Below are 57,671 nucleotides of genomic sequence, written 5' to 3'. Positions count from 1 at the left end.
TAGCTTCTTCGAAAAATAAGCCGAAATTTCTTGAAGCTGATCACTTCTGTCGCAACCTCTACTGACTAAGGCTTGATATAAGCATAACCTTGGGATTGCAGTTCAACTAAATCAAGGACACCTGCTGGTACAACGATTACTTGTTCAGGTAAAGAACTTTCTGAAATATGATTAGCACGCATAGCATTGGCGCAAGCGTGAAAAACGACTCCTTGCAAATCTAAGAATTCTGCATTGGCAGAGTCTAGATAACCGGTAATCGCGATGCCATTTACAGATACGACAATCGTCGTTTCTGGAGAAGCTTTTATCAGGTTTTTTACGTTTTTCCCTGTTTCTGACCATTTTTCTAATTCATCAATATGGAAAACGACTTTCATTGAAATCATTCCTTTACTTTTTAATAATCATCTTGATCGCTTGTTCTAGTTTAGCCGCTTGTTCTTCTGGATTACTATCAGGTTTCTCAAAGCAATTTTTCAGATTATCTGCAACGATCATGCCCATTACGCGATCAATACTAGAACGAACAGCGCTTAATTGAGTGATGACATCCATACATTCTTTTTCGTCTTCGATCATTTTTTGGATACCACGAATTTGTCCCTCTGTACGTTTCAAACGGTTCAGGATATTTTTATTATCAATCTCCATAACACATTCTCCTCTGTTTTTATAATTAGATAATACCCCTTATCGGTATTTTATGCAAATATAAAAAGTAGTGAAAAAAATGAAGAGTCATTCTGGTTGACATATTAATAAAGCTCCTGTTTAATATACCCCACGAGGTATTTATAAAAATGTAAATGAGGTGCAGAAAATGAATTTGCTATTTCAATCAATAAAATCGATAACAGTCCCAGAATTAAAGGAAAAGCTTTTGGAAAATCCAGCGTTACTTGATGTTAGAACACCTGCAGAATACCGGGGTGGGCATATAAAAGGAGCTAAAAATGTTCCGTTACAAAGTATAAACAGATATGATGGAGACAAAGAAAAGACCGTCTATGTGATTTGTCAATCAGGGATGAGGAGTAAACAAGCAGCTAAAGAATTAAAGAAATCTGGTTATGATGTAGTGAATGTACGTGGTGGCATGAATCAATGGTTTGATCGAACAGTAGGAGGGAAATAAGATGAAAATCGTTATTGTCGGAGGTGTAGCAGGTGGAATGTCTGCTGCTACACGGCTTCGCCGATTAATGGAAGATGCAGAAATCGTTGTTTTTGAAAAAGGACCGTATGTTTCTTTTGCAAATTGCGGCTTGCCTTATTATCTTTCGGGAGAAATCAGTGAACGGGAAAATCTTCTTGTCCAATCGCCAGAATCATTATCCGCTCGTTTTTGTTTAGATGTGCGTCCAAATCATGAAGTGACAGCCATCTTTCCCGAAAACAAAACGGTAGAAGTCGTACATGAGGGTCAAAAACACATTGAACAGTACGATGCATTGGTTTTATCTCCTGGTGCAAAACCAGTTGTTCCATCGATTCCAGGGATAACAGAAGCCGACAATGTTTTTTCTATTAGAAATGTACCAGATATCGATAAAGTGATGCATGCATTAGAAAAACAGCCAAAGCGTGCCGTGATCGTTGGTGCAGGATTCATCGGATTGGAAATGGCAGAAAACCTAAAAAGAAGAGGTTTAGAAGTCATGGTGATCGAACAAGCACCACATATTCTTCCGACACTGGATGAAGAAATGGCAGCTTTTATAGAAAAAGAATTGTCTCATCAAGGAGTAGAAGTGATTACTTCTCATGCTGTCGCTGGATTTGAAGACCACGGGAAACGATTGCGACTGGATGATGGGCGTACCATCCCTGCTGATTTAGTTATTTTATCCATTGGTGTTCGTCCTGATAACCAGCTAGCAGTGACTGCTGGAATCGAATTAGGTATACGCGGGGGTATCCTAGTAGACGAACGATATCAAACGAATATTCCTGATATTTATGCGGTGGGGGATGCTATCGTTGTAAAACAGCAAATCACTGGAAAAGATGCACTTATTTCTCTTGCTTCACCAGCCAATCGTCAAGGTAGACAAGTTGCGGACACGATTTCCGGAATTTCTCGAAGAAATCAAGGCGGTATTGGAACAGCAATTATACGAACGTTTGGAATGACTGCCGCATCCACCGGATTAAGTGAAAGAACAGCCAAAGAAAACGAGCTGTCTTTTGAAGTCGTTCATGTGTCAGGAAAAGATCATGCAAGCTATTATCCAGAAGCAACAGATATTTTACTGAAGTTGATCTTCCATCCAGAGACTGGCGAGATTTATGGTGCACAAGGTGTTGGGGCAAAAGGTGTGGATAAACGGATCGATATTTTAGCAACAGCAATCAAAGGGCATTTGACGATCTTCGATTTACCGGAATTAGAATTGACGTATGCACCGCCATTTGGCTCAGCCAAAGATCCAGTAAACATGCTAGGATATGCAGCAATGAATATTGCAGAAGGGCTTAGTGAAACCGTACAATGGCATGAATTGCCGACAGAATTAGCAAAAGGAAAAATTTTATTAGATGTGCGAACAGCAGAAGAATTGGAAAAAGGCAAATTCAAGGAAGCCAAACATATCCCTTTGAATGAACTTCGGGACCGATTAGATGAATTAGACAGCCAGCAAGAATATATCGTCATCTGTCATAGTGGACTACGTAGCTATCTAGCGGAAAGAATCTTGAAGCAGTCTGGCTACCACGTAAAAAACCTTGATGGTGCATTTTCTTTATATCAAACTGTCCGACCAGAAGAACTGATATATCCTAACAAATAATACTCGTTAAAAAGCTTGCATTCGACTCTTAAAAGAGGTAGACTGATCGGTTCCACCACTTTAAAAAAAGAGGAGAATGTGTATGGTCAACACACAAAAGCAGTTAGAAGAAGCATATCTGAAGAACGTGTATCAAAAGCTAATCGATAAAAGAAACGAACTGCGGGAATCGATGGATACGGCAAAAATAGAAGGAAACCAGTCGCTGAAAGAAATGGCTGGCGATCTTCGATTGAATTTTGACAGTTATTTAGATAATTTGGATACTTTTTCGATGATTGAAATGAAAAATAGAGAAATCGATCAGATGAATATCAAACAGAAAAACGCAGAAAATCAGCTGGCAAAGATCGAACGTTTGTTGAAAAGTCCCTACTTTGGAAAAGTCATTGTAGATTTTCTAGATAATGAGCCACAAGAATCCTTTTATATTGGTACAGCAAATTTCACAGATGATGCAGATGAGAATCTTGTTTATGATTGGCGATCGCCAATTGCCGAACTTTTTTACAATAACATGATTGGTCCATCTTCTTATACGGTTCGTCAAAATAAAATCGATACGGTTATTAAAGAAAGACGACAATTTCTTTTGGAAAGAGATCGTTTGGTCAAGTTTTTTGATACGTCTGTAGCTATTCAAGATGACGTATTATTAGAAGTCTTAGGCCAAGATGAGACCAATGAAATGAAGGCTATCACAGCTACGATCCAATCGGAACAAAACACAATCATTCGGGATGTGAAAAGTCAAAATATCTTGGTAAATGGCGTAGCAGGAAGTGGTAAAACCTCTGCTATCATGCAGCGTATTGCGTATCTGCTCTATTTATATCGAGATACGATGACATCTGATGACTTGCTGATTCTATCACCTAATCATCGGTTTATCGACTATATTTCGAATGTCCTACCATCATTAGGTGAAAGAAATCCACTGAATCTAACCATCATGCAGCTGGTTTCACAGCTTTCAGCAGAGGAAATAGAAGGTGAAGAGGCTTATTTCAAACATATCACGGGAGAAAATGTATCGGAGCAGACAGAACGTTTGCGTAGCAAAAAGTTTATCGATAATCTAAAACAATCAGATCCTTTGTTTTTAGATCATCCGAATTTTATCCGTGGACTTACTAAAAATGGAAAAACAGTTCTTTCTAAAAAAACGATCGAAAAAATATATGAGAAAGTTCCTGCTCATCCTAAATTGATCGATAGGCTTCAAGCAACGAAAAAGGCACTGATGAGCGAATGGAAGAATCATCTTTTGAAACAAGCAAAAAGTCCTGCTGTGCAGAATCAGGTACTCTCGTTGACAGAAGATAGGCAGTTGGAATTATTCGGTAAATTGATTTCTGATGATTCGGAACAAAGTATTGCAGCTTATGCAAGGAAACTTTTACAAAAAAAATATCGAAAAATAACCAGACAAATCGAAGAAATGGCATGGGTGGCTGAGCACCAGTTGTTTGAAAGAATTTATGAAAAGCGATATGGCTCAGCTTATGCTTGGCAACCCACACGTACTGTTGATGAAGCAGTCATTATATTAGCTATTCGTCATTTACTTGTTGAAAAGGTAAATGTACCAGCATTTCGCTATCTATTGATTGATGAAGTACAAGATTATACCCTGGCACAATTAGGTCTATTGATCGAATTATTTCCAAAAACTCACTTTACTTTAGTAGGTGACGAGAATCAGGCAATCTTTAATTCTTCCACTACTTTTGCTGATATTATGCGTTGTTTCGACGACTACCATCTGCCGATCCATCGGTATGATCTTAGAAATAGTTACCGTTCTAGCGGAGCAATCACAGAGCTTTTCAAAACCTATGCTGTGGATCAAGAGAAGTCGACATCGTATCGATCCGACCGCAAGGAAAAGAACCCGAATACCGCTCTTTTCGATCCTCTGAAGAATTGTTGAAAATACTAGCTGAGATTTTGGTTTCTCTAAAAGGAGAAAAAGCGGCAGTTATCACCCAAACAGAAGAGGAAACCCAAACGCTACAAGAATCGATTAAAAAAAATTCATATGGATTAGAAAACTGCCAAATCATTCCTTTGAGTCTAGCAAAAGGACTGGAATTTGATTATGTAATCTTATATCCATTTGAAAACGATGGAGATGAGCAAAGAAGACGCAGACAAATGTACACGGCGATATCTAGAGGAATGAAAAGCATTGTCGTATTGGAAAGAGCAACATAATTAAGAGATAAAAAATAAAAAGAACAACTGATAAAAAGAACAAAATATTTTTCATTTGCTGATGAGAAATGTTTTGTTCTTTTTCTTAGGAAAAATTTAGGAACACTTTATGTGAAAAGAAATGAAATGTATGGTAAACTCCTACGTCGTAACAAAAAAACGTGAGGTGAGGATATGAAAAAAGTAACAAGAGAAGAAGTTGCATCAATTTTGGTGAAAGATAAGTATTTTTCAAAAGGTAATTACTGGTTAAAGATTTGGCAAACGTTAGTGGCTCTTTTAGGATGGATGATCGTTGTTCTTCCTTTTATATGGGTGTTTTTCCCATTAACGAGACCAGAAAGAGCCAAGGATTTTTCCTTGTACGCTTTTTTATCAGAAAAGAAAATGCTGTATTTCTTAAACGGCTTTTTTGTATTGATTTTTTTCAGTTTCCTGATTACCTCATTTGTATTGACTAGGTGGAACAATCGAAATCTATACAAAAAAGTAAATAAATCTTTTGAATATGAAGATGAAGAATTGGAAAAAAGACAAGAATTACTTGAAGAAATGTATACGGAACGTTTTGGAACAAAAGAAGAGAGAGAAACGGTCCGTTTTTATTCTGTCTCCGCGGAGCAAAATCTAGATACGACATTCATTGCAGATTTGTATAAAGAAAATGGGGTGGAACTGAAATGATCTCAATCACCCATACAGGTAATTTATTCTTAGATACTTGTTTGTCTATTATGTATTTTTTTCTCGTTTCTTATCCGATTTTAGGCGGATTTGTATGGTTTATTGGTGTCTGGTGTTATGTGTTTTTATACAAACATAAGCAAAAAGAATGGGTAGATGTTCCCTTGAGTGTCGAACCGTTCATCACGATCATGGTGCCAGCCCATAATGAAGAAATTGTGATCGAAGATACAATCGAGTATTTGATGACGAAATTGAATTATCACAACTATGAGGTATTAGTGACAGACGATGGTTCAACGGACCAAACACCAGAAATATTAGCTAGACTGATGAAAAAATACGCTAATCTTCGTGTGGTTCGGATCGAAAAAAATAAAGGAAAAGCCCACGCGTTTAATATCGGACTTGCCTTTGCAAAAGGGAAATTGATTTTAAGCAATGATGCAGACACGGTACCGGAGCCAGATGCACTGATTAGGTATGTGAATTATTTCATTCGCCCTGGTGCAAGACATATTGCTGCGGTCACTGCAAATATGGATGTCCAAAATCGTACCAAATTGATTGCAAAATCTCAAACGGTTGAATTCTCAAGTATCGTGGGTATCATCAAACGAACACAGTCAGCTGTTTTCGGTGGTCTTTATGCTTACAGTGGAGCAAATACGATGTATCGAAAAGAAGCCTTGATCGATGTGGGCGGATTCAGACAAGATCGAGCGACAGAAGACATCAGTATTGCTTGGGATCATCAGTTAAATGATTGGGTATCTGTATTTGCTCCTGGGATCATCTTTTTCATGGAAGTACCTGTGACGTTGAAGATGCTATATCGACAAAGAAAACGTTGGGCAAAAGGTGGAACAGAAGTCTGGCTGACGAATTTCAAAAAAGTGATGCTCCATCCTTTTAAACATATTGGAAGAACGATCATCTTCATTGATCAAACATTGAGTATTGTCGGTCAATATTCTTTTGTATTTCCGTAGTTCTTTTTGCTGGATTAATCGGGCATTATGTATATCAAGGAAACTACGAACAGATTTATATTACTTTTACATTCAGTTTTGTGTTCATCTGCTTTGAAATGGTCGCAGGATTTTTCCAGTTGCTAGCTTCGCTGATTGTAGATGATCGACGAAGAAAATTGAAATACCTTCTTTTCGCACCACTATATATGCTTTTGTTCTGGATAGTGAACGCGATAACGATCGTGACGACTTTCATTCCAGCAGTCAAAACGATTTTAGGTTATGGAAGCGGGACATGGAAAAGCCCGGAACGTACAAAAAAATAAAAGATGCACCGTTTTTTAGACAAACAGCCTGTTGTGTTTATGGTTCTTCCAAACATTTTTGCTTATAATAAGAAATTAGTTAAAAAGTAGTAAGGATGGGAAAAGTGATGAAAAAAAGAATGAAGCCGTTAATCTGGCCAATTGCTGTTTCCAGTATTTTCTTATTGGGACAGACAGCTTTTGCGGAAACTTCTGAACCTGCTCAAACAGAACCTTCAACAACTATAAGCTCTTCTGATGCTGAAAAAGGTGCCTCGGAAACAGAAACGACTTCCAATGTACCGATAGATAATTCAGGAGAAACGATTTCATCTTCAGAAGATACATCAATAAATAGTTCTACCTCTTCTGACCAAATCGATCATTTGCAAGACTTGGAAAATAAAAGAAAAGAACTCGAAGAAGCATTAGAAGCTGCAAAAAACAAATTGAAAGAAGACCAAGCAGCAATCGATCAAGATTTAGCTGATCTTAAAAATAAAGTGGGAAATGACCGTGCACAACTTGAGAAAAAGCTTGCCGAAGCGAAAGCAAAAGCGGAAGCTGTCCAAACAGATCTTGACGGGAAGATCCAACAAGCAAAAGAATTCAATCAGCAATTAAATCAGGTTGCTCAAACAGCTTCTGGAAAGCTAAGTCAAACTCAAGCGGATATCATAGCGGCCAGTCAAGCAATCCACGGAAAGATCAGCGAAGCACAAACAGTTGCTAATGATTTTGAAGCAAAAAAAGCTGACATAGCAGCTAGTATCCAACGAATAAAAGATATTTTGCATTCGGCAGGAGAAAAATCAGTGACCTCTGGAAGCACGACAGAAACAGTTCAGCAAACGACAGAGCCATCCAAATCAACAAGTCAGACTTTGCCAAAAACAAATGAAAAAACAGCTTCTGTCAGTTATTCCTTAGCAGGGGCGGGTGTGTTAGTCGCAGCAGCTTACGGAATCATCCGCAAAAAGAAATAAAAAAGAGAGGATGGGAAGGTAGAGTACCTCGAAGTTAGACTGAAAAATCTAATTCTTGAGTGCCACTACATGTCCCATCTCTCTTTAGTTATTAAAACAGATGTCCCCTACTTATCTCGTGGAGACAGCTGTTCCACTACATGTGACCATCAGCATGCCATTGTCGCTGCCTAATACTTCATAGTCCATTTTTACGCCAATGATCGCATCAGCTCCTAATGCTTTTGCACGTTCGGCCATTTCCGCAAGGGCTTCTTCTCTTGCGCCCATTAGTTCATTTTCATAACTTTTTGAACGGCCGCCGAAGACGTTTCGCAAACCAGCCCCAAAATCTTTCAATACATTGATCCCAGTAATAACTTCACCAAAAACGATTCCTTTATAAGCTACTACGGTTTTTCCTTCCACACTATTCGTGGTTGTTGTAATCATTCGATCACTCCTCTCTTTAATAAAAGTATAACAAAGTTCAAGATGCGCAACACATATTTTCCCAAAATTAGGAATTTATTATATACTTGAATTGTTCATTAATGAAAGCGAAACCAATCGTTAGCAACTATGTAAAAGAAAGGAAGATTCTTGTGAAAAAGAGTATTTTGCTTATTTCTCATAGTCAAAAAGTAACAGATGGTATTAAAGAAATGATTGAGCAGATGCAAAAATCCGAAGAGGTGCAGATCTTTTCTCTCGGCGGAATAAATGGCGAGATCGGATCAGACCCGATGAAAATCGTAGAAGCTGTCAATGAATCAAGTGATGCAGCTAGTTATTTTGTTTTTGCGGATATCGGCAGCGCGGTATTGAATTCGGAACTGGCAAAAGACATGTTGGAAGAAGAACAGCAGCAACGTTATCATCTGGTGGATGCGCCTTTAGTGGAAGGAGCTTTTGCAGCAGCCATCACTGCCGGTATAACGGATGATACTCAGCAAATCTTAACAGAAGCACAAAATGCCGGAAAGAAAGGATGGGAATAAATTGAAAAAAATCATGAATGATCCAAGCAATATTGTCGAAGAAATGCTGGAAGGATTAGTAAAAAGCTATCCAGAACTTGTTCATCGTGTAGAATCTTCCCGTGTTGTAGCCAAGAATCAGAAAGCGGAACAAGTTGGTTTGGTTTCTGGTGGAGGAAGCGGACATGAACCATCCCATGCCGGGTTTGTAGGGGAAGGAATGTTAAGTGCAGCGGTGCTTGGTGATGTGTTTACTTCTCCAACTCCAGATCAGATTCAAACGGCTATCAAGGAAGCGGATAGTGGAAAAGGAGTTTTACTGATCGTTAAGAATTATACAGGGGATGCATTGAACTTCGATATGGCAAAGGAACTAGCTGCTATGGACGATATTGAAGTAGAAAGTGTGATCGTAGATGATGATATCGCCGTTGAAAATAGTACGTATACTGCTGGAAAACGCGGAGTTGCAGGTACTGTCCTTGTACACAAAATCGTGGGCGATGCAGCAAGAAACGGTGCTTCCCTAGCTGAGTTGAAAGAACTGGGAGAAAAGGTCGTACAGGCAACTAAGACGATCGGTCTAGCGCTTCGAGCAGCAACTGTACCAGAAGTAGGGAAACCAGGATTCGAACTAGGAGAAGATGAGATCGAGTATGGTGTTGGTATCCATGGTGAGCCAGGCTATCGTCGAGAAAAGATGCAGCCTTCTAAAGTACTGGCAAAGGAACTTGTTACTAAGATTTTAGATGATTACTCGAATTTACCAAAAGAAGCAGGTGTACTAGTCAACGGAATGGGCGGGACGCCTTTGATGGAACAGTTCGTGTTCATGAATGATGTTTTAGCTTTGTTGGAAGAAAGAGGAGTCAATGTAGTTTTCCGAAAAGTCGGTAATTTCATGACTTCACTAGACATGCAAGGTCTTTCTCTGACACTGATCGACTTGACAGGGACACAATGGAAAGATTCTTTAGAAAGCAATGTACAGACGATTTCATGGTAAAAAATCTCAAGATAAAAGGGTGATAATATGAAACTAAGCGTTCAAGAAATCCAAGAATGGCTCACGCAATTTGCAGAGGCAATCAATCAGAACAAACAATATCTCAGTGATCTAGATACCCCGATTGGCGATGGAGACCACGGAAATAACATGGGAAGAGGAGTTTCAGCTTATGAAGAAGCTTTTCAAGCCGATCATCCTGAAACAATCAGCGATACATTCAAAGTATTTTCTATGGCGATGATATCGAAAGTCGGTGGTGCTTCTGGTCCGTTATACGGATCTGCATTCATGAACATGATGAAAGCGACAAAAGAGGTCGATTCTATTGATTCTCAAGAAAAATTAGGAGAAGTGATCGAGCAGGGAACAGCGGGTATTCAAAGCCGAGGAAAGGCAGAAGCTGACGATAAAACGATGTTAGATGTTTGGCTGCCAGTCACAGAGGCATTGAAGGCAGGGAATTTAACAAAAGAAATCATTGACCAGGCAAAAGAACACACCAAAGACTTGGTAGCTAAAAAAGGACGAGCTTCCTATCTAGGAGAGCGTGCAATCGGACATATCGACCCAGGAGCTGCTTCTAGTGCCATTTTATTTTCAACGCTTTTAGATGTGATCAATCAACCTTAAGTTCAATAAAACTGCGGTGATGCTCATCGCAGTTTTTTGTTTGGCTGTTCTTATGACTTGATGCAGAACAGCTTTTTCACAACCTCTATTTGTCCATATCGCAAAATTCAGGTAGAATACAAAAGATAACGGAAAGAGGCGAAACAATGGAACTTGGAAAATCAGATTATCAGTTGTTTGATCGACCAATCTACGCATTCAAACAGCTCAAAGAGAGCCATCCAACAGATAAGATCGAACAAATCAAGAAAGAATATAAAGAACACTGGCAAAAATGGAAAGAGATTCAGCTCCAGACAGCTGCACTTTTGCCTGATATGTACGGCATGAGCAAACCTAAAATCGAAAGCTGGACGAATGGCTGGAATTTACGCAGTCATTTTTGGAGCGCGTACCGAAGCGAATCTCGTCAAGACGAGAATGCCTGTCTAGCAGTTTTGTTGAATCAAAAACAATACCAAATCTATTTGATGTACCAACATTATAAAAGCGAAGAACGATATGGTAGCATTGCAGCGTATAACCAGTTGCTTGCGATACTGAAAGAGTGGAGCAAAACGGTCGATATCAAGGATTATTACATATGGCCGCAACCAGAACATGAACTTGACGACCACTTAGCTTTGTCTGACTATTTGTCCGATACAAAGAAACAAGAAGAGTTGAAAAAAGCGATGAGAGACCGAACCTTTCAAATGGGTAAACTATTCTTCTATCCGCAAGAAATCGAACACGTTGAGCAAATAACCGCTGAAACCTTACAAGAACTAGCACCACTATATCAAAAGCTAGGTGCGGAAAAATTTCAATAGACAACACGAAATAAGCAATGCGAAAAACAAACCTTACTCTCGGCTTGCGAGTGAAGGTTTGTTTTTGATTATTCAAAAAGTAAATATTTAAAAAATTGATAGGAATCAATTACTTAAGGTCTCAAAAGAAGGAAAATAAAGCAAGTGACAAAAAGAAATCCACTCTATTTGCTGGTATCTGGTTCGCTTGACGTTTATGCTATGATAAAAGAAAATTATCAGTTGGAATAAGGCAAGCCATGTTCCTTTATTAGAAATAGCTGTTTAGAAGGAGGAGAGATTATGAGTCATGATCATTTATGTGTTTCATTTGTTCCTTTGTTCAATCACTTAGTACAGCAAGATCAAGAAAAAGTACACGCACTTGTCAAACATCACTATGTGGAAAAAGGAGAACAGATTCTTGCGCCGAATGGAGAACCTCAATTAGTGATCGTGGCCTCCGGCAGTATGAAAGTGTATCAATTATCTGCTAGCGGAAAGGAACAGCTTTTACGAGTAATAGAGCCGGGCGGATATGAGGGAGAGAGCCAGTTGCTAGGCGTTCCAAATGAGTCTTTATTTGGCGAAGCACTAGAAAAAACGGAAATTTGCATATTGAGACAAAAAGATTTCTCGGAACTCTTACTGCATTATCCCGCCCTTAGTCTGAAACTTTTAGCAATCAACGTTGAGAAATTAACAAAAGTACAGCAGCAGACAACTTTTTTGATGATGGAAAAAGTAGAAGAACGAGTCGCTGTCTATCTGCTTGACTTAGCTAAAGCGACAGGGAAGGATCACTTTTTCCTGCCAATGAAAATGAAAGAACTTGCTGCATTTATCGGTACGACCCCCGAAACTTTATCTAGAAAATTTAAATTATTAGAGGAGAATGGTTATGTAAAAAGAAAGAATCGAGAAGTCTGGATCATTGATAAAGAGCAGTTAGAAGACTTGTAAATAAAAAAATGACCTCCAAATGTTGGATTTTTGACCCAGATTTGGAGGCTAGCATGAAATTGTACATGCTTTTTTATTATCCTTCTAGTAAGTCTCTTCGCCTATAACTAATAGAACCAAGGACGAACAGTGCAAGGCTGATACATGATAACGTAAGGAACACGGAAAGATCAAAAGAATCGTTTGGCATCCGTGGAACCCAGCTAGGGACAGCTGTTTTGGAAAACCATTCTGGTAAATCCAAAATTCCGCCAAAGTAATTGAGTGCAAAGGAGTAAGCTAAGTAGATATAAGCAAGTTTACCCATTCGAGGAAGCCATCCGAATAGAAAGCCACTAATTCCGATAAACACTAAAACGGCAGGCAGGAAATTGAACCCGGCTTTAAGAAACATCAATAGATCCATGTCTTTCGCATCCTTCATCGAAGCCAAAGCAGAAAGCCCTAGTGCACCAGAACTAATCAGGATTGCCAATATAGCAAATAGAATAGCTAGTAACATATTGGTCCAATAAAGTTGGTTCCTAGAAATTTTTGTTGCGAACAGCTGATTCATACGTCCGTGGGTTTCTTCTGTAAATAAACGATTGATGCTAGCAATTGGTAAAATAGCAGCTAGACAAATCAAGACGACCATGATCATGCTTGTAAAGTTTTTTTCAATTGAGACGCCAGATTGGATAAACATCTGTTTCATTAAGTCGTTACTTTCTAAAAACTGTTGCATATTCCCGTAGATAGAGCCGTATGCCGCCCCCATCAAACCAAAAGTGATAAGCCAACTGATTGTCATCCCTTTATTTAGATAGAATAATAAACCACGCAAGGATAAAAGAGAACGTTTAGCATACGGTTTTCCTTCACGTTCGGGGATATAGCCGGTGTTCAAATCTCGATGTTCCTCTAAAACAAATGAACTGATTATCAAGATTAGACTGAACAAAAACAAATAAAGCAAAGGAATCCAGTTGTTAGTTGTAAATGGATAGGTCAAATAAGACCAGCCTAAAGGATTCCACATCGAAAGGGAGGAATCAGCTACATCTGTTATTGCTCGTAGAAGGTAAAGTCCACCTAAAAACGCTAAAGACAGACCATTCGAACTGGCTGAACTTGGCATCAGTTGTGCAGCAAACAGTGCAACGGCACTCCCCAAAATCCCCATACTACCTACAGATAGCCCAAAAAGCCAAGCACCTTCTGCAGTGATCGAATCTGCTTGGAAAAAAATCATCGTACAGCTGATCGATATTGCTAAAAGCAAATTGATCAGAATACTTTCAGCGATGACAGCTAAAGAGTTTGCTTGACGTCCGACTCGAAAGGAACGAATAAGTTCAATCAGACCAAGTTCTTCTTTTTTTCTCGTTTGGCTCACCACGTGTAAAACAGAGATCACAGCAGCAAACAAACTGCAAAAAAGCAACATTTCATTTGCATACATCGCTCCTAAAGTATACTCAGCAGCATTCGAAGCTGGAGTTGGTCCGACCATTGCAATCATTGCCGGGTTTTGCAAGGTTTCGTATAATCCAGCTAATCCTTGTCCGGAAGTCAATTCTTCAAACGCAGGGACAAAACCACCAGAAAAAGCAGTGACACCGACTAGCCATATCAGGATCTTTTTCCAGTCACGGCTAAGGTTTTGAGAAAAAAGGGTGGACCAGCGTGAAAATTTATCAGTCATTTCGCTTCCTCCTCATCCTTCATAATGTCTCATGAATAAATCCTCAAGAGTCGGTGGAATAGATTCAAATTTTTTCGCACCTAATTTGGACGCTTCAGCTAAAATCACATCGAAAGCTTCGTTATCAGCAGCAAATTGAGCGAGGTGACCTTTTTGCACAAAGTCATGGACACCGTTCAATTGTGCTAAGTGACTATTCTCTGCTTCTGTTTCTATAGTGATGGTCGAACGAGTCAAATGACGCAATTCATCGAGTGTTCCTTCTTCTACGACTGTTCCTTCGCGTATGATCACGACTTTATCCGCTAGTCGCTCGACTTCACTGAGAATATGAGAAGAAAGTAGGATGGATTTGCCCTGTTCTTTCAATTTTTCAACTTCTTCTTGGAAAATCGTTTCCATCAAAGGATCTAAACCAGAAGTAGGCTCATCAAATAAATAGAGATCCGAATCAACAGCCAAAGCAGCAATCAAGCCCACTTTTTGGCGATTTCCTTTTGAATAGTTTTTTGCTTTTTTCTTAGGATCAAGAGAGAAACGTTGAATCAGTTCATCTTTTTTTTGAGCACTCCCTTTTCCATGAAGCTTCATGAAGAGATCGATGATCGCTCCTCCAGTCAAATTTCCCCACAAAGAGATATCGCCTGGAACATAAGAAAGACGTTCATGGATAGATAAACTATCTTCCCATACATCTTGCCCAAAAATCGTTGCCGTTCCGCCGTCTTTTTTTATAATCCCTAAAAGTGTCCGAATCGTCGTGGATTTTCCAGAACCATTTGGTCCGATAAATCCAACGACTTCACCTGAATGTACGGTGAAAGAGACATCTTTTAAAGCTTCGAAACGTCCAAAGCTCTTTTTCAAATGTGTGACTTTGACGATTTCTGCCATAAAAACCCCACTCCTTTTTCTAAAAATATATACTAAACAAGATTAAATAGTTTAATAAAATGGTTTTATACCTTTTTATAAAACTTTTTTTATTATTTTAGTACATAATATTCTTTTTATAAATTTCTGTCAATGAATTCATAAACAAGGAATTGCTAGCTTGATACTTTCTCAATAGATAGTTATAATAAACCTCAGAATAAATTTGAACTATATATATTATAAAAGTTTAAAATTACGGGAGGCTCTACAAATGAACGGTTTTGAAAAGAGAGCACAAGAGAAAAAGAAAGAGATTTTACAAGCAGCTTTTGACTTGATGAACACAGACATAGGAACCGCTGGAGTGACAATGGATAAGGTAGCTGAGAACGCTCAGGTAAGTAAAGCGACGATTTTTAAATATTTTGGCAGCAAGGAAGGGCTGATTTATGAAGTATTTTTTGCATTTATGAATGATTTAGGGCAAGAAGCGAAAGCGTTGATTGCGGAAAATCTTCCATTTGAAGAAACACTGATTGCCATGAGTGAAAACAAAATCCGTTATCTCAATCGAGTGAACAAACAATTTTATATCGATTTGATGACATACTATACAAAAAAAGAAAAAAAAGAATTTTCTGACGCGATGGATGCGTATACGCAAGAAAGTTTCAGTATCATGCTTGATCTTTTCCATCGAGGGCGGAAAGAAGGAAAAGTGGATTTGAAATATTCGGATGAGTTCTTGATCCTCTATTTTCAAGCAATGGTAGAAGGAATTTCTAAGCCGGAGATATACGCAAAACTGCTTCCATATACAGCAGAATGGACAGAAGTCCTGATCAAGGGAATCGCACCGAAGAAGAAATAAAGCATAAAAAAGCCGAAACTGACGATAAAATGTCAGTTCGGCTTTTTTGGTTCATAAATGACGTAAAATCAAGCAGATTCGCGTGCTTCTTTGTCATAGACATCATGGACATTGATGAATGGATCAAGAATAGGATTTTTTCCGTCTAAATCAGATTGAAAACGAATGCCATCGATATTGATCCGAGCATTTCGATAGAAATCGGTACCTAATTGTCCCCAAGCTGGTGTAGAAGCATCGACATTACAGAAAATATCGAAACCTTGACTCTTCAAGTAAGCAAATTTTTGATTTTCTGCTGAATAAGGCTGCCAGTCGCTGATGTCTGCACCAAATGGATAAATCAGAATATTTGTTTTTCCTAGGATAGGTGCAACTTCTTGCTGCCACAATTCATTGTCTTTTTTTACATCTTCTAGTGAAGCTTGAGTCATATTCAAGTGACCCCATGTATGGGAAGCAAAGCTCCAGCCATCTTTCTTCAACTGTTCCGCCACTTTTTTAGCTTCTTTAATCTCTTTTTTTGTTTTTTCATTGTCTCCATATTGAGATTTTGATGTTCGATAACCTAAAACTCCGTTGTAACCTGTCAGGGCCAAGGTACCTTTTGCGCCTCGATAAGAAAAATCAGGATGTTTCTTGACAAAAACATCGATCAGAGGAACCATGTCAAAGTCACCGATTTCTTCTTTATCTTTCTCTTTATAGACATTTTTGATTTCATTGTTATTTGATACGACCAATCGGCTAGGAAAACCGGAATTATCCATATATTCATAATAGCTGACATCATCTTGTGAAAGAACCAATGGTTTTTTTCCTTCAGGTAGCGCAAGCCCGTTAAAGGAAAGATTTCCTTGTTCGTCTTTTTGGATCAAATCATTCAAATTAACTAAAACAAAATCATTTTGATAAAGTTGTTCGATCGAACGGTTGAATTCTTCAACAGTCACCATATAATCTTTGTATCCTTGTGCCTGTTGAGAGTGGAAGGCTTTTTGCGGGTCCACGATCAAGCTGTGGAAAAAAACATGAGAGATCTGAGTAGGATCAGACCAGTCGATCAATTGTTCTTTCTCCTTTTTTAGTGTTTGAAGAAGCTGTTGTGTTTCAGTAGATCCGTTCTTACTATCTTTTTCCAATAACGCAATCGCTTGGTCATAATCGTAGCTTTGAGCCAGATTTTTTGCTTGAGTAACTAGTTGTTGCTTATCATCTGTCGGTTCTTTTGCTTTTTCTGTTATTTTTTTTTCAGGAATGATTGGTTCTTTTTTTGTAGATGATCGGATGACAAAAAACAAACTTAGAATTAAAATAACGATAGTTAAAGCAGAAGTGGCTCCTAAAATAATTTTTTGCTTTTTTTCCATATACCTCGTCCCTTGCTTTTTCATTTTTTTACTTGTCCCATTCCTTATTGTAACGAAGAAAGAATAAGAGGCAAAGTAAAGTGACTTCTCGATAAATTGCAGAAAAAATACAGAAAAAGTTATTTCTTTTAACAATAATTGAAAATAAAATGTTCGGAATTAGAGCGGATTCAAAAAAGAAAAAATGAGGAATTTAAAAAAAATATCCTTTTTCTGTTGACAAAGAAAAAGTTGCGCTCTATGATAGACACATATTAATAATAACAAGACGAAGATCGAAACGAAGTAGTTGTTAAAGCCAATGTTTCAGAAAGCTGGTGGTCGCTGCAAACCAGTACATGCTTTAAAGCGAATTACATTTCAGGAGTCTTTGGCAGTGATTGCCACGCGACAGCGTTAAATGTTCGAGAGGTATGTTGGATATCTAGACATACAAATTGGGTGGTACCGCGAGATTTCGTCCCTTGGCTTATATGCCAAGGGACTTTTTTTATTTCCTATCCTATCCTGAAGAAATAATTAATTACACATGCTAGCAGGTTCCTGCTTTCATAAAAAAACTACACGGAGGTCAGTAAAATGAATATTATTGATGAATTAACTTGGCGCGACGCCATTAATCAGCAAACAAACGAAGAAAGACTTCGCGAGCTCGTTGAAGAAAAGAGCATTTCACTTTATTGCGGCGTTGATCCAACTGGTGATTCGATGCATATCGGACATTTGATTCCATTTATGATGATGAAAAGATTCCAATTGGCAGGCCATCATCCATATATTCTGATTGGCGGCGGAACAGGAACGATCGGCGACCCAAGCGGCCGCAAAACAGAACGTGTGTTGCAAACGATGGAACAAGTGCAACATAACGTGGACGCACTTTCCAATCAAATGAGAAAATTGTTTGGTAAAGATGCAAATATCACATTTGTGAACAACTACGACTGGTTGTCAAAAATCTCTTTACTTGAATTTTTGAGAGACTACGGTAAAAACTTCAACATCAACACGATGTTAGCAAAAGATATCGTTGCCAGCCGTTTGGAAGTAGGAATCTCATTTACAGAGTTTACTTACCAAATCCTGCAATCTATCGACTTTTTGCATCTGCATAAAACATACGATGTGCAATTGCAAATCGGTGGAGCAGACCAATGGGGAAATATCACAGCTGGATTAGACCTAATCCGAAAATTAGAAGGACCAGAAGCAGAAGCGTTCGGTTTAACGATCCCATTGATGCTGAAGGCTGATGGAACGAAATTCGGAAAAACTGCAGGCGGTGCCGTTTGGCTTGATCCGAAGAAAACTTCACCATTTGAGTTCTACCAATTCTGGTTGAATCAAGATGATCGCGATGTAGTGAAATACTTGAAATTCTTTACTTTCTTGTCTCAAGAAGAAATCGAAGACTTAGCGAAAAAAGTAGAGACAGAACCTGAGAAACGTGAAGCACAACGCCGTTTGGCAGAAGAAGTTACAAGATTTGTGCATAGTGAAGAAGACTTGAAAGAAGCGCAAAAAATAACGCAAGCATTGTTCTCTGGAAATATTAAAGAACTAAATGCGGAAGAAATCGCGCAAGGATTCGGTAAAATGCCGAACGTTGAAATTTCAAGCACACCTGAAAATATCGTGGAACTGCTTGTTTCCACAAAAATTGAACCATCTAAACGTCAAGCACGTGAAGATGTTTCAAACGGAGCTATAAGTATTAACGGTGACCGCGTTACCGATTTAAATTTTGTCATAAATCCATCCGATGAATTCGATGGTAAGTTTGTGGTTATTCGAAAAGGTAAGAAAAATTACTTTTTGGCCAAAGTAATTGATTAGAATTTAGTAAGTTTTTACCTTGAAAAAGGGAAATACTATTACAACATTCCAATTTTGAAACCCATCCTAAAATAGAACGCTGGTTGTCGTTAATACAATCTTTGCGAGGGAGTTTACATTTGTGAATTCCCTCGTTTTTTTTAATTATTTCAAAAGTGTGAACAATTCGGACAATTGATACATATTAAAATATGATTAAAAAGCAGGCCAAAACTTAGTTTACAGAATAGAAGAACAGGTGTAATGTAGGGCTCGACAAAATTTAAATATTTTTTTAGGAGGGTTTCACTATGAGTGAATCATTGTCGAAAGATCTAAACCTAAATGCCCTATTCATTGGGGACAAAGCTGAGAACGGCCAAATCTATAAAGCTTTGTTGAATGAATTGGTGGATGAACATTTAGGCTGGCGTCAAAACTACATGCCTCAAGACATGCCTATTATTACGCCAGAAGAAAAAAGCAGTGCTAGTTTTGAACACACTGTGAATAAAACAAAGGATGTTCTATCAGAAATTTCAGCGCGGATGCGTACCCATTCCGTTCCTTGGCATAATGCCGGACGTTACTGGGGTCATATGAACTCTGAAACATTGATGCCATCTTTACTAGCGTACAATTTTGCTATGCTATGGAATGGTAATAACGTTGCCTATGAATCTTCTCCTGCAACAAGCCAAATGGAAGAAGAAGTAGGAATGGAATTTGCAAAATTAATGAGCTATAAAGATGGCTGGGGCCACATCGTTGCTGATGGTTCTTTAGCAAACTTAGAAGGACTTTGGTATGCCCGCAACATCAAATCATTGCCGCTTGCAATGAAAGAAGTGACACCTGAACTAGTTACTGGAAAAAGCGATTGGGAATTAATGAACTTGTCAACAGAAGAAATCATGAATCTGTTAGACAGCGTCCCAGAAAAAATCGACGAAATCAAAGCTCACTCAGCACGTAGCGGAAAACATTTAGAAAAATTAGGAAAATGGTTGGTTCCACAAACTAAACACTATTCATGGCTAAAAGCTGCCGACATCATCGGTATCGGTTTAGACCAAGTGATTCCAGTGCCAGTTGACCACAACTATCGCATGGACATCAACGAACTTGAAAAAATCGTTCGTGGTCTAGCAGCTGAAAAAACACCAATCCTAGGTGTAGTCGGTGTTGTAGGATCAACAGAAGAAGGAGCAATCGACGGTATTGATAAAATCGTTGCATTGCGTCGCGTATTAGAAAAAGACGGTATTTACTTCTACTTACACGTAGATGCTGCTTATGGCGGATACGGCCGTGCGATTTTCTTAGACGAAGACAACAACTTCATTCCATTTGAAGATTTAAAAGATGTTCATTACAAATACAATGTCTTTACAGAAAACAAAGATTATATCTTAGAAGAAGTACACAGTGCATATAAAGCAATCGAAGAAGCAGAATCTGTAACGATCGACCCACATAAAATGGGTTATGTTCCATATTCTGCCGGTGGTATCGTCATCAAAGATATCCGCATGAGAGACGTTATCTCTTACTTTGCGACATATGTATTTGAAAAAGGCGCAGATATCCCAGCATTACTTGGGGCTTATATCTTGGAAGGTTCAAAAGCAGGGGCAACAGCAGCCAGCGTTTGGGCAGCACACCATGTCTTACCTTTGAATGTCACAGGATATGGTAAATTAATGGGTGCATCAATCGAAGGTGCACATCGTTTCTACAACTTCTTGAATGACTTGTCATTTAAAGTAGGAGACAAAGAAATCGAAGTTCATCCATTAACTTATCCAGATTTCAATATGGTAGACTATGTATTCAAAGAAAAAGGCAACGATGACTTAGTTGCAATGAATAAATTGAACCATGACGTATATGATTATTCTTCATACGTGAAAGGAAGCATTTACGGTAATGAGTTCTTAACTTCACATACTGACTTTGCTATCCCAGACTATGGCAACAGCCCATTACAATTTGTGAACCAACTAGGATTCTCAGATGAAGAATGGAACCGTGCCGGAAAAGTAACTGTATTGCGTGCCAGCGTAATGACACCATACATGAACAAAGAAGAACACTTTGAAGAATATGCTGAAAAAATCAAAGCAGCTCTTCAAGAAAAATTGGAAAAAATCTACGCAGACCAATTATTGGCAAGCGAAGCAAAATAAGCAAGGTAATCATGTTAGAAAACAGCTTGAATACTAACTGTTTCTGACGCATGTTTGGATCTGAAGAGCAAGGGGAGACCTAAGCTCTTCGATCCCTTTGTTTTGAGGTTGTCTTTGAAGAAACCCTTCAAGCAATAGACTCAAAGAATCCCCTCAAATATTCGCTGAATTGTTTCGTTTATTGCTGAAACTACTTCAAAGACACCGTTATTTTATCCAAAAAATCAAGGAGAGTGTCAACGGTGAGTAAATCTGAAGTAAGTAAAATGGGTCTTGGGACCTTTATCGGTCTGACAATGGCACTGTGTGCAACGGTTCGGAGTATTCCTACGTTAGCCGCAGTCGGTTGGACATTGATTTTTTATTCAATTTTTGCAGTTTTGTTTTTTGCCGGTCCGATATCAATGGTTTCCGGTGAGCTTTCAACGATGCTTCCTCAAGAAGGCGGTCCTCAGTTATGGGTAAAAACAGCACTGGGCAGCAAATGGGGATTTGTCGTTGCATGGCTATTATGGGTGCAAATGTTCCCAGGTATGGTAATGGTCGCTTCTACTTTAGGACCATTGTTAGGAAACACATTTGGTAATGTAGAACTTGGCAATAATCACTGGTTCGTTTTAGGTTGTATTTTAGTTATCTACTGGATCATCACGATCTTGAACTTGAAATTCGATATGGCAAAAGTCGGCGGGAACATCGGTGTATGGCTAGGGGTATATATCCCAGTAGTCATCATGTTCGTTTTAGGTGTTTTGGCAGCCTTCAAAGTCGGACTAGTCTCAAACGGCTATCTAGGTGACTTTTCATGGTCAAAAGCTTTCCCTGACTTGGAACATATTGATTCATTGAAATACTTAGCTGGTATCACATTTATTTTTGTTGGGATCGAAATGAGTTCTGTTTACATGCCTCGTTTGAAAGACGCAACAAAAAATTATACAAAAGGCGTATTTATCGCTTTGATCGGATTAGTTTTATTGAATGTCATCAATGCGATGCTTGTAGCAAATGTCGTACCAGATGGAAAAATGGAATTAGCAAATATCACGCAGCCTATCTTGATTGACTGTCAAATCCTAGGCTTACCAGAAGTGATCGGAAATATCTTCAGCTTCATGGTATTTATTGGTGTGCTTTTACAATTATCAGCTTGGGTTACTGGACCATCAAAAACAATCATCCAAGTAGCTCGTGAAGGATTCCTTCCACCAAAATTCGGATTCCATAAAGAAAACAAATACGGCGTATCTAGAAATGTCGTTCTAACACAATCAATCGTTATTTCATTATTTGCTTTGCTTTATGGTGTAATGGATGACGTAAGTGCTGTATTCTTGACACTTACAAATGCTACAACTGTTATTTATTGTATCGTGTACATTTTGATTGCTGTTTCATTGCTTAAAATGCGTAAGAAACATCCAGAATTCGAACGTCCTTACCGAATTGGTAAAAACGGAAACGGATTAGCTTGGGTAGTCAGCTGCATGCTGATCTTCTCTATCATCGTTGTCGTATTTGCTACATTAGGTACAGCGACATTGAGTGATGCATTATTAGTAGCAGCTATCACAGTGGTCATGTTCGTTATTCCATTGATCATCAATCACTTCAAGAAAGATTCTTGGGGGATTGAGGTAGAAAAAAGTTTAGAAGAAAAATAAAAAAATAAGTCTTTCAGCCGACGTTTTGTCGCTGATTTAGTAGGAGGTCCTGCCAAGTGAATAGTTTTTTCATGGCAGGGCCTTTTCATTTGAAATAGGAGATCGACGATGAATAAAAATATTTCTTTAAAAGAAAGTATCGCTGTATTGATCGTGTTGTTGGCACTCCTAGGAGTACTGATCATCGGATTCCAGCTCTCGCCACATATCCCGATCCTTGCAGCTTTCATGTGTTTGTTGTTTTATGGCAGATTTAAAAAGTTCACATGGGATGAGATCCATGACGGGATCATCAAAGGAATCACTCCAGGGATCATTCCAATCCTGATTTTTCTTTTGATTGGTGTCTTAGTTGCTTCATGGATTTTATCTGGAACCATCCCTACGATTATGGTTTATGGATTTAAACTTGTTTCTGTGCGTTTCTTTTTACCGACAGCATTTCTTGTTTGTGCAATTGTCGGAGTGACTGTCGGCAGTTCATTTACAACGATTTCGACGATTGGAATTGCTTTTTTGGGGATCGGTCATTTACTTGGATTCAATGATGCAATGACTACAGGCGCAGTCGTTTCCGGTGCCTTTTTAGGGAATAACTGCTCGCCTTTATCAGATACGACCAACTTGGCAGCGGGTATTGGAGGAGTTAATCTATTCGAACATATCGCTGGTATGCGTTATACAGATTTCCCAGCATTCGTCCTTTCGTTGATTTTTTATACGATATTAGGACATAACAGTCATTCAGCCGATCTAGCTAGTATCAATGAAATGATCCAAAACATGAAAGCGAGCTTTTGGATCTCTCCTTGGACATTGATTCCACTAGTTATTTTATTTGGGGGGGCAATCAAAAAAATTCCGGCTATCCCTACATTACTAGCGGGATCAACAGCTGCTCTCGTTCTTTCTTTTATCCATGAGAAAAGTTTGACGGTCGGAAAAGCAGCAGACATCTTGATGAATGGTTATGTCGCAAATACACCTGATCCAAAGCTAGATGAACTGCTTTCTCGAGGCGGGATCATGAGTATGTTAGGTTCTGCTAGTTTGATTTTACTTGCATTGGCATTAGGTGGGTTACTGATCAAATATCTGATCGTTGATACCATCGTTCAAGAATTAAAAGAAAAGATGGACCGACCTTCTCGTTTAGTCGGGTTTACTGCCTTGAGCTGTATCGGAATCAATCTGATCGTTGGAGAACAGTATCTGTCCATCATTCTTCCAGGAGAAACATTCAAGCGTTCTTTTGATGACGTTGGCTTATCAAAAACCTATTTGACACGAACACTAGCGGATTCAGGTGCGACCGTCAATTCTCTCGTACCGTGGGGAGTCAGCGGCACATTCATTATGGGAACGATGAAAGTTAGCGCGTTGCATTACTTGCCATTCGCCTTTTTCTCGATTCTTGCACCTGTCTTTACAATATTAGGCGGTTTTTTATTGAATCGTCGACGTGTAAAAAATTGAAGGAAGGAAAAAAGAGGCTGGGACAGAAGCGTTTAACTCCAAGAAATAAGAAGAAATTCAAGAAAATTGCTTTTTAAATTTTTGTGAATTTCAGCTTATTTCCGAAGGAGTTGCTTCTGCTTCCGCCGTTTATACGTGTTTAGAGCGTGAGACAAAAGTGTTCTTTACTTTTGTCCCACGCTCTTTTTTACAGATAAACAATGTGTTAGAAGTAGTATCTTCTTTTACATAAAAAGCTGACCATAGAATAAATGGTCAGCGTATTTAGTGAGTCAGCTATTTAGTATGGGTTTTCTAAAGGAACGACTGTCTCTCTTTTGATCAAGCGATGAGGGATGACCAAGCGTACGCCGCTACTTAATTCTTCATGGATCAGTTCACGCAGTTTTTGCATAGCGACACGTCCTAATTCGGAGATATCGATATCGATGCTTGTAAGGTAAGGATGTGTCAATGTTGAGAAGATCGAGTTGTTGAAGCTAATGACGGAAAGTGTCTCTGGAATGACATAACCATACATTTGTGCCAACTGCATCGTGCGAAGGGCGAAGATATCGTCAATGACTACCAATGCTGTGGCTTCGTTTTCTTTCAACGTTTTCTCAAAGGTCAGATAATCTTCTGTATGTTCCAGTACTACACTGGAAAACGCAGGAAGATCAGCCATCATCATCGCTTTTTGATAACCGAAATATCGTTCGAAATACAAACTCTCATGAGTCGTATTCGTCACGAATAGGATATTCTTATGTCCATTCTGGATCAAAAATTCTGTTGCTTGTTTGCCTAGAAGCTGGTTGTCATTATCTACATAAACGATTTCGTTTTCGTGATGATAAGGCTGTCCGATCAAAGTGAAAGGGATGTGGTTTTGGTATAAATAATCAATGACAGGGTCTTGACTATCTGAATACACTAGAATAAAACCATCTACTTGTTTTTGTAGATGCATACGCTGGACGTTCTCTAACAGTAAATCAAAATTTTTAGCAGTAGCAATCGCTGTCGTCATATCATAATTCCGAGCTTCTTCGTTGATTGCTTCCATGATCTCAAGATAAAAGGGATTCCCAATCCGCTCTTTTGAATCAAGAGGGGGTAAGATCACGCCGATGGCACTAGAAATGCGTTTTCCTAGATTGCGGGCAGTCATGTTAGGAACATAACCTAGTTCATCCATGATTTTTCGGACTTTCTTCTTTGTTGCTTCGGAAATACTAGGATGATCATTGATAACACGAGAGACGGTCGAGGTAGCAACACCGGCTTTTTTCGCCACATCTTTTACGGTAATAGCCATGATAAAAACACCTTTCTCTTGTTATTGTGCAGAGAACCGATAAATCGTCTGACTGATCCGTTCTTGACCAGGATGGAGGTTGATCGATCCAAAGTTGGGGAAATGAACGATATCAGGGATTTCTTGCGGTTCGATTGCTAATCCGTAGTTTGAATGCATCTGTTTTCCGTTGACAGAGAAATCAGCTTCAAATCCAGTCGTAGAAAATAATACCATACTTTTATTGGAAGTTGCTATAGTCATTTGACGACCAGAATGCTTCTCGAATAATTGTAAGGAAGTTCTGGAAAGCCTAGGATGATGCAAAAGAAATACATCATCTAGTCCAGCTGGATAACAAGCAAGGATTTCTTGCAGTGTTGGAGATTTTCTAAAGTCGATGGGCAGGTCTTCTTTTTTCGTCCAATTTCCAGTAGGTAGTTTTTCTTGATCTAATTCAATTATACCATCTAAGAAGACCGTTAACTGATGGTCATAGATGTCTCTTTTTCCATTTCCTGAAAGGTTGAAGTAGGCATGATTGGTCGGATTGCAGATGGTTTCGACCAGGCTACTGGCAGAGGTCGTCATCTCTAACTCGTTTTTTGTCAAACGGTAAGTGATCGTAGCAGTGATTGGTCCTGGATAGGTAGAAAATTCATCTTTTAAGTAAAAGACCACGCCTATTGATGAAGGAGTTTTGAAAACTTCTACTTCCCAAAATTGGAAAGACCAGCCTTTCGTGCCACCGTGGATATGGTGTGATCCGCAGTTTTTCTCCAATCTATGCTCACCCCAAGAAGCATCCCGGATCCTTCCGGCTACAGGTCCGACAGTTGCTCCAAAAAAGCTTTTGTCTGTTAGAACATCTTCGAAACGATCGTAAGACAATAAAACATTTTCTGATTTTCCTTCTTTGTCTGGTGCGAAGATTTGGTGCAGGCGGGCACCGTAATTGAGAAGAACGACTTCTAAGTAGTCGTTCTTCAATGTGACTTTTTTTATTTCAGTCTCTGGAACTGGTACGACGGAGATTTCTGGATTATCCATGGTCATGCCACTTTTCTTTCAAGTAATCGATCGTAAGAAAAGTCGTATCAGGGACAAGCGGGATCTCCTCTCCAAGGTCTTCAGCACGTCCCACGCCAATTGGTTGAGCACCACTTGAGAGGATGGCTTGGATACCGGCTTGCGCGTCTTCGATCCCGATACATTCTTCTGCTTTTAGTCCGACAGCTTTTGCTGCAAGGAGGAAGATATCTGGCGCAGGTTTTCCGTTTGTTGCTTCTGCCGGGTCGGCAATAGCATCAAAGTAAGGTGTAAGACCCATTTTTTCAAGTAGGAAAGGCCCATTTTTACTTGCAGAAGCAAGAGCAATCTTGATTTTTTCTTCTTTTAAAGAATCCAGTAAAGGCACGACCCCGGGGAAGACATCTTTTGGTTCGATCGTCTGGATCATCTCTAAATAATAATCGTTTTTTCTTTTCGCTAATTCTGCAAATTCTTCCTTTGAAAAAGAGTGTTCTTTTCCGCCATAAGCTAAAAGCAAAGAGAGTGAGTCTTCTCGGCTGACACCTTTTAGCTGTTCGTTGAATGTGCGGTCGATCGTAATGCCGATTTCCTGACCAAGCTTTCGCCAAGCACGATAATGGAATTCAGCAGTATCGGTAATGACACCGTCTAAATCAAACAATACCCCTTTAAACATTTGCTTCCTCCTTTCTTAGCGTTATTTCTAGACGATCCGCTAAAGAATAAGACTGTTCATAGACGTAAATTTCTAGAGGAGAACCTTCTAATAACTCGAAAGTAACTTGTTCATCTGTGACTGAGATGAACAATAAACGTCCGCGATAATTGATATGGAAAGAATAAGCTTTCCAAGTTTTTGGCAGAAATGGTGCGAATCTCAACTGATCATGGGCAGTTTTCATTTGAGCAAACCCTTGGACGATCGACAACCAGCTACCAGTCATGGAAGTGATGTGCAAGCCGTCTTCTGTGTCGTTATTGTAATTATCCAAATCCAAGCGAGCTGTTCGCTGGTACATTTCTACAGCTTTGCTTTCCATTCCTAATTCTGCTGCTAAAATCGAATGGATACTTGGCGAAAGGGAAGACTCATGGACAGTCATTGGTTCATAGAAATCAAAGTTTTTTTGTTTTTCTTCTTTTGTAAAAGTATCATTGAAGAAATAAATCCCCTGTAGTACATCTGCCTGCTTGATGAAGCAAGATCTAAGGATTTTGTCCCAAGACCAATGCTGATTCAGAGGAAGATCGCTTGTGGGAATATCGGATACAGGCATGAGATCTTTATCTAAGAATGTGTCATGCTGGACAAAGATTCCTAATTCTTCGTCAACTGGGAAGTACATGTTCTCTGCGATATCTTTCCATTTGGCTAGTTCTTCTTCGCTGATAGTGATAGCAGCTTCTTTTTGATAAGTTAAATAATTTTCTCGCGTGTAACGCAAGACCCAAGCTGCGATCGTATTTGTATACCAATTGTTATTGATATTGTTCTCATATTCGTTTGGGCCGGTCACACCGTGGATCATGTATTTATTTGCTCGTTTTGAAAAATGGACACGGTCTGCCCAGAAGCGTGCGATTTCTGCTAAAACTTCCAGTCCTTCATTTTTCAAATATTCCGTATCGCCGGTGTAATTCGTATAATTGTAGATTGCATAGGCAATCGCGCCATTTCGGTGAATCTCCTCGAATGTGATTTCCCACTCGTTATGGCATTCGACACCAGTGAAGGTGACCATAGGATAAAGCGCGCCTTTTAATCCTTGTTGCTGAGCGTTGTGGATTGCTTGCGGCAGTTGATTATGCCGATATTTCAGCAGATTCTTAGTTACTTCAGGTTTGGCTAAAGCAAGATAAAGAGGGACAGCATACGCTTCTGTATCCCAGTAAGTGGCTCCGCCGTATTTTTCTCCTGTGAATCCTTTGGGGCCGATATTTAATCGTTCATCTTCGCCGTAGTAAGTAGAGAATAGTTGGAACAAATTGAATCGAATACCTTGTTGTGCTTCTTCGTCTCCTTCGATGACCACATCGGCAAGCTTCCATCGTTCTGCCCAAGCCGCTGTTTGCTCTTCTTTTGCTTGGATATAATTGTTTGTCTGGTTCGTTAATTCTGAGACAGCTTTTTCTGCTTGCTGCGCTTCTGGAATATCTCTACTAGTAAGAACGATAATTTCTTTTTCCACTGACCATGTCTCACCTTGAGATAATTCTGCAGACAAGCAACCATGTAATGCTAAAGTATCTTCGTGATAGTCAGGGATGACTGATTTTCCATTAACGAAATGGCGCATTGCTGCAGTAACAGTAAATTGTTCAATCCCAAAGTTGTTTGGAATAGTTTTAGTCGTCAAATAGCCGATTTCTTCTATAGTTCCACAATCAATCTCATTCCAAAAATGTTCATCATAGTTGCTGTCTTCGTTTTGAACATTTCCATCCAATTTTGATACGAGTTTGACTGTTCCGCTACCTTCAAGCATTTCTATAGTTAAATAGATATAAGCTGATTCTTTTTTGACAATGCTCAGAAAACGTTCGAAGGAAATGCGTACTTTATTAGTAGAAGTAGTGATTGTGAATGTACGAGATAATACACCATTTTTCATATCTAATTCCCAGTAAAAGTCTTCTGGTTCCAAAGAAGCCAAGTCGATCAGCTGATCGTTGATCGAAATATCTATCGCGATAAAGTTCAAGGCGTTGATCACTTTTCCAAAGTATTCTGGATAACCATTTTTCCACCAGCCGACACGTGTCTTATCGGGATACCAGACACCCGCCAAATAAGTACCTTGATGGTGGTCCCCTGAGTAAGTTTCTTCAAAGTTCCCGCGCATCCCCATATAACCGTTCCCAATACTTGTTAAAGATTCTTGCAGTCGAAGATTTTTTTTATCTAATTGTGTCGTGCTGATTTTCCATGGATCAATAGCAAATAGTCGTTTGATCTGTTTCATTTTTCTCCTCCTAATGAGCTGTTTTATACGTTCATAATAAACGCAACCGATTGCACAAGTCAATAGACAAAAGAAAATATTTCATAGAAAAAAGCATAAAAAAATAAATTTTTAGGAGAAAATTATAGAAGGAAACACACGCATTATAGGTTTTATAGAATGGTATAGACAGAAAAATAAAAAATAAAGCATTTACAAAAAAGAAAACGCACGCTATAATACGTTTAACGAAATCGATTGCGTAAAGGAGCTAAACGGAATGAAAAAGATATTTAGTTTTGAGTTTTGGCAAAAATTTGGAAAGGCTTTAATGGTTGTGGTAGCAGTTATGCCGGCAGCTGGGTTGATGATCAGTATAGGGAAATCAATTCCCTTGATCAATCCTGATTGGACGCCGCTTGTCACAACGGGCGGAGTAATTGAAAATATTGGTTGGGCAATTATTGGTAATCTTCATATTTTATTTGCTTTAGCAATAGGAGGAAGTTGGGCAAAAGAAAGAGCAGGCGGAGCATTTGCAGCTGGGATCTCATTTATTTTGATCAATCGGATCACTGGGGCTATCTTTGGTGTCACAAGTGACATGCTTGCGAATGAAGATGCATTTACCCACACTCTGTTCGGTACGAAGATCATGGTTAAAGGATTTTTTACAAGTGTATTGGAAGCACCAGCTTTGAATATGGGAGTATTCGTAGGGATCATCGCTGGATTTGTCGGGGCAATGGCTTATAATAAGTACTATAATTATAGAAAATTGCCGGATGCTTTGTCATTTTTTAATGGAAAGCGCTTTGTTCCGTTTGTTGTTATCTTATGGTCAACAATCGTGGCATTGATTCTTGCTGTGGTGTGGCCAAACGTACAGGCTGGAATCAATAATTTTGGTTTATGGATCGCAGAATCACAAGAAAGCGCACCGATTCTAGCACCGTTTTTATTTGGAACATTAGAACGTTTACTATTGCCATTTGGATTGCATCATATGCTGACGATTCCTATCAACTATACACAGCTTGGCGGATCGTATGAGATTTTATCAGGCGCACAGGCGGGGACACAAGTATTTGGGCAAGATCCGTTATGGTTGGCTTGGGCCACTGATTTAGTGAATCTTAAAGGTGCAGGGGATATGTCGCAATATGAGTTTGTGTTGCATAACTGGACGCCGGCTCGTTTCAAAGTAGGACAAATGATTGGTTCTTCAGGTATCTTGATGGGAATGGCTTTTGCGATGTATCGTAATGTCGATCCTGATAAGAAAGCAAGATATAAATCAATGTATTTTTCAGCAGCGTTGGCTGTCTTTCTAACAGGTGTAACAGAACCATTGGAGTTCATGTTTATGTTTGCTGCTGTGCCATTATATGTCATTTATTCAGTGATCCAAGGGGCTGCATTTGCGATGGCAGATATCTTGCCATTGCGGGTCCATTCATTTGGGAATATCGAATTGCTGACTCGGACACCGTTAGCTATCAAAGCGGGTTTAGGTGGAGATCTTATCAACTTCGTGTTGTGTGTGATCGCTTTTGGTGTTGTTACGTATTTCTTAGCAAATTTCTTGATCAAAAAATTCAACTTTGCTACACCGGGACGTAACGGAAATTACGACAATGACAGTGAAGAAACCGTTGTATCTAACAGCGGAACAGGAACAGCAGATCAGCAAGTGGTCCAGATCATTCATTTGCTGGGAGGAAAAGAAAATATCAAAGATGTCGATGCTTGTATGACTCGGTTACGCGTAAGTGTAAATGATCGAGAAAAAGTAGGGACTGAAGAAGCCTGGAAACGAGCAGGGGCGATGGGATTGATCGTCAAAGACAATGGAGTCCAAGCAGTTTATGGACCAAAAGCAGATGTCTTGAAATCAGATATCGAAGATCTGCTGCAATCAGGAGCAGAGATTCCAGAGCCAGAAATGGTTTCTACAGGAAATAGACAAGCAGATAGTAAGCAATACTTAGGTATAGAACAAGAACTAGTTTCCGCAGCTTCTGGAGAAGTGATTCCTTTATCTGAAGTAAAAGATCCGGTATTCTCACAAAAAATGATGGGTGACGGCTTTGCTGTTATTCCAACATCAAGAGAAGTTGTTGCGCCGATCGCTGGAAAAGTGACAAGTATTTTCCCAAGCAAACATGCAATTGGGCTGGAGACGAAAGATGGTATCGAAGTTTTGATCCATATGGGAATCGATACAGTCCAAATGAATCAGCCAGCTTTTGAGATTGCTGTCAAAGAAGGCCAAGAAGTAGGAACAGGAACGAAATTAGCTGAGATGGATCTTGATGTGATCCAAAACGAAGAAAAAGATCCAACGATCATGATCGTATTTACAAACGATAAAGTAGAAGAAGTAGTGATCAAGCAATTAGGTACAGTGACAGCTGGTAAAGTGATCGGCTCCATTAAAATGTAAGGTGAGGTTGTGAAATCATTGCCCTGACCTGAGTATTAGAGAAACAAAACGAAAAAACAGCTCCTCGTATTTTGCCGTTTTTTGAACTAATACCGAAGGTCAGCTGATTGAACATCATTTATCGAGAGGTTGTGAAAAAGCTGTCCTGCATCAAGTAATAAGTACAGCCAAAAAAAATAGCTACTCATATTTTTTGTTTGGTTGGGCTTATTACCGCAGATGCAAGCTTTTGAACACCGTTTAAGGAAGAGGTTGTGAAAACTGCGTTATGCTTTGAGTAATAAGAGCGCTAGTCAGAAAATAGCTTCTCATATTTTCTAGGCTAGTGAGCTTATTACCGAGAAGCAGCAGTTTGAATACTGTTTAGTGGAGAGGTCGTGAAAAAGCTGCCCTGCACCAAGTGATAAAAACAGCCAAACAAAAAATAGCTCCTGGTCCATTGAGCTTATTACTGAGGAGTTAGCAGGAGAACACTATTTGCTGGAGAGGTTGTGACAAAAATTTTGTCACAACCCTTTTGTTTCGAAATGAAGACAAGGAGAAAACCAATGAAATTCATGACACTCAACACGCATAGCTGGCTTGAGCCAGAACCAGAGAAAAAATTGCAAGAATTAGCAGATAAGATCCTGTTAGAAGATTATGAAGTGATTGCTTTACAAGAAATCAACCAATTACTGGAATCTGAAGAAGTAGAACCTGCGAAGCTAATGAAGTTCTGTCCGGTAAAGAATCAAGTACCTATCCGTAAAGATAATTTTGCCTACCGTTTAGTTCAGCTTTTAAAGGAACACGGAAAAGAGTATTTTTGGAGTTGGGAAATGAGCCACATCGGTTATGATAAATATGAAGAAGGAAATGCACTGCTTGCGAAAAAAACATTGGAAAGTCAGGTCCTTACCGTCTCCCAATCTCAAAAGAAAGAAGATTATCAGACACGCAAGATCTTGATTGGGAAAACAAAGATAGATGATCAGGACATTTTTGTCTCGAGCTGCCACTTTTCTTGGTGGACAGATAAAAAAAGTGGCTTTTATTTTGAGTGGAAAAACTTGGAAAACTACTTTTTGGAAACTCGCGTACCACTTTTTTTCCTAGGTGATTTCAATAATCCAGTAGACTCTCAAGGTTATTATACTGTAAGAGAAAGTTGCCTTCTTCTTCAAGATTCGTATGTTGTCGCGAATGAAAAAGGAAAAGCAGCTACTGTGGAAAAGAAAATCGATGGTTGGGAACAAAATACAGAAAAATTGCGTATAGATTTTATTTTCGTCCCTGAAGGAATGCAGGTTAAAAAATATCAACGGATTTTTGATGGGATCGATAGTCCAATCATCAGTGATCACTACGGGGTGGAAATCGAATTAGATGTGAACGAATAAAAAATATAACATATAACATAAAAAAACTGATTAAAATAAAACTCTCCAAACGATTATACCGTTTGGAGAGTTTTTTGATCGGATGTATTTATCCCTTTTGCCTAAGCACGTAAAAGCTTGTATCTATGATAAATAAATAAACATAGCAAGGTAAACCAGCCAATCAAAGTAAGAGAAAGAATGAAATAGAAATAGATTGGCGTTTGATAATGAAGCGTGAGCTCGTTGATTCCTTTTTGCTGCTTCACGATTGGGGTCCCGATATCTGTTACTTCATAATCAGTCAATGTTTTTCCATTTTGCTGTAGCACAGTCCGATCGTAGACGATAACAGGGATATGAACAGTTTTGTCCCCAGTGTTTTTCCACTTGATTGTCAGAAGACCGCCTGGATGTGTTTTTATAAAAGTTGTTTCGTTTTCTAGTATTTCTTCGTTATACCGGTCGTATTTATTGTCTTTTGTCTCCTTATAGATTGGCAGATAGTCAGGTGTGGTTTTTTGGAAAACGAACAAGCTGGTAGACATATCTTTGCTGAAGAATGTTTTCCTTGCTTCTTCCGGCGTATCGAATAGATAAGTATGTCGACTGACAAATGTTTCATTTTCCCACTTTTCCAGATGCTGGTATAAGTTCTGGATCGTCTGTGCTGAAAAAATAAGAATGCCAAATATACTTAAAAGACGGAACCACTTTTGTTCAGACCACTGGTTCAGTGAAAGGGCAAGGTAAAGTAGAAGCAATAGCGTAAATGGCACGAAAAATCGAAATGGAAACTGGATCAAACTAATAAAAGGCACATTTTTTTCGATCAATGTCGTCCATGGAATCAAGCTAGTAGAAAGAAAAAAGAAAACAAGACTTGTGTACAACACGATTTTTTGGAATAAGGTGTTCTTTTGTTGAAAGAAAATAAAAAGCAAAAAACCTGATAATATCAATATAGGAAAGGCCTTAGGGTAATGGAGCCAATAACTGCCATCCAGATCTATCGCCTTTTGACTCATTTCTCTGTTAACAAAGGGAGGAAGAATCTTATTCCCACTGTAAACAATAGCTAATCCTGCCCAAATATTTGCTGTCAGAACAAAATAAAGCAAGACCGACTTAATCAGTTGAAGCAGTGCTTTTCCTTTTTCAGTCTGGTTAAAAAAGTAATAAAGATAAAAAGGGATATACATCAAAGCTAACATGATCGAAGACAGTAAATGGATCTGTGTCATAAGTCCCACTGAGACAGCGACTTTGATAACAGGGAACTTTTTATGAAGGACGAAATCAGCAATAGGGATCATACATAAAGGATAAAAACAAGTCCCCCAGCTAGTGAATCCTTGGTTGATAGACCAGTATTGAATAGAATACGTACTCATGAATAAAACGGCTACTGGTACACTTACCCAATTTCGAATATTGACATATCTCAGTAAAATCAGCATAGAAAATCCTGAAATAAGATAAAGAATGAAATTTGAAAGAATCTGATAATGAAACCAGCTACCTGCAAGCAACACGATCAATCCTTGTAAATAAGCGAAAAATGGGCCGTAAACGGCATTCACGATCCTGCCACTTTGCTGGAATCCATAAAGGGAAGGAAAATAATGGAAATCCCCATATTTAATTTGTTGCGCGGCATCATAGAACCGATTGTAATGGAATGGGGCATCAGCACCCAAAATTAGTTTATGTGTGAATAAATGAGGCATGAGAAATGCCAAAGCAATGAAAAAAATTGCTAAAAATGGGCCATATTTTTTCAATTGTCGAACTCCTTTGCAAACTTTAGATAAATTCATCATATATCCTATGCGAGAGGTAGGCAAGAAATTAGAAAATTCATGAAAATATTTATGAATTTTACAAGAAAAACATAAGTGAAAGTTCTAAGGAGAGAGGATGCGACATAAGTTTTGTTGCATCTCCTTGTTTTGAAACAGAATTTTTCTTAATACTCGAAACAAAGTAGCTTTTTCATGACCTCTCGGTAAACGGTGTTCAATCAGCTGCTTCTCGGTAATAAGCTCACTAGCCTAGAAAATATGAAAAGCTATTTTCTGACTAGCGCTCTTATTATTCAAAACATAACACAGTTTTCACAACCTCTTCCTTAAATGGTGTTCAATCAGCTGCTTCTCGGTAATAAGCTCACTAGCCTAGAAAATATGAGAAGCTATTTTCTGACTAGCGCTCTTATTACTCAAAGCATAACGCAGTTTTCACAACCTCTTCCTTAAACGGTGTTCAAAAGCTTGCATCTGCGGTAATAAGCCCAACCAAACAAAAAATATGAGTAGCTATTTTTTTTGGCTGTACTTATTACTTGATGCAGGACAGCTTTTTCACAACCTCATCGGCTTTCATTTTCTATTTTTTTCCTGAACCCATATAATAAAAGAAAGAACAAAAAAACTTGCAAGGGAGGACACATGTGAAGCAGAGTAAGCAAAAACAGTCTCGTCGACTTTTGTTTCGTTTGTTTTTATTAATATGTATCGTCGTAGGGTTACTGATCGCTTTATATCCATTTTATGTGGATTCTTTAAATAGTTTTATTGATCAAAAACGTATCGAACAAGTACAAAAACGGACCGCAGCTGAAATTGAAGTGCAGCGAAAGAAAATGGAGGAGAAAAACCAACGATTAACTGACCAAGGATTCAATCCTGGTACTGATCCTTTCAATGAAAAGAACAGAAATGAAAGTACAACATCCAGCCAATTAGAGGAATGGCTGATCGGAAGTATCAATATACCTAAGATCCAATTAAATATTTCACTTTATGATCGGCTCAATGGTAGGATCCTTGAAAATGGAGCAGGCGTCTTGCAAGGAACCTCTTTCCCGCTTGGTGGAAATTCGACGCATTCAGTGATCTCTGCTCACAGCGGTTTACCTAATCGACGGTTATTTACCGAATTAGATCGTTTAGAAAACGGAGACACGTTTATTTTGACTGTTTTGGGGGAGAAATTGGCTTATCAAGTTAAAAATATACAAGTGGTACTGCCAGATGACACGTCTGTTCTAACGATTGCAGAAGGAGAAGACTTAGTTACCTTGCTTACATGTACGCCGTATATGATCAACACGCATCGTTTGCTAGTGACAGGACATCGGATTCCTTATAACGAATCGGTAAAAAAAGAAGAAGGAAAAGGAAATCAGGAAAGAACCATGAGGCAATGGTTTATTCTTGCAGGAACGATAATAGCTGTAGTCATACTGTTAGTGTTTATCGGACGACTAATCTATCAGTATAGATTAAGTAAAAAAGTGCTTGATTTTTCATTTATTATTAGTGATTCGTCAGGGAAACCGGTAAATGGTAGTTCATTCATTTTGAAACATAAGAAAAAAATACTTACTAGAAATGGTGTGCCGTTTTCAGTACAAAGCGACCATCATGGGAAAGTCAAGCTGGATCAATTGCCTGGTGGGACTTATCGAATCGTTTCAGCTGATGATCCTAAAGTTGCTGTTTCTTTTGGTATTAGAAAAGTAAAACAAGAGAAGATATACTTTTTTGAGGGGCGAAAACTTGTAAAAGAGCTTCAAAAAAATGGTTTTTATTTTAAAATCAATGAATAAGTAAGGAGAGAAAAAATGATCCGCACAACAACAAAATTGTCTGCCAAAGAACTGGAATCTGTTCTATCGATTTGGCTGCATGCTAACTTGGATTCTCATGAATTCATTCCATCAACTTATTGGGAGAATCAAGTAGAATCTGTTAGGAAAGCTTTACCAGATGCAGTGATTTACTTAGCAGAAATAGATCAAGAAATTATTGGTTTTGCTGGGGTGATTGATCAGTTTATCGCAGGAATCTTTGTGAAAAGGGAATACCGGCAACAAAGAATCGGTACGCAACTAATGAAAAAAATAAAAGAAACCAATAAAACACTGACTTTGACAGGCTATCAAAAAAATCAATCAGCTATTCATTTCTATCTTTCACAAGGTTTTACAATTCAAACACAGCAAAAAGATGAAGCAGTAAATGAGGAGGAACTTGTGATGAAATGGAATCAAAACGCTGATTTTTGATGAACAGAATAACGAAATAATGCTCCCAGCAAAAAATTAGGCTGGGAGCATTATTTCATTTTGAAGTCACTAATTTAACTGTGTGAATATGCAGTTGTTACGACCTTTGATAAACGGTGTTCAATCAGCTGACCCTCGGTATTAGCTCAACAAACGGCAAAATATGAGGAACTATTTTTCCATTTGTTTCTCTAATACTCAGGTCAAAACGCTGATTTCACAACCTCTTGATAAACGGTGTTCAAAAGCTTGCATCTGCGGTAATAAGCCCAACCAAACAAAAAATATGAGGAGCTATTTTTATTTGGCTGTTCTTATTACTTGATGCAGAACAGCTTTTTCACAACCTCTGATTCACGGTGTTCCAAAAGTAGCTTCTTCGGAAATAAGCCGAAATTTTACAAAAATTTGAGAAGCAATTTCCGTAAATTCCTTCTTATTTCTTGAAGCTGACCACTTCTTTCACAACCTCTTTCTTAAACGGTGTTCAATCAGCTGACCCTCGGTATTAGCTCAAAAAACGGCAAAACATGAGGAACTATTTTTCCGTTTCTTTCTCTAATACTCAGGTCAGAACGCTGATTTCACAACCTCTCTTTCACAACCTTATTTTACTCGTTTATAATTTTCATCGAAATATTTTCCGCTACGGATATCATCTGGCATTCCATCGTATGGTTCTTCGCTAATAACATCTTCATTGTCTATACCTGCATCACCCATATAAGTGATAGTAGCAAATTCAGGAACAAGTAATTTTGGATAAGTTTCATATTTTTCACGAGCTGCTTCCATTTCTGCGATATGTTCGTTTTGGAAAGTAACAGTGATTTCTGGCTGTTCTTCAACCCATTTAGGGAAAAAGATCATTCCGTGAAGTTTCTTTTCATTTGGCATAAAGTCCAATGCCACGTCTGTCCCTGTTGGCTCTGTCCAAGTGATTTTGAATACGCCGTCCGTCAATTTAACGATATCAGCTTCTTGGTCTTTTACCCAACGGCCTTTGACCATTCCGCCATGGATACGGTAATCAACAGTATGGTCATTTTTGGCATACCATTCATATTCCCAACCATTATCATACGTATAGATAAAGTGAGTTCCAATAAAATCTTCCAATTCTTTAAATTCTTTCATGTTTAAGCATCTCCTTATAAATTAAAACATGTAATAAACTACATGTTTTCGATTACTCATTTATGATAGAATGGATTTAAAGATTTGTCAAGGAGGGAAAACTGATGGCAAGAAAAAATACACTTCGATATATTTTGTTAGGGTTATTAAGTAAGAAGAAGATGACAGGATATGAATTGAATCAATCGTTCAAAAATGAAATAGGAGAATTTTGGCAAGCAAAACATAGTCAGATTTATCCTGAACTTGCAAAAATGGAAGAGCAAGGAATCATTCAGCATCAAGTAGAGATCACAGGTGAAAAATTGGAAAAGAAAGTTTATGAATTAACAGAAGAAGGGAAGGAACAATTGGCAGAGTGGATTCATACACCCACCAATGAACTACCGGTTAATCGAGACGAATTTGTTCTGAAATTGTATTTCGTCAAAGACGTGAATGATCCGGCATTAGTAGAAATTATTCAGCAGCAGCGTGACCTTCATGAAGAAAAACGACTTCATCTATTAGAGCGAAAAAAAACGATCTTTCCTACTGAAAAAGAAAAACATGAAAATTACGGACACTACCTGATTTTAGCGCATGCGATCAATCGGGAAACAGAATATGCAAATTGGCTAACAGATGTATTAGAAGAAAGTAACCGAAAAAAATAAAAAAATATCCGAACAGTGATGGAGAATTCCTTTCTATATGAAAGAAACGCAGATCACCGTTCGGATATTCTTATGTTCAAACAGGCCTTTTTTCAAGTATTTATGTAGCATCTACTTATTAAAAAGCTTGGTACTTAGGAGATTAGTGGCGTTTAGAGTTCTTTTAACAGCTGTTCGTAGTCAGCTTTTTCATCGACAGGAAGGAGCTTGTAAGTTAATTCGTCTGTCTCGTTGTCATGAATGATGTACATCTTAGCATTCTCTTCTTTGAAGTTACCAATTTGTAAAATCGTATAGCGTTCGTCGATCAATTCGATATCTTTGATTGCTTTTGAAAAAACTTTACGGACATGGTGCATTTTCTTTTGGCGGATTTCTGCCTTTTCTGCAGCTTTTGACAAAGTAAATCCGTCATCTAAATATTTTTTGATCAGTTCTACTTTTATGACTGTAGGTAAACGATATTTTCTAGGACAATTCGCATCAGCTTCGATCGAACGAATGAATCCCTTTTGTTCCCAATACCTTAATTGACGTGGAGACACACCTACGATATCACTTAATTCACTGATGCCAACAACCAATTGATCATTTTCCAACAAACGTTTAAGGGAAGCCCCAACCATTTTTGTCACTCCTTTTGTCCTCTTGCTTCCCTTAATTATATCCGTATTAACTTATGTGTCAAGTAGGTTGACAAATAGCGAATTTAGGACTAAAGTATTCTAGTAGTTTCAGAAAAAATTCAGAAAGAAGGAGAAATATGAGTAACAACCAACCCGTAGATATTTACGGAAAACCATATAATCGGACACTTTTAGTTGTTGTCTTATTAATTGGTACATTTTGTACCGTTTTGAATCAGACCTTATTGACGACAGCTTTTCCTACATTGATGAAAGCTTTCGATATTTCAGCGTCTGATGTGCAATGGTTAACGACTGGTTTCTTGCTAGTCAACGGGATCATGATCCCAATAACAGCATGGCTGATCAATAAATTCAGTTCAAGAAATTTATATCTTTCTGCCATGACGATCTTTTTGATCGGAACAATTACTTGCTTTACAGCACCTAATTTTAGTACATTACTAATCGGTCGCTTGATCCAAGCTTGCGGTGTGGGAGTATCGATGCCATTATTGCAAAATATCATGCTATCTATTTTCCCGCCAGAAAAAAGAGGATCAGCAATGGGGATGTCAGGGATCGTTATTGGACTTGCTCCTGCTTTAGGCCCTACATTATCTGGTTATATCATTGATAACTACCATTGGCGTGACTTGTTTGGTATGGTACTGCCAATCGTTGTTCTTGTCTTGGTTTTAGCATTCTTCCTAATGAAGAGCGTTATTCCATTGTCAAATCCTAGCATTGATATTTTATCCGCTATTTTATCAACGATTGGATTCGGTAGTTTGCTTTACGGATTTTCTAGTGTAGGAGATGACGGCTGGGGAAGCTTGAAAGTAATTGGTTTCTTAGTTGTTGGTGTGATTTTCATCGCATTGTTTTCATGGCGTCAATTACATTTGGAACATCCATTCTTGGAACTTCGCGTATTCAAATCATCTACATTCACGATTGCCGCTGTTTTAGCTGGTGTAACAAATATGGCGATGGTAGGGGCAGAAATGGTCGTACCATTGTATATTCAAAATATTCGTGGAGAATCAGCATTCCATTCTGGCTTGATGTTGTTGCCGGGTGCATTGATCATGGGGGCTATGATGCCTGTTACGGGTGCGATTTTCGATAAATATGGCGCGAAACGTTTAGCCATCACAGGGATGTTCATTTTGACAGCCGCAACTGCACCATTTGCTTTCTTGACAAAAACGACTCCAGTTTTATATATCGTGATCCTTTATGCAATCCGTATGTTTGGGATCTCCATGGTCATGATGCCGGTAACGACTTCTGGTATGAATGCATTGCCAAATAACTTGATCAGTCACGGGACAGCGGTAAATAATACATTCCGTCAAATCGCAAGCTCGATTGGTACAGCTATTTTGATCAGTGTGTTGACGAATGTGACAAAAGTAAATATCCCAAGCAAATCTGTATTGGATAATACACCATTAGCTTATAAAGATCAGGCAATCAATGCCACACTGTCAGGTTACCATGCCGCGTTTATCGTAGCGATCATCTTTGGGATCCTTGGCTTTATTATTGCCTTTTTATTGAAGAAAAAAGAACCTGTTCTAACGAAAGCGGGGGATAATGCATGATTATTGGAGTTTTGATTGTCAGCTTGCTTGCTTTTGCTTTAACGAACGTGTTCGCTAAAAAAACATGGCAAACCTTTTTATCTTTGATTTTCGGACTAATCTTCGTCGCTTCACTAAGTTTGATCGTCGCTAATTTGTCCAATCACTTTGGAATGGAAAAAGTAACGGAAACAAAAACAGAAAAAATTGTTTCCAGTGCTGATTCCCAAGGAGCAGATATGCTTTTGTATAAAGCTTTAGGGAATGGAAAAGAAAAAGTGTATCTTTACCGAACAAATGAAAAACAAGAAAAACCAAAAGCAACTGGTACGGATAACGAAACAAATAAAGTAGAAAAGACAGACGGCGATGCTGAAAAAGTGACGAAAACTACTTATTGGGAATACAAAAACGACATGTATAAATTCTGGTTCAATATTGCTGATAACAATCACGAATATGACAGCCGAGTGAATACATTCAAAATCCCAGAGACATGGGTAGAATTAAGTACGGACCAAGCAGCCAAGTTAGCTGAATTAGTGAAGAAACAGCAAAGTACGATGGAAAGTGAAGCAAAAGCTTATGTTCAAGACGGTATGGTAAAAGCAATGACTGAAAATCCAAAAATGAGCAAAGCAGAGCAAGAACAACGTACGAAAGCCTTAGCTGCTGAATTCCAACAACAAGCATTCGCAAAATTAGTGAAAGAAGCAAAAGGCGAATAATATTTTGAACACCGTTTATTCGAAAAAAGGAACTGCGACAAGACTTTTGTCACAGTTCCTTCTTTTTTTTGCTATGCTATACTAGATGTAAAAAATAGGAGAAATAAAATGAGGGAAATTTATTCTTTTGAATCAAAAATCTATGCTTCCGAAGTCGGCAAGGGCGGGGCATATATTATTTTTCCGTATGATATAAGAAAAGAATTCGGTGCTGGAAGAGTTAAAGTCCAAGCAACTTTTGACAATGTGCCGTACGAAGGCAGTATCGTGAATATGGGTGTGAAAAATCCAGATGGTTCAGTCTGCTACATCCTTGGACTACGAAAAGATATTCGTAAAAACATCGGTAAAGAAATCGGTGATATTGTAGCAGTTACAGTGAAGCAAAAATAAAAGAGGTTGTGACAAAAGACGTGTCACAACCTCTTGATAAACGGTGTTCAAAAGCCAGTTTCTCGGTAGTAAGTCAAATTTATGCAAAAATGTGGAAACCCATGTTTACAAAATTTTTCTTACTACTCGAAACGAAGCGGCTTTATCACAACCTCTTGATAAACGGCGTTCAATCAGCTGTCCCTCGGTATTAGCTCAAAAACGGCAAAATATGAGAAGCTATTTTTCCATTTTTTTCTCTCATACTCAGGTCATAACGCTGATTTCACAACCTCTTCTTTCATAATGGTTTTTCACCATCTTTATAATAAACTGGTTCTTTGATATGGAAATCTATTTTTTCCAACCAATCTAAAATCTTGTAACCTAACTCTTCTGACATCGGAAAAGAGGCGTTGATTTGTGCATTGGAGATATGGTCAACATGGATACCGGAAGTGATCGTACAACTTCCCGGAACGGCAGTTTTGATGATCACAGCTATTTTTTCGGCTAAGACATCGTCTTTATGGAACCGACCATCGTGGCTAGGGAAACGTACAGTTTGCATCTCTGTATTACGAGAAAATGTAGTGACTGTTCCGATATGTGGTGTATCTCCGCCTGTTAAAGTAATCAATAAGTCTTTACCAATTACTTTAACAGCAGCTTGGATCGTGAAATCTAGTTTTGTTACTTCAACTATCGTTTCTTTTTCCATATTAATCACCTTGCCAACGTTTTGAATGCTCATTTACAATCCCAAATTGATCCAAAAGTTTCATTGTATGGTGATCAACAAGATCTTGGATCGTTTGAGGCTGATTATAAAAAGCAGGGATCGGTGGTATGATTTGCACACCTAGTCGTGCTAATTTAGTCAAGTTTTCCAAGTGAATGGCATTTAATGGCGTTTCACGAGGAACAATGACTAACTTTCGTTGCTCCTTCATTGTTACATCAGCAGCACGTGCAATCAGGTTGTCGCCTAAACCAACAGAGATACCTGCGACTGTTTTCATACTTGCCGGTACGATGATCATTCCATCGGTCAAAAATGATCCGCTGGCGACAGCAGCACCTAAATCTTTGTTTGAATAATGGTAATCAAACAGGCTTTCGAATTCATTTAGTGATAAGTCGGATTCCAGCTTTAAGTTCTGTTTTGCCCATGGACTGATGATTCCGTGTGTTTCTACCATCGGATATTCTTTTAGTTTCTTCACTAGGTTGATGGCATAAATGGTGCCTGAAGCGCCACTTACACCAATCACGATTTTTTTCTTCCGTTGTGCCAATTGTTCCATTTTCCGCACTCCTTTTTATGATGTCAAAACAGTTGCAGATCATTCATTATTTCAAATATTTTTCCCAATCTTTTACTTCTTGGAATTTTGCACGTACAAAATGTTCTTTCATATCGAAAGGAACTGTACCGTCAAAGATAGTTTTTGCACTCATCCCACGGAAACGAATAGAGCCAGGATTATATTCTGGTAATTCTGATGGGTCCAATGGATGGTTCCTCATTCCTGGGATCACGATGATATCTTTATCTCCTTGGAAACGAGTGTTGAAAGTCCAAACTACATCGTTCATGTCGAAAATATCAACATCTTCATCGACTAAAATGACTGTCTTCAATTCTTTGAAGGCTGATAAAGCAAGAATAGCTGCTTGACGCTGAATACCTTCATCCGCTTCGTTTTCTTTACGGATTTGCATGATGGTCATCAATTTACCACCACCTGCAGGAGGATTGTAGACATTTACTACTTTTCCTGGAATAGCTTTATCGACCAAGGCAAGAATACTTGCTTCTGTAGGAATACCGGCCATAGATACGTGTTCTTCACTGGGACCAATCGTTGTTTGCATGATTGGATTGTCTTTTCGGTGAGTAACTGCTTTGACTTTCACTACTTGTACAGCTGAATTAGCATCCCCAGTATAGCCAGGAAATTCTGGCATTGCTTTTCCTGAGTTCGTGTTGATATCTTCTTGCATTGTTTCATTTGGCATGATTTCTGCTTCAATAATGAATTCAGCACGAGCAATACCCACTTCATCGACTGCTATACCATCAACGATTTGAATAGGTTCGTTACGCAAAGCTCCTGCACACCATAGTTCATTGTAGCCAAGTGGAGTGGTAGGTGGTTCGAAAGTCGTGCCAATGGCAATTGCTGGATCTAAACCAATATTGATAGTGATAGGCATTGGTTTATTCAAGGCTTCGAATTGTTTTTGGAAGTGACCAATGTGGCGTCCGCCAGGCATGATGTACATACCGATCGTATCTTTATCTTCTAGAACCATACGATGGATCGTTACATCGCTCATTGTTTTTTCTGGATCTGATCCTAAGACTACACCCATTGTGATGTATGGACCAGCATCTTCAGGAGTATTTGTAGGTGCAGGCAAAATGTTGCGAATATCGAAGTCTGCATCGGTAGATAGATGAACGACTTCTTGTGCTGGAGCGTCTGCTTTGTCTACTTTCACAGGTTTGATTGGATTTTCTACAGCGTCTTTCAAGAAACGACCAAGTGTTCGATAATCATGGTGCAAAATTTCACCTACACGTTTACGACTAGCCATTGTTCCGATGTTCACACGTGTGCCGGGGAAACCTTTGATATTGTTGAAAGTCATAGCTGGTCCTTCTTGAGTCGGACGTTTTACTGTATCGCCAGCACCGATATAACGGTAAACACCAGATAATTCTGCTTCAGGATCGATTTCAATATCTGTTTCGTGATATTGACCTGGAAGTGTTTTTAGTTATTCGATGACTTTTCTTAAATCATACGGTTGATCTGTCATGAGAGATTCCTCCTTAGTTGTCTTTACCTATCTATAGTAAAAGGTGAAAAAGAGGAAAACAATTCAACTTGTTCGGTAAAGTATTCTACAATGGAATGGATGCGTTTTTTTGATAATAGAATAAACTATGATATACTTATCACTAAAAGAAAGCGTATACTTAAAATTAACAGAAGGAAAGTGAAAAAATGGAGGAGTCATTTCCTAAAGCAGTAAAAGTGGAAAATATAGCGAATATTTTGAAAGTTACATTTGAAAACGGAGAAGTAAAATACGTGAAATCTCATTGGACAGAAGAGATAACCGATGCCTTGCAATTTGGAAAAAAAGGAAGAGGAAAAAGAAAAAATCTTCTCGCACTTTCTCGTAATATGTGGATTGGGACTGAAGTAACGATTGAAGCAGATGGAACAGTATTCATAAATGGAAAAGACAGGTATACGCCAGAAGAGTTGTGGTACAAAGGAAAGAAAAGTATACCAGAATTATAAAAAATAATTAAAAAAAACAGCGCGAAACAAGGAACATATTACTTCCTCGTTTCTTGCTGTTTTCTACTATTTCAGCGCTCTTATGACTCAAATATAAATGTGGTTGTCACAACCTTATTCTGCACGCAAAGCGATAGCGGCGTCTTTTTTCGCTGCCATTCGTGCAGGAAGATGACCGCCAAGCATCGTCAATATAGTAGAGACGATCACTAGAATAATCGCATGGACAGGATTTAGTTGAGCAACATTTTTTAGATCCGTCATGTTGTATAAGATGCTATTGATAGGGAACGTAGCTAGCCATGCAATAAACACACCTAATATCCCAGAAGAAATACCTAAAATACACGTTTCTGCGTCAAATACGCGAGTGATGTCTTTTTTACGTGCACCTAAAGCTTTTAGTACACCGATTTCTTTTGTCCGTTCAATCACAGATGTATAAGTAATGATACTGATCATGATCATACTTGTTACTAAAGAGATCCCTGCAAAAGCAATAAGGACATAAGTGATAGCATCCATCAATCCGCCAGTCAGTTCAGTCATCGTTCCAGCTAAATCAGTATAAATGATTTTATCTTCATCTGATTTGCCTTTATTGTAATCATCTAGATAATCCAAGATCTTTTCTTTGTCTTCAAAATTGTTCGGATAAATCATGATACTTGAAGGCAAGCTGTCTCCACCTAAATAACTAAGCAATGTTTGTTTGGCATTTTCGTCAACTTTTTCAGTAGTTAAGACATTTACATCACTGTCTCTTTGAGCTTTGACGATTTCTGATTCTTTGTTTTCGTTGACGATTTGAGTCGTTAATTGATCGCTATAAGCGATTCCTGGAGATAAGAGATTCATTGTAGAAGAAGATTTCACGCGTAGGATCCCCGAGATCTTCAATTCATCAGAAGCATTCTGATACATCGCATCATAATCTGTATTAGGGATAAAATTCCCAGTTGGAAGTTTTGTATAGTAAGTATTGTTGTTTACTAATTTGAATGTTGTACCAACGATATCATCAAAATCAAGTTTTTCGTCTTCTTTCACATCAAATCCAAGATTCTTCAATGCGTTGATATTAGTATTATTATTGCCGTCTACGATCAGCACGACATCTGTTGCTGAGGCTGGATAACTTCCGGCAAGTAAAGAATAATTGTCTTTTAAAAAGTTTTCTTTGCTAGTGTCAAGCTGTGTAGGGAAACTTGACACTCCCACACCTGTCATTGTTGACATCGTACTAGATAAAGAAAGAGATTCCGTATCAGGATTTTGATTCGAGAAGCTGACAGGCTGTACTTTGCCATTTACATCACGTAAAAGATTGATTCCTGTAGTACGGGTAAATCCGATATTATTACTTAAGTTAGGATCGATGTCTGTTACGTAATCGACGTATGTTTGATCAATCTTATTCGTGTGCTGTGCTTTATCTTCTTCGCTGACTTTTGCAGTAATCGTTTTGCTGTCTGGATAATCCGCTTTGCTTGCACCCAATCCGGCATCGTCACGAGTCTGGTTAGTCGTTACCTTAGAAATAGTAATCGGAAATTTCGCCATCGTTTCAGCTTGCGTGTTATCGATTTGTTTTTGGAATCCAGAAGAAAGGGACAGAACGATCGCGATTCCGATGATCCCAATACTGGAAGCAAAGGAGGTCAAGAAAGTACGTCCTTTTTTTGTTCGGATATTGTTGAAGGAAAGCTTCAACGCTGTCCAAAAACTCATCTTTGTTCTGCGTAAGTTAAATTGATCATCTTTTGGTCGTTCGATGTGAGGATGGGAATCTGTTAAGATCTTACCATCAGAAAATTCAATGATCCGATCTGCGTATTGATGGGCCAATTCAGGATTATGTGTGACCATGATCACTAATTTTTCTTTCGATAACTCTTGGATCAATTCCATGATCTGGATACTTGTTTCTGTATCTAACGCTCCGGTTGGTTCATCGCACAAAAGGATATCTGGGTCATTGGCTAGTGCTCGAGCGATGGCCACTCGCTGCATTTGTCCACCAGATAACTGATTTGGCTTTTTATGCATATGATCTGTCAAGCCGACCCGGTGCAATGCATCTTCTGCCCGTTTTCGTTTTTCGTCTTTAGAAACACCACTTAATGTCATCCCAAGCTCAACGTTTTCAATAATGCCTAGATGACCAATCAAGTTGTAACTTTGAAAAATGAAACCGATAGAGTTGTTTCGGTAGGCATCCCAGTCACTGTCCTTAAAGTCTTTAGTAGACTTTCCATTGATCACCATATCACCGGAATCATAATTATCTAGTCCACCAATCACATTCAGCATAGTCGTTTTACCAGAACCACTAGGACCTAAAATCGCTACGAATTCTTTTTGTCTGAAAGCGACAGACACACCATCCAATGCTTTGGTGGTGGTTTCGCCGACTTTATAATATTTTTTTATATCTTTTAATTGAAGCATAATCACCCTTCTCCCGTATTGAAATATTCGGTATACTAATAAGTATATCAGAACAATGATCGTAGTATACGAAATAAATGTTAACTGAAGATGAACTACAAGAAAAAATCTAGAAATTTTTCAAAAAACAGAGGGAGATCAATGAATCGTATTTTAGTAGTAGAAGATGATCCGCAATTACAGTTGCTTTACCGTTCTGTGTTGGAACGAGCGGGCTTTTCAGTCATCACCGCACTGAATGGAGAGGATGCGCTGAAAAAACTAGAAGCGACACATATAGAATTGATCATTACAGATGTCATGATGCCTGAAATGGATGGCTATGACTTGGTAGGATCATTACGTAACGCCAGATTCGACATGCCAGTTCTGATGATTACAGCAAAGGCTGATTTCGAGGACAAGAAACGTGGATTCAAATTAGGTGCAGATGATTATATGACAAAACCCATCGATGTCAATGAAATGATCCTGCGTGTGGAAGCATTGCTTCGACGTTCAAAAATCAATTACAGCAGTATCTTGACGATTGGGCAAACAAAATTAGAGCTGGATACTTATACAGTGGTACAAAATCAGCATTCTTTTATTCTGCCTCAAAAAGAATTTCTGCTTCTGTATAAATTACTGTCTTATCCAAACAAGATTTTCACTCGCCAGCAGTTGATGGACGATATTTGGGGATTAGACACGAATACAGAAGAACGAACGATCGATGTACATATCAAACGTTTAAGGACCCGTTTTGAAAAGACAGAAGATTTTCAAATCATCACAGTACGGGGACTAGGCTATAAGGCGGTTATTTAAAGATGAAAAAGAAGCTATTTTCACAATTATGGATCTATTTTGCTAGTATCGTATTTATTTCGATCTTAGTAACACTGCTGTGTTTTCTTGGTTTTATTTTCTTATTGTCTCGACATTCTATCTCGCCTGCTGAATCGGCTGGAAAACCAACGTTATACCCGTTATTCGTCTTTGCGGGGTTCAGTATGGTCGTGGGTACAGGAATATCGATTTTTGTTGGGCGGCGTATCCTGCATCCAATCAGTGCGCTAGGGACAAATATGAGTCTGGTAGCAACGGGAGATTTTTCGATTCGAATGGATGAACAGCAGAAAGTAGCAGAAGTACAGCAACTGTATAAAGATTTCAACGTTATGGTCCAAGAACTCAATAGTATCGAGACACTGAGGAATGACTTTGTGTCCAGTGTATCCCATGAATTCAAAACACCACTAGCAACAATCCAAGGATATGTTCAATTGTTACAAGCCCCAAATCTTTCTGACGAAGAACGCCAAATATTTTTATATCGGGTCATCGAAAGTATCACGCAGCTTTCACAATTAACAGAGAACATTTTAAAATTGAACAAACTGGAAAACCAGCGTATCCAACTGGAAAAGAAAGAGTATCGATTAGATGAACAAATCAGAGAAGTAATCGTTTTTTTGCAGCCTAAATGGGAAAAAGAACAGCTAGAATTGGATATCGAACTTGCTGCAGTAAACTATACAGGTAATGAAGAGTTTTTGTACCAAGTGTGGCTGAATATCATGGATAACGCCATAAAGTACAATCAAGTCAATGGAAAGATTCATATCAAACTATTTGAGACAGTCACAGAGATTGTACTGGAAGTGACTGATTCAGGTGTAGGAATGAATGAAGAGACCAAAGATCGAATGTTTGAAAAATTTTATCAAGGAGATACAAGTCGTCAAATTTCTGGGAATGGGCTAGGACTTTCACTGGTCAAAAAAATTCTAGAACTGCATGATGGACGTATTGATTATAGCAGTATCGAAGGAGTAGGAACGACAGCAATGATACGGTTAAGTAAACAATAGGAAAAAGAATAAAACCCCTAAAAATTCTATTGAAGATTTTTAGGGGTTTTTAGTCGTTTTTTGTGATTAGGGAAATGTTCTTACGGTTCTTTTGGCATAAAAATCGCTGCTTTCCTATTGAACTACGAGAAATGTTAGAGGTGTTATTGAAACAAGGATATGATGCAAGAAAGAGAGCGAAAGTCATGAGTCGCTCTCTTTTTGGATGGATAGATAGACAGAAAATGAAGGGCTTAGTTCTCTTCTTGTCTCAAATACTCCCAAAATGTGTCTGAAGCCAAAGAATGTTCACCGATTTTACGCGTAAATGCGAGATAACTTTCTTTTGTTGGAGAGATGGGGAGGATCACAGTATTTTCTTTTAACAGATTTTTGACTGTTTTTTCCATAACAATAGCAATCCCCATGTCATTTGCAATCATATTGATGATCAAGTCGATTCTTGCTCCTTTATAAGAGATTTTTGGTTCAAATCCAGCTTTGCGACACAGATCTAGTACAGGTTGATACAAGTTCGTAGTGGGGCCAAGGAGCAAAAAGTTCTCCTTTTTCAGTTCGCTTAGATCCAATTTCTTTTTACTAGCTAAAGGATGATTTTTAGGTAGAACTGCTACAAAATCGTCTGTTTCAGTAGGCAACCACTCAATCGAACTCGGCGGGGCCTGGAAACTTCTAGCAAAGTGGATCGTGTCACTATGTTCATTGGCGTCATTGTAAGTTAATTCGACACTTTCCACTTCTTTCAACTGGACTGTAAATTCAGGATGGCGTTTCAAAAAGTCGGTGATTTTGGAAAAACCTTTATAATTGATCATTGTCGGTATCGTTAAGATATTTAATGAAAGATTGTTGTCTTTCGTATAGGTTTCAAGCACTTCTTGCATAGCATGGTATTGTTCTACGACATTTTTTACATATGGGAGCAATAAGCTTCCAGCTTCGGTCAATTCGATTTTTCTATGGGCGCGTTCGAATAATTTGACGTCTAATTCTGTTTCTAACGAAAGAATCTGTTTAGAAATATTTCCTTGGGTGGTGAATTGTCGATCAGCAGTTTTGGTGAAATTCATTGTTTCGGCTAAATCAAGAAAAACTTCGAATTTATGGATATCCATCATATTCCTCCTACTTATTCCAATAAAGAATACTTTAACACAAAAAATGAATTGGTGTAATCTTCTCTGTCTGTTACAATCTTTCTTGCAGCGAAAGCAATAATTACAGAAATTTTTCTGATTTTTTTCGCTTCGTAGAAAAAGAGAGGAGTTTTTTGATGCCAACTGGAGTTTTGATCAATGTAGGTTCCGTTTTGCTTGGCGGACTAATTGGCGGATTAGTAGGAAATAAATTAAGTGAACATTTTAAAGCACAGCTGACGATGGTTTTTGGTGTGTGTTCGATGGGGATGGGAATCTATTCCATTGCGCCGATGAAAAATATGCCGGCTGTTATTTTTGCTTTAGTGATAGGAACAGCGATTGGTCTGATTGTTCATTTAGGTAATGGGATAAATAAGGGGGCTGCGCTGATGCAAGTACCTATTTCTAAAATCTTCCCTAGTGAAAAGCTTGGTATGACCCACGATGAATTTATCAGTACATTAGTGACGGTCATTGTTCTATTTTGTGCAAGTGGTACGGGGATCTATGGAAGTTTAGATTCTGGGATGACAGGAGACAGTACGATTTTGATTTCTAAATCTGTCCTTGATTTTTTCACAGCAGCTATTTTTGCGTGTAATTTAGGGTATGTCGTTTCTGTGATAGCAATTCCCCAATTCATTATTTTTTATATTTTGTTCTTATTGGCAAAATTTATTTATCCATTGACTACACCAGACATGATCTTAGATTTTAAAGCTTGCGGCGGATTCTTGATGGTCGCTACCGGTTTTAGAATGATCAACGTGAAAATGTTCCCAGTAGCTGACATGATACCTGCAATGATCGTTATCATGCCACTGAGCTGGATGTGGACAAATTGGATTATGCCACTGTTATAATAAAAATCAAAGAGAAGCCATTTTTTGCTGACTAAAAAGGATCAAATCTTTTAGTCAGTTTTTTTGTATTTGACAAACTAATTTTGAAACTATATTATATGTTGTATAATATAGATTGAAATAAAATATTACACTTGAGAATAGAAGGTGACGTAATGCACATCCAGATTCCAACTGTTCTTCTTGATGGTACTGTGCTAGCAGCATTAAGCAAGGAAGATATGTATGGGTATGCCTTAACAAAAATCGTACAAGAAAGTCTCTCTGTCAGTGAATCTACACTATATCCGGTTTTGAGAAGATTGAAAAAAGAAGGATATCTTGAGACCTATGATGAACCTTTTGAAGGCAGAAACCGTCGATATTACTCGTTGACACCAATGGGAAGTCGTCATTTAGAAGAAATTATTGATGAATGGATTGTTTTTCGAGATTCTTTAGACCGGTTATTGGAGGAGAGCACAAATGAATGAATATTTGAATGAAGTTGTGGATCATCTTCAAGAAATTCCTGAAGACGATCGTTTTGATTTGATCCAGTATTATGAGGAATATTTTTTAGATTCTGGAAAAACATTAGATCAGATCATTGATGAATATGGTACACCAAAGCAGTTTGCCTTGAAATTAAAAATCAGTTACTTTTCAGAAGAAGAACAAGCAGAAAACGAGTTAGTGAAAAATCCAAAAAGACAAATTCGCCTGATTTGGTTAATCATTATCGGTTTATTTGCTTCTCCTGTCCTCATTCCACTAGCACTGGGGTTTATATTGGTTATTGGGGGACTATTGGTTGCTTTACTAGCGCTCATTTTTAGTATCTATGTTTTATGTATCAGTATCTTAGGTGTTGGCCTATTCATGATCATATCAGGAATAAGTGTGTTTGGACAATCGATTCTGAGTGGATTATTCTTTATCGGTGTCGGTCTGTTCGCCACAGGAAGCGCAGTATTTATTTCGCCACTGTTGCTGAAAGGAACAAAAGGGCTTTTTTATGTCATGATGAACTTTGTTAAATGGATGGGACGACGTTTTATTACAAAAAGAGATCTGCATTCAGCGGGCGTTTGAAGGAGGACACATAAATTGAGATTGAAACATTTTTTGATTACCGGTATTGGTCTGATGCTTACTGGTGGCCTCCTAGCAGGTGCAACTTATACATTAGGCGCTCAAAAGAGTCTGACTTGGGATAATGGTCCTCGATTGATCGATATGGTTACTGAGACAAAAAAAATCAAGGATGCAAACAAAATCGTCATCCATGCAGAAAATCAAACAGTTTCGGTCATACGCGGATTGGATTTTGAGATAAAAACGACTTATGATAAGACAGAAAAGCCAGAAATAAAGGAGAAAAATGGCGTGTTGACTGTGAATGCAGTCAAAAAATCAACAGGTGCAATCATTAGTTTAGAAGACACAAGTGCACAAATCACTATTGTTGTCCCTGCAGATCATGAATTATCTGAATTGACAATCGAAGGGAATAATAGTGCAATTGATATCAACGAAGTATCAATCAAAAAAGTGAATACTAAGACACATGATGGCTGGGTATCGTTCAATGAATTTACAGGAGGAACAATAACTGCGAAAGATGAATTAGGCTCACTTCGACTAGATGAGGCCAATGTGGATAACTTGATCGTCACAGGTGAAAACAGCAACTTCCATCTAGAAGACAGTTTGATCAGCAAAGAAGGAAAAGTCATCCTAAACGGTGGTAATTTATCTTTGCATGAGATGGAAAACAGTGGCTATACTATCCAAACGTCTGGTGAATCTTATATTGAAAAAGACTACCATCCAATAACAAATACTTTGTTAGAACAAGGACAGAAAAAGCTAAAGATCACTGCTAAAGACACATCGATCAATATTACGACGGATCAAGAGGACAATGAAACAGATTGATCCTGTACTCAACTGGATATTTTAAGAAAAAACAGCAAAGATCCTTCCAATCTTTGCTGTTTTTCATCGCTTAACGCACATAACTATAGTAAAATAAGAAAGAAAATATCTAAAAAGAAAACAGGGTGAAAGAGTATATGAAGGTAGAAGAAGGTCAAAGAGAAAAGTTAAAGACAGAAATGGAAAGATTACATACTTATATCACTCAACTAAGCCAAACCTTCTATGATCCAGACAAAGAAAAAGTGATGGTTAATTACCCGAACAATTCAGAAGGTCGCCAATTAGAGCAAGTGTACCATGAAGTTTTCAAACATTTATTGACGGTGAAGAAAGAGCTGGATTATTATTCTTTACCGATTATCGATACAGGAATATTGAAGTATGATGGGAAGAAGGAACGATTTATCTTTAAATCTGTTCGGGAAGATTTGCCTCTTTCAGCAGGGATGGATCTAGAGGTCTTGGTAGAAGACTATTTTACAGAAGAAAAGCACTGGGTTCGAACAAAATTGGATTATTTACCGCAGGCAGCCGGAGGGACACAGGCAAGCGGTTGGTACATCACTGAAGACAAAGAGTTAGAACTAGAAGGTGTAATGGCGCGTATTCGAAAAAAAATTAAAAAAGTAACATTAGATATTTATTGAAGGATAAAGGAGCGCAGGAAGTAGTATGAGAGAAAAAAGAGCATTTTATATCAATGGTTATGCAGGGATTGTCGGATTGGTCGTATTAGCTTTAGTTGGATTGTTTTTCTTCTATTTAGGCATGTGGCAAGCGAAAGTTTGGGCACTTTTTTTAAGTATTTTTCTTTGGTTGATCACGTTATTGTTGTTAAGTTCGGCAACTGTAGTCAGTCCTAATCAAGCAAAAGTAATTTTGTTTTTTGGACAATATTTAGGTACGATTCGAGAAAATGGCTTTTTCCTTACGATACCTTTGGCACAAAAAATGACTGTTTCGTTGAAAGTTCGGAATTTCAATAGTTCTGTTTTAAAAGTCAATGATTTGGATGGAAACCCCATCGAAATCTCAGCAGTAGTAGTCTTTAAAGTCGTTGATACAGCAAAGGCATTATTCGATGTAGCGTATTATCAAGATTTTGTAGAAATCCAAAGTGAGACAGCCATTCGGCATATCGCTAGCCAATACCCGTATGATACATTCAATGAGAATGATTTGACGCTTCGAGGAAACACGACGGCAGTGTCTGACGAGTTGCAAAAAGAGCTGCAAGAGCGTTTAGCAGTAGCAGGTGTCGAAGTAATCGAAACACGCTTGAACCATTTAGCCTATGCAACAGAAATCGCTAGTGCCATGCTCCAACGTCAACAAGCAAAAGCCATTTTGTCTGCTCGACAAACCATTGTTGAAGGAGCTGTCACGATCACTAAAATGGCCTTAGAGCAAATCGAAGATGGACAAGAAATCAATTTCACCGATGATCGGAAAGTCCAATTGATCAATAATTTACTTGTCTCAATCATTACAGACAAAGGAACGCAACCTGTTATCAATACAGGCGACATGAAAGACCGTAAGTGACATACTTTTTGTAAGATAGGAAGAAGGAGTTTAGGACGGATTATTGTCTTGAACTCTTTTTTTAGTTGTTTTAAAGAAAATGACAAAATTGAAAGAAGAATGATAGTTGATTCGAAGGCAGAATTGTTCGCTTTTTTCTATAATCAGTATATAAAGTAAGAGAGAAGGGGAAAAAGTGAAAAAACTTCTGATCGGTCTACTTGTTTTCATCGTTGTGGTACTTGCAGGGGTGAAAATCGCAGATTACGTAGTTATGGGTGGAGAAGAATACTATGTACAAATTACGACAGATGGTACAAAAACAGTTTCAAAATCAGACTCTGGACAAGAAACAGTCAACTATAGATATATCCTGCCTGGCTATACGAAAGAGGGTAAGGAAAAAGAACTGGACTTCAAGGGACAATTGACTCGACCGCTTCGTAAAGGAGCATATTTAAAAATCACCTGGAACAAAAATAAAGGTGTCACTTCGTATGAAGAAGTCGAAAAAAAAGACGTGCCGAAAACAGCACTGGAAAAACTAATTAAAGGGTAGGGAAAGAAATAAACAAAATAGTCGAAGTACAGAATGTAACAAAAGTATACGGAAAAAACAATGAGAAAAAGACGCAAGCATTAAGCGGCATCAGCTTCGATGTAGAAAAAGGCGAATTTATTGGGATCATGGGCGCTTCTGGTTCTGGTAAATCGACACTTTTGAATATTTTATCCACATTAGATAAACCAACAGATGGGCATATCCGAATCAATCAAAAAGATGTGACTACATTAAAAGGAAATCAACTAGCAGATTTTCGTGCGAATGAGATTGGCTTTATTTTCCAAGACTTTAATTTATTAGAAAGCTTGACAGCACAAGAAAATATCGCTGTTCCTCTTTCTTTACAAGGCGTCAGACCAAAAGAAATCAAGCAACGTGTCCAAAAAATTGCAGAACGTTTATCCATCTCTCATATTTTGGAAAGCTATCCTTCTGAGATTTCCGGTGGACAAAAACAACGGGTCGCCGCCGCACGTGCATTGATCACACAACCAACGATTCTATTAGGGGATGAGCCTACAGGTGCGCTGGATTCCAAAAGTGCCCGGGATCTTTTAGATACGATGGACGAATTGAATACAAAAGATCATGTATCGATTCTTCTTGTGACGCATGATCCGTTTTCTGCAAGTTATTGCCAACGTATTTTATTCATCAAGGATGGCGGTATCCATCAAGAAGTGAAACGTGGAGATCAAAGCCGTGATTCCTTCTATCGAGAAATACTATCTATTCTTGGAAACTTGGAACAGTAGGGGGAGATTGACTATGCTTTGGAAATTATCACTTACTGGGATAAAGAGCCGTTTAAGAGACTACCTGGTGTTATTCTCAGGATTAGTTATGGCATCTGCTATTTTTTACATGTTTGAATCAATGGCAAGCAACGAAGCTTTTTTGAAAAGTAATACGATCGTTGCGGCTACAGTTATCATTTTCCGATTCGGTTCTGTTTTACTAGGGATCATCACATTCGTTTATATTTTATATGCAAATTCCTTTTTGATGACGATGCGGCAAAAAGACTATGCAATGTTTATGATGCTAGGAGCAAAAGGCAGAAAAATCGCACAGATGATTTTTTCTGAAACATTCTTAGTAGGGATCGCAGCTACTTTAGTGGGTTCAGCTGTCGGTGTAGGATTGACAAGTATCGTCCACCGATTATTAGTGGATCAGTTAGATCTCAATATTTCGCATTTTACACCTTTTAGTATTCACGGGTTGTTGATCACTGTTTTGTTTTTTGCTGTTTTGTTTTTATTAGCTGCTGTTGTCAATGCTTTTTCTATTGTCAAAAAACCGATATTAGCATTGATTCGTGCGGATCAGACACCAACAAGAATCAAGCAGCATAAATTCTTGTTTTTCCTTGAAGTAGTACTGGGGATTGCTTTTCTAGGCTGCGGTTACTATATGATGAAACACGTGGGGACCTATCAAGTCTTTGGTATAGGGGTAGCCTTAGTTACGATCGTATTAGGAACTTATTTCATTTTCCATTCTGTGATCATTTTCTTTTTATCATT

The 57,671-nt window shown here is 38.4% G+C and carries 51 protein-coding genes, 3 pseudogenes and 1 other annotated feature; of the genes and pseudogenes, 36 read left to right on the top strand and 18 right to left on the bottom strand.

The genetic code is table 11. The annotated features are described in order from the left end of the window. Nucleotides 1-65: 65 nt before the first annotated feature. Together RG571_RS00990 and RG571_RS00985 are read right to left on the bottom strand one after the other, a co-directional pair. Nucleotides 66-380: a DsrE family protein gene (locus tag RG571_RS00990; RefSeq protein WP_002321527.1), complete on the bottom strand. Its 315-nt coding sequence runs from the start codon at nucleotides 378-380 to the stop codon at nucleotides 66-68. Between the two features lie 13 nt (nucleotides 381-393). Then, nucleotides 394-654, bottom strand: coding sequence for a metal-sensitive transcriptional regulator (locus tag RG571_RS00985; RefSeq protein ID WP_002294653.1), 261 nt, complete (start codon nucleotides 652-654; stop codon nucleotides 394-396). Nucleotides 655-823: 169 nt separating this feature from the next. Here RG571_RS00985 and RG571_RS00980 point away from each other — a divergent pair, with 169 nt between their 5' ends. The 6 genes and pseudogenes from RG571_RS00980 to RG571_RS00955 all read left to right on the top strand — a co-directional run bounded on the left by RG571_RS00980 (nucleotide 824) and on the right by RG571_RS00955 (nucleotide 7,961). Further along, nucleotides 824-1,138, top strand: coding sequence for a rhodanese-like domain-containing protein (locus RG571_RS00980; protein ID WP_002294651.1), 315 nt, complete (start codon nucleotides 824-826; stop codon nucleotides 1,136-1,138). 1 nt (nucleotide 1,139) lies between these two features. Then, the gene (locus tag RG571_RS00975; RefSeq protein ID WP_114635004.1) at nucleotides 1,140-2,795 is read left to right on the top strand and encodes an FAD-dependent oxidoreductase; all 1,656 of its coding nucleotides are present in this window, start codon (nucleotides 1,140-1,142) and stop codon (nucleotides 2,793-2,795) included. A gap of 82 nt (nucleotides 2,796-2,877) precedes the next feature. After that, nucleotides 2,878-5,012, top strand: a pseudogene (locus tag RG571_RS00970) (HelD family protein). 174 nt (nucleotides 5,013-5,186) lie between these two features. Beyond that, a complete protein-coding gene (locus tag RG571_RS00965; RefSeq protein ID WP_002327492.1) occupies nucleotides 5,187-5,696 on the top strand; it encodes a hypothetical protein in 510 nt (169 codons plus the stop codon). Continuing rightward, nucleotides 5,693-6,996, top strand: a pseudogene (locus tag RG571_RS00960) (glycosyltransferase). Before RG571_RS00965 ends, RG571_RS00960 begins: the two are co-directional and overlap by 4 nt. 107 nt (nucleotides 6,997-7,103) lie before the next feature. Further along, nucleotides 7,104-7,961, top strand: a complete 858-nt coding sequence (locus RG571_RS00955; protein WP_002317153.1) for an LPXTG cell wall anchor domain-containing protein — start codon at nucleotides 7,104-7,106, stop codon at nucleotides 7,959-7,961. A gap of 111 nt (nucleotides 7,962-8,072) precedes the next feature. Here the strand turns inward: RG571_RS00955 and RG571_RS00950 are convergent, their stop codons facing one another. Next, on the bottom strand, nucleotides 8,073-8,393 hold the full coding sequence (locus RG571_RS00950; protein ID WP_002292575.1) for a putative heavy metal-binding protein: 321 nt from the start codon (nucleotides 8,391-8,393) through the stop codon (nucleotides 8,073-8,075). Between the two features lie 152 nt (nucleotides 8,394-8,545). Between RG571_RS00950 and dhaM the strand changes: the two genes are divergently transcribed. From dhaM to RG571_RS00925, 5 genes are all read left to right on the top strand, one after another. Continuing rightward, the gene (dhaM, locus tag RG571_RS00945) at nucleotides 8,546-8,941 is read left to right on the top strand and encodes a dihydroxyacetone kinase phosphoryl donor subunit DhaM (protein WP_002304157.1); all 396 of its coding nucleotides are present in this window, start codon (nucleotides 8,546-8,548) and stop codon (nucleotides 8,939-8,941) included. Next, on the top strand, nucleotides 8,916-9,926 hold the full coding sequence (gene dhaK, locus RG571_RS00940) for a dihydroxyacetone kinase subunit DhaK (protein ID WP_002324360.1): 1,011 nt from the start codon (nucleotides 8,916-8,918) through the stop codon (nucleotides 9,924-9,926). Before dhaM ends, dhaK begins: the two co-directional genes overlap by 26 nt. A 27-nt stretch (nucleotides 9,927-9,953) precedes the next feature. Continuing rightward, nucleotides 9,954-10,559 carry a dihydroxyacetone kinase subunit DhaL gene (gene dhaL / locus RG571_RS00935; RefSeq protein WP_002319542.1) on the top strand — a complete coding sequence of 202 codons (606 nt, stop codon included), beginning with the start codon at nucleotides 9,954-9,956 and terminating at the stop codon, nucleotides 10,557-10,559. A gap of 146 nt (nucleotides 10,560-10,705) precedes the next feature. Further along, nucleotides 10,706-11,371 carry a glucose-6-phosphate 1-dehydrogenase family protein gene (locus tag RG571_RS00930; protein ID WP_002289292.1) on the top strand — a complete coding sequence of 222 codons (666 nt, stop codon included), beginning with the start codon at nucleotides 10,706-10,708 and terminating at the stop codon, nucleotides 11,369-11,371. Nucleotides 11,372-11,653: 282 nt separating this feature from the next. Continuing rightward, nucleotides 11,654-12,313: a Crp/Fnr family transcriptional regulator gene (locus tag RG571_RS00925; protein WP_002289290.1), complete on the top strand. Its 660-nt coding sequence runs from the start codon at nucleotides 11,654-11,656 to the stop codon at nucleotides 12,311-12,313. 76 nt (nucleotides 12,314-12,389) lie between these two features. Here RG571_RS00925 and RG571_RS00920 read toward each other — a convergent pair whose 3' ends face one another. Both RG571_RS00920 and RG571_RS00915 read right to left on the bottom strand, forming a co-directional pair. Beyond that, the gene (locus tag RG571_RS00920) at nucleotides 12,390-14,000 is read right to left on the bottom strand and encodes an ABC transporter permease (RefSeq protein WP_114635000.1); all 1,611 of its coding nucleotides are present in this window, start codon (nucleotides 13,998-14,000) and stop codon (nucleotides 12,390-12,392) included. A 12-nt stretch (nucleotides 14,001-14,012) separates the two neighbouring features. After that, complete coding sequence (locus RG571_RS00915) at nucleotides 14,013-14,894, bottom strand: ABC transporter ATP-binding protein (RefSeq protein WP_002339554.1); 882 nt, start codon at nucleotides 14,892-14,894, stop codon at nucleotides 14,013-14,015. Nucleotides 14,895-15,147: 253 nt separating this feature from the next. Here RG571_RS00915 and RG571_RS00910 point away from each other — a divergent pair, with 253 nt between their 5' ends. After that, entirely contained in the window at nucleotides 15,148-15,747 is a 600-nt protein-coding gene (locus RG571_RS00910) for a TetR/AcrR family transcriptional regulator (RefSeq protein ID WP_002294634.1), read from the top strand. Nucleotides 15,748-15,815: 68 nt separating this feature from the next. Here the strand turns inward: RG571_RS00910 and RG571_RS00905 are convergent, their stop codons facing one another. Further along, nucleotides 15,816-17,117, bottom strand: a complete 1,302-nt coding sequence (locus RG571_RS00905; protein ID WP_002339555.1) for a polysaccharide deacetylase family protein — start codon at nucleotides 17,115-17,117, stop codon at nucleotides 15,816-15,818. Between the two features lie 262 nt (nucleotides 17,118-17,379). Further along, nucleotides 17,380-17,585, top strand: a binding site (T-box leader). 111 nt (nucleotides 17,586-17,696) lie between these two features. Here RG571_RS00905 and tyrS point away from each other — a divergent pair. From tyrS to nhaC, 4 genes are all read left to right on the top strand, one after another. Next, a complete protein-coding gene (tyrS, locus tag RG571_RS00900) occupies nucleotides 17,697-18,953 on the top strand; it encodes a tyrosine--tRNA ligase (protein ID WP_002286405.1) in 1,257 nt (418 codons plus the stop codon). Between the two features lie 290 nt (nucleotides 18,954-19,243). Beyond that, complete coding sequence (tdc, locus tag RG571_RS00895; protein WP_002319546.1) at nucleotides 19,244-21,121, top strand: tyrosine decarboxylase; 1,878 nt, start codon at nucleotides 19,244-19,246, stop codon at nucleotides 21,119-21,121. Nucleotides 21,122-21,387: 266 nt separating this feature from the next. Further along, nucleotides 21,388-22,785, top strand: a complete 1,398-nt coding sequence (gene tyrP / locus RG571_RS00890) for a tyrosine-tyramine antiporter (RefSeq protein WP_002316652.1) — start codon at nucleotides 21,388-21,390, stop codon at nucleotides 22,783-22,785. Between the two features lie 108 nt (nucleotides 22,786-22,893). Beyond that, nucleotides 22,894-24,261, top strand: coding sequence for a Na+/H+ antiporter NhaC (gene nhaC, locus RG571_RS00885; protein ID WP_002286385.1), 1,368 nt, complete (start codon nucleotides 22,894-22,896; stop codon nucleotides 24,259-24,261). A gap of 280 nt (nucleotides 24,262-24,541) precedes the next feature. Here nhaC and RG571_RS00880 read toward each other — a convergent pair whose 3' ends face one another. Genes RG571_RS00880 through RG571_RS00865 form a run of 4 tightly spaced genes read right to left on the bottom strand, consistent with a single transcriptional unit; the run spans nucleotide 24,542 to nucleotide 29,535 of the window. Then, nucleotides 24,542-25,561, bottom strand: coding sequence for a LacI family DNA-binding transcriptional regulator (locus RG571_RS00880; protein WP_002319547.1), 1,020 nt, complete (start codon nucleotides 25,559-25,561; stop codon nucleotides 24,542-24,544). Between the two features lie 21 nt (nucleotides 25,562-25,582). After that, nucleotides 25,583-26,590 (bottom strand): aldose epimerase family protein, encoded by a 1,008-nt coding sequence (locus tag RG571_RS00875; protein ID WP_114634966.1) that lies wholly within the window; start codon nucleotides 26,588-26,590, stop codon nucleotides 25,583-25,585. Further along, nucleotides 26,583-27,248, bottom strand: a complete 666-nt coding sequence (pgmB, locus tag RG571_RS00870; protein ID WP_002307916.1) for a beta-phosphoglucomutase — start codon at nucleotides 27,246-27,248, stop codon at nucleotides 26,583-26,585. The genes RG571_RS00875 and pgmB overlap by 8 nt, the downstream gene beginning before the upstream one ends. Then, nucleotides 27,241-29,535 carry a glycoside hydrolase family 65 protein gene (locus RG571_RS00865; protein WP_002319549.1) on the bottom strand — a complete coding sequence of 765 codons (2,295 nt, stop codon included), beginning with the start codon at nucleotides 29,533-29,535 and terminating at the stop codon, nucleotides 27,241-27,243. The genes pgmB and RG571_RS00865 overlap by 8 nt, the downstream gene beginning before the upstream one ends. 259 nt (nucleotides 29,536-29,794) lie before the next feature. Between RG571_RS00865 and RG571_RS00860 the strand changes: the two genes are divergently transcribed. Continuing rightward, complete coding sequence (locus tag RG571_RS00860; RefSeq protein WP_002319550.1) at nucleotides 29,795-31,960, top strand: PTS transporter subunit IIBC; 2,166 nt, start codon at nucleotides 29,795-29,797, stop codon at nucleotides 31,958-31,960. Between the two features lie 548 nt (nucleotides 31,961-32,508). Continuing rightward, the gene (locus tag RG571_RS00855; protein ID WP_002319551.1) at nucleotides 32,509-33,342 is read left to right on the top strand and encodes an endonuclease/exonuclease/phosphatase family protein; all 834 of its coding nucleotides are present in this window, start codon (nucleotides 32,509-32,511) and stop codon (nucleotides 33,340-33,342) included. A 101-nt stretch (nucleotides 33,343-33,443) separates the two neighbouring features. Here RG571_RS00855 and RG571_RS00850 read toward each other — a convergent pair whose 3' ends face one another. Next, nucleotides 33,444-35,144, bottom strand: coding sequence for a hypothetical protein (locus RG571_RS00850; protein WP_002376521.1), 1,701 nt, complete (start codon nucleotides 35,142-35,144; stop codon nucleotides 33,444-33,446). Nucleotides 35,145-35,773: 629 nt separating this feature from the next. Between RG571_RS00850 and RG571_RS00845 the strand changes: the two genes are divergently transcribed. Continuing rightward, a complete protein-coding gene (locus RG571_RS00845) occupies nucleotides 35,774-36,934 on the top strand; it encodes a class C sortase (RefSeq protein ID WP_010723526.1) in 1,161 nt (386 codons plus the stop codon). Nucleotides 36,935-36,949: 15 nt separating this feature from the next. Continuing rightward, nucleotides 36,950-37,393 carry a GNAT family N-acetyltransferase gene (locus RG571_RS00840; RefSeq protein ID WP_258430225.1) on the top strand — a complete coding sequence of 148 codons (444 nt, stop codon included), beginning with the start codon at nucleotides 36,950-36,952 and terminating at the stop codon, nucleotides 37,391-37,393. Nucleotides 37,394-37,999: 606 nt separating this feature from the next. On the opposite strand, the gene RG571_RS00835 is transcribed toward RG571_RS00840, so the two are convergent. Then, nucleotides 38,000-38,530: a phenolic acid decarboxylase gene (locus tag RG571_RS00835; protein ID WP_114635018.1), complete on the bottom strand. Its 531-nt coding sequence runs from the start codon at nucleotides 38,528-38,530 to the stop codon at nucleotides 38,000-38,002. 104 nt (nucleotides 38,531-38,634) lie between these two features. Between RG571_RS00835 and RG571_RS00830 the strand changes: the two genes are divergently transcribed. Further along, nucleotides 38,635-39,186, top strand: coding sequence for a PadR family transcriptional regulator (locus tag RG571_RS00830; protein WP_002286354.1), 552 nt, complete (start codon nucleotides 38,635-38,637; stop codon nucleotides 39,184-39,186). A gap of 152 nt (nucleotides 39,187-39,338) precedes the next feature. Here the strand turns inward: RG571_RS00830 and RG571_RS00825 are convergent, their stop codons facing one another. After that, on the bottom strand, nucleotides 39,339-39,812 hold the full coding sequence (locus RG571_RS00825) for a MerR family transcriptional regulator (RefSeq protein WP_002286344.1): 474 nt from the start codon (nucleotides 39,810-39,812) through the stop codon (nucleotides 39,339-39,341). A 137-nt stretch (nucleotides 39,813-39,949) separates the two neighbouring features. Here RG571_RS00825 and RG571_RS00820 point away from each other — a divergent pair, with 137 nt between their 5' ends. The 3 genes from RG571_RS00820 to RG571_RS00810 all read left to right on the top strand — a co-directional run bounded on the left by RG571_RS00820 (nucleotide 39,950) and on the right by RG571_RS00810 (nucleotide 42,522). Then, nucleotides 39,950-41,422, top strand: a complete 1,473-nt coding sequence (locus RG571_RS00820; RefSeq protein ID WP_002319556.1) for an MDR family MFS transporter — start codon at nucleotides 39,950-39,952, stop codon at nucleotides 41,420-41,422. Further along, nucleotides 41,419-42,129 (top strand): DUF4811 domain-containing protein, encoded by a 711-nt coding sequence (locus RG571_RS00815; RefSeq protein WP_002286342.1) that lies wholly within the window; start codon nucleotides 41,419-41,421, stop codon nucleotides 42,127-42,129. Before RG571_RS00820 ends, RG571_RS00815 begins: the two co-directional genes overlap by 4 nt. A 108-nt stretch (nucleotides 42,130-42,237) precedes the next feature. After that, nucleotides 42,238-42,522 (top strand): DUF1905 domain-containing protein, encoded by a 285-nt coding sequence (locus RG571_RS00810; protein ID WP_002286335.1) that lies wholly within the window; start codon nucleotides 42,238-42,240, stop codon nucleotides 42,520-42,522. A 280-nt stretch (nucleotides 42,523-42,802) separates the two neighbouring features. Here the strand turns inward: RG571_RS00810 and RG571_RS00805 are convergent, their stop codons facing one another. The 3 genes and pseudogenes from RG571_RS00805 to RG571_RS00795 form a co-directional block, all read right to left on the bottom strand. Further along, on the bottom strand, nucleotides 42,803-43,222 hold the full coding sequence (locus RG571_RS00805) for an amino acid decarboxylase (RefSeq protein WP_308947443.1): 420 nt from the start codon (nucleotides 43,220-43,222) through the stop codon (nucleotides 42,803-42,805). A gap of 1 nt (nucleotide 43,223) precedes the next feature. Continuing rightward, nucleotides 43,224-43,808 carry a UbiX family flavin prenyltransferase gene (locus RG571_RS00800; RefSeq protein ID WP_002293209.1) on the bottom strand — a complete coding sequence of 195 codons (585 nt, stop codon included), beginning with the start codon at nucleotides 43,806-43,808 and terminating at the stop codon, nucleotides 43,224-43,226. A 46-nt stretch (nucleotides 43,809-43,854) separates the two neighbouring features. Beyond that, a pseudogene (locus RG571_RS00795) lies at nucleotides 43,855-45,330 on the bottom strand (UbiD family decarboxylase). Between the two features lie 188 nt (nucleotides 45,331-45,518). On the opposite strand from RG571_RS00795, the gene RG571_RS00790 reads away from it, so the two are divergent. Beyond that, the gene (locus RG571_RS00790) at nucleotides 45,519-45,821 is read left to right on the top strand and encodes a hypothetical protein (protein WP_002286327.1); all 303 of its coding nucleotides are present in this window, start codon (nucleotides 45,519-45,521) and stop codon (nucleotides 45,819-45,821) included. Between the two features lie 114 nt (nucleotides 45,822-45,935). Here the strand turns inward: RG571_RS00790 and RG571_RS00785 are convergent, their stop codons facing one another. Then, a complete protein-coding gene (locus RG571_RS00785; protein ID WP_002319201.1) occupies nucleotides 45,936-48,272 on the bottom strand; it encodes an ATP-binding cassette domain-containing protein in 2,337 nt (778 codons plus the stop codon). 141 nt (nucleotides 48,273-48,413) lie between these two features. Between RG571_RS00785 and RG571_RS00780 the strand changes: the two genes are divergently transcribed. Together RG571_RS00780 and RG571_RS00775 are read left to right on the top strand one after the other, a co-directional pair. Next, the gene (locus tag RG571_RS00780; RefSeq protein WP_002297412.1) at nucleotides 48,414-49,082 is read left to right on the top strand and encodes a response regulator transcription factor; all 669 of its coding nucleotides are present in this window, start codon (nucleotides 48,414-48,416) and stop codon (nucleotides 49,080-49,082) included. Between the two features lie 2 nt (nucleotides 49,083-49,084). Further along, complete coding sequence (locus RG571_RS00775; protein WP_308947445.1) at nucleotides 49,085-50,128, top strand: HAMP domain-containing sensor histidine kinase; 1,044 nt, start codon at nucleotides 49,085-49,087, stop codon at nucleotides 50,126-50,128. Between the two features lie 233 nt (nucleotides 50,129-50,361). Here the strand turns inward: RG571_RS00775 and RG571_RS00770 are convergent, their stop codons facing one another. Beyond that, the gene (locus RG571_RS00770) at nucleotides 50,362-51,243 is read right to left on the bottom strand and encodes a LysR family transcriptional regulator (protein ID WP_002339567.1); all 882 of its coding nucleotides are present in this window, start codon (nucleotides 51,241-51,243) and stop codon (nucleotides 50,362-50,364) included. Between the two features lie 158 nt (nucleotides 51,244-51,401). On the opposite strand from RG571_RS00770, the gene RG571_RS00765 reads away from it, so the two are divergent. From RG571_RS00765 to RG571_RS00725, 9 genes are all read left to right on the top strand, one after another. Then, the gene (locus RG571_RS00765) at nucleotides 51,402-52,130 is read left to right on the top strand and encodes a DUF554 domain-containing protein (protein ID WP_002294613.1); all 729 of its coding nucleotides are present in this window, start codon (nucleotides 51,402-51,404) and stop codon (nucleotides 52,128-52,130) included. 155 nt (nucleotides 52,131-52,285) lie between these two features. Further along, on the top strand, nucleotides 52,286-52,603 hold the full coding sequence (locus RG571_RS00760) for a PadR family transcriptional regulator (protein ID WP_002286315.1): 318 nt from the start codon (nucleotides 52,286-52,288) through the stop codon (nucleotides 52,601-52,603). Next, complete coding sequence (locus RG571_RS00755) at nucleotides 52,596-53,204, top strand: DUF1700 domain-containing protein (protein ID WP_002286313.1); 609 nt, start codon at nucleotides 52,596-52,598, stop codon at nucleotides 53,202-53,204. The genes RG571_RS00760 and RG571_RS00755 overlap by 8 nt, the downstream gene beginning before the upstream one ends. A gap of 54 nt (nucleotides 53,205-53,258) precedes the next feature. Continuing rightward, nucleotides 53,259-54,050: a DUF4097 family beta strand repeat-containing protein gene (locus tag RG571_RS00750; protein WP_308947760.1), complete on the top strand. Its 792-nt coding sequence runs from the start codon at nucleotides 53,259-53,261 to the stop codon at nucleotides 54,048-54,050. Between the two features lie 137 nt (nucleotides 54,051-54,187). Continuing rightward, nucleotides 54,188-54,700: a DUF5348 domain-containing protein gene (locus RG571_RS00745; protein WP_002339568.1), complete on the top strand. Its 513-nt coding sequence runs from the start codon at nucleotides 54,188-54,190 to the stop codon at nucleotides 54,698-54,700. 25 nt (nucleotides 54,701-54,725) lie between these two features. Continuing rightward, nucleotides 54,726-55,598 (top strand): SPFH domain-containing protein, encoded by an 873-nt coding sequence (locus RG571_RS00740; protein WP_002319206.1) that lies wholly within the window; start codon nucleotides 54,726-54,728, stop codon nucleotides 55,596-55,598. 175 nt (nucleotides 55,599-55,773) lie between these two features. Beyond that, complete coding sequence (locus RG571_RS00735) at nucleotides 55,774-56,136, top strand: YxeA family protein (protein WP_002286306.1); 363 nt, start codon at nucleotides 55,774-55,776, stop codon at nucleotides 56,134-56,136. 8 nt (nucleotides 56,137-56,144) lie between these two features. Continuing rightward, nucleotides 56,145-56,897 carry an ABC transporter ATP-binding protein gene (locus RG571_RS00730; RefSeq protein ID WP_002286304.1) on the top strand — a complete coding sequence of 251 codons (753 nt, stop codon included), beginning with the start codon at nucleotides 56,145-56,147 and terminating at the stop codon, nucleotides 56,895-56,897. Between the two features lie 13 nt (nucleotides 56,898-56,910). Then, nucleotides 56,911-57,671: FtsX-like permease family protein (locus tag RG571_RS00725; protein WP_308947758.1), on the top strand; the 761-nt coding region annotated here is incomplete at its 3' end.

It is taken from the genome of Enterococcus sp. FR204 (assembly GCF_031143325.1).
GTDB classification, from domain to species: domain Bacteria; phylum Bacillota; class Bacilli; order Lactobacillales; family Enterococcaceae; genus Enterococcus_B; species Enterococcus_B faecium.
This window is presented reverse-complemented; position numbering and strand designations above follow the sequence as displayed.

Bases quoted from the DNA above. Each gene is read 5' to 3' on its own strand.
- RG571_RS00820 (WP_002319556.1), top strand. From the start codon at position 39,950: ATGAGTAACAACCAACCCGTAGATATTTACGGAAAACCATATAATCGG.
- nhaC (WP_002286385.1), top strand. From the start codon at position 22,894: ATGAATAAAAATATTTCTTTAAAAGAAAGTATCGCTGTATTGATCGTG.
- tyrP (WP_002316652.1), top strand. From the start codon at position 21,388: ATGGGTCTTGGGACCTTTATCGGTCTGACAATGGCACTGTGTGCAACG.
- RG571_RS00825 (WP_002286344.1), bottom strand. From the start codon at position 39,812: ATGGTTGGGGCTTCCCTTAAACGTTTGTTGGAAAATGATCAATTGGTT.
- RG571_RS00830 (WP_002286354.1), top strand. From the start codon at position 38,635: ATGGCAAGAAAAAATACACTTCGATATATTTTGTTAGGGTTATTAAGT.
- RG571_RS00975 (WP_114635004.1), top strand. From the start codon at position 1,140: ATGAAAATCGTTATTGTCGGAGGTGTAGCAGGTGGAATGTCTGCTGCT.
- RG571_RS00810 (WP_002286335.1), top strand. From the start codon at position 42,238: ATGAGGGAAATTTATTCTTTTGAATCAAAAATCTATGCTTCCGAAGTC.
- RG571_RS00910 (WP_002294634.1), top strand. From the start codon at position 15,148: ATGAACGGTTTTGAAAAGAGAGCACAAGAGAAAAAGAAAGAGATTTTA.
- RG571_RS00950 (WP_002292575.1), bottom strand. From the start codon at position 8,393: ATGATTACAACAACCACGAATAGTGTGGAAGGAAAAACCGTAGTAGCT.
- RG571_RS00930 (WP_002289292.1), top strand. From the start codon at position 10,706: ATGGAACTTGGAAAATCAGATTATCAGTTGTTTGATCGACCAATCTAC.
- RG571_RS00980 (WP_002294651.1), top strand. From the start codon at position 824: ATGAATTTGCTATTTCAATCAATAAAATCGATAACAGTCCCAGAATTA.
- RG571_RS00790 (WP_002286327.1), top strand. From the start codon at position 45,519: ATGGAGGAGTCATTTCCTAAAGCAGTAAAAGTGGAAAATATAGCGAAT.
- RG571_RS00760 (WP_002286315.1), top strand. From the start codon at position 52,286: ATGCACATCCAGATTCCAACTGTTCTTCTTGATGGTACTGTGCTAGCA.
- RG571_RS00775 (WP_308947445.1), top strand. From the start codon at position 49,085: ATGAAAAAGAAGCTATTTTCACAATTATGGATCTATTTTGCTAGTATC.
- RG571_RS00955 (WP_002317153.1), top strand. From the start codon at position 7,104: ATGAAAAAAAGAATGAAGCCGTTAATCTGGCCAATTGCTGTTTCCAGT.
- RG571_RS00800 (WP_002293209.1), bottom strand. From the start codon at position 43,808: ATGGAACAATTGGCACAACGGAAGAAAAAAATCGTGATTGGTGTAAGT.
- RG571_RS00985 (WP_002294653.1), bottom strand. From the start codon at position 654: ATGGAGATTGATAATAAAAATATCCTGAACCGTTTGAAACGTACAGAG.
- RG571_RS00965 (WP_002327492.1), top strand. From the start codon at position 5,187: ATGAAAAAAGTAACAAGAGAAGAAGTTGCATCAATTTTGGTGAAAGAT.
- tdc (WP_002319546.1), top strand. From the start codon at position 19,244: ATGAGTGAATCATTGTCGAAAGATCTAAACCTAAATGCCCTATTCATT.
- RG571_RS00765 (WP_002294613.1), top strand. From the start codon at position 51,402: ATGCCAACTGGAGTTTTGATCAATGTAGGTTCCGTTTTGCTTGGCGGA.
- RG571_RS00925 (WP_002289290.1), top strand. From the start codon at position 11,654: ATGAGTCATGATCATTTATGTGTTTCATTTGTTCCTTTGTTCAATCAC.
- RG571_RS00780 (WP_002297412.1), top strand. From the start codon at position 48,414: ATGAATCGTATTTTAGTAGTAGAAGATGATCCGCAATTACAGTTGCTT.
- tyrS (WP_002286405.1), top strand. From the start codon at position 17,697: ATGAATATTATTGATGAATTAACTTGGCGCGACGCCATTAATCAGCAA.
- RG571_RS00860 (WP_002319550.1), top strand. From the start codon at position 29,795: ATGAAAAAGATATTTAGTTTTGAGTTTTGGCAAAAATTTGGAAAGGCT.
- RG571_RS00835 (WP_114635018.1), bottom strand. From the start codon at position 38,530: ATGAAAGAATTTAAAGAATTGGAAGATTTTATTGGAACTCACTTTATC.
- RG571_RS00915 (WP_002339554.1), bottom strand. From the start codon at position 14,894: ATGGCAGAAATCGTCAAAGTCACACATTTGAAAAAGAGCTTTGGACGT.
- dhaK (WP_002324360.1), top strand. From the start codon at position 8,916: ATGCCGGAAAGAAAGGATGGGAATAAATTGAAAAAAATCATGAATGAT.
- RG571_RS00855 (WP_002319551.1), top strand. From the start codon at position 32,509: ATGAAATTCATGACACTCAACACGCATAGCTGGCTTGAGCCAGAACCA.
- RG571_RS00850 (WP_002376521.1), bottom strand. From the start codon at position 35,144: ATGATGAATTTATCTAAAGTTTGCAAAGGAGTTCGACAATTGAAAAAA.
- RG571_RS00990 (WP_002321527.1), bottom strand. From the start codon at position 380: ATGAAAGTCGTTTTCCATATTGATGAATTAGAAAAATGGTCAGAAACA.
- RG571_RS00865 (WP_002319549.1), bottom strand. From the start codon at position 29,535: ATGAAACAGATCAAACGACTATTTGCTATTGATCCATGGAAAATCAGC.
- RG571_RS00755 (WP_002286313.1), top strand. From the start codon at position 52,596: ATGAATGAATATTTGAATGAAGTTGTGGATCATCTTCAAGAAATTCCT.
- RG571_RS00905 (WP_002339555.1), bottom strand. From the start codon at position 17,117: ATGGAAAAAAAGCAAAAAATTATTTTAGGAGCCACTTCTGCTTTAACT.
- RG571_RS00745 (WP_002339568.1), top strand. From the start codon at position 54,188: ATGAAGGTAGAAGAAGGTCAAAGAGAAAAGTTAAAGACAGAAATGGAA.
- RG571_RS00815 (WP_002286342.1), top strand. From the start codon at position 41,419: ATGATTATTGGAGTTTTGATTGTCAGCTTGCTTGCTTTTGCTTTAACG.
- RG571_RS00875 (WP_114634966.1), bottom strand. From the start codon at position 26,590: ATGGATAATCCAGAAATCTCCGTCGTACCAGTTCCAGAGACTGAAATA.
- RG571_RS00740 (WP_002319206.1), top strand. From the start codon at position 54,726: ATGAGAGAAAAAAGAGCATTTTATATCAATGGTTATGCAGGGATTGTC.
- pgmB (WP_002307916.1), bottom strand. From the start codon at position 27,248: ATGTTTAAAGGGGTATTGTTTGATTTAGACGGTGTCATTACCGATACT.
- RG571_RS00770 (WP_002339567.1), bottom strand. From the start codon at position 51,243: ATGGATATCCATAAATTCGAAGTTTTTCTTGATTTAGCCGAAACAATG.
- RG571_RS00785 (WP_002319201.1), bottom strand. From the start codon at position 48,272: ATGCTTCAATTAAAAGATATAAAAAAATATTATAAAGTCGGCGAAACC.
- RG571_RS00840 (WP_258430225.1), top strand. From the start codon at position 36,950: ATGATCCGCACAACAACAAAATTGTCTGCCAAAGAACTGGAATCTGTT.
- RG571_RS00880 (WP_002319547.1), bottom strand. From the start codon at position 25,561: ATGGCTATTACCGTAAAAGATGTGGCGAAAAAAGCCGGTGTTGCTACC.
- dhaL (WP_002319542.1), top strand. From the start codon at position 9,954: ATGAAACTAAGCGTTCAAGAAATCCAAGAATGGCTCACGCAATTTGCA.
- RG571_RS00805 (WP_308947443.1), bottom strand. From the start codon at position 43,222: ATGGAAAAAGAAACGATAGTTGAAGTAACAAAACTAGATTTCACGATC.
- RG571_RS00920 (WP_114635000.1), bottom strand. From the start codon at position 14,000: ATGACTGATAAATTTTCACGCTGGTCCACCCTTTTTTCTCAAAACCTT.
- RG571_RS00750 (WP_308947760.1), top strand. From the start codon at position 53,259: ATGCTTACTGGTGGCCTCCTAGCAGGTGCAACTTATACATTAGGCGCT.